At 57.4% G+C, this 57,671-nt stretch carries 49 protein-coding genes (1 of these 49 cut by a window edge); 33 read left to right on the top strand and 16 right to left on the bottom strand.

The window, feature by feature from the left end:
• Positions 1-65: 65 nt before the first annotated feature.
• Complete coding sequence (rpoH, locus tag NG99_RS17570) at positions 66-920, top strand: RNA polymerase sigma factor RpoH (RefSeq protein ID WP_034895694.1); 855 nt, start codon at positions 66-68, stop codon at positions 918-920.
• Between the two features lie 122 nt (positions 921-1,042).
• On the opposite strand, the gene panM is transcribed toward rpoH, so the two are convergent.
• Entirely contained in the window at positions 1,043-1,435 is a 393-nt protein-coding gene (gene panM, locus NG99_RS17565) for an aspartate 1-decarboxylase autocleavage activator PanM (protein ID WP_034895692.1), read from the bottom strand.
• A 387-nt stretch (positions 1,436-1,822) separates the two neighbouring features.
• Here panM and NG99_RS17560 point away from each other — a divergent pair, with 387 nt between their 5' ends.
• The 10 genes from NG99_RS17560 (at position 1,823) to ugpQ (ending at position 12,050) form a co-directional block, all read left to right on the top strand.
• A complete protein-coding gene (locus tag NG99_RS17560; protein ID WP_034895690.1) occupies positions 1,823-2,938 on the top strand; it encodes a branched-chain amino acid ABC transporter substrate-binding protein in 1,116 nt (371 codons plus the stop codon).
• Positions 2,939-3,095: 157 nt separating this feature from the next.
• A complete protein-coding gene (livH, locus tag NG99_RS17555) occupies positions 3,096-4,022 on the top strand; it encodes a high-affinity branched-chain amino acid ABC transporter permease LivH (RefSeq protein ID WP_034895689.1) in 927 nt (308 codons plus the stop codon).
• Positions 4,019-5,293 (top strand): high-affinity branched-chain amino acid ABC transporter permease LivM, encoded by a 1,275-nt coding sequence (locus tag NG99_RS17550; protein WP_034895686.1) that lies wholly within the window; start codon positions 4,019-4,021, stop codon positions 5,291-5,293. The genes livH and NG99_RS17550 overlap by 4 nt, the downstream gene beginning before the upstream one ends.
• Entirely contained in the window at positions 5,290-6,057 is a 768-nt protein-coding gene (gene livG, locus NG99_RS17545; RefSeq protein ID WP_034895683.1) for a high-affinity branched-chain amino acid ABC transporter ATP-binding protein LivG, read from the top strand. The genes NG99_RS17550 and livG overlap by 4 nt, the downstream gene beginning before the upstream one ends.
• Position 6,058: 1 nt before the next feature.
• A complete protein-coding gene (gene livF / locus NG99_RS17540; protein WP_408606415.1) occupies positions 6,059-6,769 on the top strand; it encodes a high-affinity branched-chain amino acid ABC transporter ATP-binding protein LivF in 711 nt (236 codons plus the stop codon).
• A gap of 281 nt (positions 6,770-7,050) precedes the next feature.
• Complete coding sequence (ugpB, locus tag NG99_RS17535; protein ID WP_034895680.1) at positions 7,051-8,370, top strand: sn-glycerol-3-phosphate ABC transporter substrate-binding protein UgpB; 1,320 nt, start codon at positions 7,051-7,053, stop codon at positions 8,368-8,370.
• A 127-nt stretch (positions 8,371-8,497) separates the two neighbouring features.
• Positions 8,498-9,385 carry a sn-glycerol-3-phosphate ABC transporter permease UgpA gene (ugpA, locus tag NG99_RS17530; protein WP_034895677.1) on the top strand — a complete coding sequence of 296 codons (888 nt, stop codon included), beginning with the start codon at positions 8,498-8,500 and terminating at the stop codon, positions 9,383-9,385.
• On the top strand, positions 9,382-10,227 hold the full coding sequence (gene ugpE / locus NG99_RS17525) for a sn-glycerol-3-phosphate ABC transporter permease UgpE (protein ID WP_034895675.1): 846 nt from the start codon (positions 9,382-9,384) through the stop codon (positions 10,225-10,227). Before ugpA ends, ugpE begins: the two co-directional genes overlap by 4 nt.
• Positions 10,228-10,230: 3 nt before the next feature.
• The gene (locus NG99_RS17520; protein WP_034895673.1) at positions 10,231-11,304 is read left to right on the top strand and encodes a sn-glycerol-3-phosphate import ATP-binding protein UgpC; all 1,074 of its coding nucleotides are present in this window, start codon (positions 10,231-10,233) and stop codon (positions 11,302-11,304) included.
• On the top strand, positions 11,301-12,050 hold the full coding sequence (ugpQ, locus tag NG99_RS17515; RefSeq protein WP_034895671.1) for a glycerophosphodiester phosphodiesterase: 750 nt from the start codon (positions 11,301-11,303) through the stop codon (positions 12,048-12,050). Before NG99_RS17520 ends, ugpQ begins: the two co-directional genes overlap by 4 nt.
• Here ugpQ and NG99_RS17510 read toward each other — a convergent pair.
• Entirely contained in the window at positions 12,047-12,355 is a 309-nt protein-coding gene (locus NG99_RS17510; protein ID WP_034895669.1) for a DUF2756 domain-containing protein, read from the bottom strand. The two genes, ugpQ and NG99_RS17510, sit on opposite strands and share 4 nt — an antisense overlap.
• A 156-nt stretch (positions 12,356-12,511) precedes the next feature.
• Between NG99_RS17510 and ggt the strand changes: the two genes are divergently transcribed.
• Entirely contained in the window at positions 12,512-14,260 is a 1,749-nt protein-coding gene (gene ggt / locus NG99_RS17505; protein ID WP_034895667.1) for a gamma-glutamyltransferase, read from the top strand.
• A 70-nt stretch (positions 14,261-14,330) separates the two neighbouring features.
• Here ggt and NG99_RS17500 read toward each other — a convergent pair whose 3' ends face one another.
• Both NG99_RS17500 and NG99_RS17495 read right to left on the bottom strand, forming a co-directional pair.
• The gene (locus NG99_RS17500) at positions 14,331-15,473 is read right to left on the bottom strand and encodes a phytanoyl-CoA dioxygenase family protein (RefSeq protein ID WP_034895665.1); all 1,143 of its coding nucleotides are present in this window, start codon (positions 15,471-15,473) and stop codon (positions 14,331-14,333) included.
• A gap of 8 nt (positions 15,474-15,481) precedes the next feature.
• Positions 15,482-16,312 carry an SDR family oxidoreductase gene (locus NG99_RS17495; RefSeq protein WP_034895663.1) on the bottom strand — a complete coding sequence of 277 codons (831 nt, stop codon included), beginning with the start codon at positions 16,310-16,312 and terminating at the stop codon, positions 15,482-15,484.
• A 112-nt stretch (positions 16,313-16,424) separates the two neighbouring features.
• On the opposite strand from NG99_RS17495, the gene NG99_RS17490 reads away from it, so the two are divergent.
• Positions 16,425-17,438 (top strand): LacI family DNA-binding transcriptional regulator, encoded by a 1,014-nt coding sequence (locus tag NG99_RS17490; RefSeq protein WP_034895662.1) that lies wholly within the window; start codon positions 16,425-16,427, stop codon positions 17,436-17,438.
• A gap of 10 nt (positions 17,439-17,448) precedes the next feature.
• Here NG99_RS17490 and NG99_RS17485 read toward each other — a convergent pair whose 3' ends face one another.
• Positions 17,449-17,946: a GNAT family N-acetyltransferase gene (locus NG99_RS17485; protein ID WP_034895660.1), complete on the bottom strand. Its 498-nt coding sequence runs from the start codon at positions 17,944-17,946 to the stop codon at positions 17,449-17,451.
• Here NG99_RS17485 and NG99_RS28360 point away from each other — a divergent pair.
• The 5 genes from NG99_RS28360 (at position 17,923) to gntU (ending at position 22,168) form a co-directional block, all read left to right on the top strand.
• On the top strand, positions 17,923-18,213 hold the full coding sequence (locus NG99_RS28360) for a hypothetical protein (protein WP_157032648.1): 291 nt from the start codon (positions 17,923-17,925) through the stop codon (positions 18,211-18,213). The two genes, NG99_RS17485 and NG99_RS28360, sit on opposite strands and share 24 nt — an antisense overlap.
• 79 nt (positions 18,214-18,292) lie before the next feature.
• Positions 18,293-18,988, top strand: coding sequence for a pirin family protein (locus NG99_RS17480; RefSeq protein WP_034895658.1), 696 nt, complete (start codon positions 18,293-18,295; stop codon positions 18,986-18,988).
• 96 nt (positions 18,989-19,084) lie between these two features.
• A complete protein-coding gene (gene gntR, locus NG99_RS17475) occupies positions 19,085-20,080 on the top strand; it encodes a gluconate operon transcriptional repressor GntR (protein WP_034895657.1) in 996 nt (331 codons plus the stop codon).
• Positions 20,081-20,284: 204 nt separating this feature from the next.
• Positions 20,285-20,818, top strand: a complete 534-nt coding sequence (gntK, locus tag NG99_RS17470) for a gluconokinase (RefSeq protein WP_034895655.1) — start codon at positions 20,285-20,287, stop codon at positions 20,816-20,818.
• A gap of 9 nt (positions 20,819-20,827) precedes the next feature.
• On the top strand, positions 20,828-22,168 hold the full coding sequence (gene gntU, locus NG99_RS17465) for a gluconate transporter (RefSeq protein ID WP_034895651.1): 1,341 nt from the start codon (positions 20,828-20,830) through the stop codon (positions 22,166-22,168).
• A 75-nt stretch (positions 22,169-22,243) separates the two neighbouring features.
• On the opposite strand, the gene NG99_RS17460 is transcribed toward gntU, so the two are convergent.
• Positions 22,244-22,837 (bottom strand): YhgN family NAAT transporter, encoded by a 594-nt coding sequence (locus tag NG99_RS17460; protein WP_034895650.1) that lies wholly within the window; start codon positions 22,835-22,837, stop codon positions 22,244-22,246.
• Positions 22,838-23,050: 213 nt separating this feature from the next.
• Here NG99_RS17460 and asd point away from each other — a divergent pair, with 213 nt between their 5' ends.
• From asd to glgP, 6 genes are all read left to right on the top strand, one after another.
• Complete coding sequence (gene asd / locus NG99_RS17455; RefSeq protein ID WP_034895648.1) at positions 23,051-24,160, top strand: aspartate-semialdehyde dehydrogenase; 1,110 nt, start codon at positions 23,051-23,053, stop codon at positions 24,158-24,160.
• A gap of 499 nt (positions 24,161-24,659) precedes the next feature.
• Positions 24,660-26,846 carry a 1,4-alpha-glucan branching enzyme gene (gene glgB, locus NG99_RS17450; RefSeq protein ID WP_034895645.1) on the top strand — a complete coding sequence of 729 codons (2,187 nt, stop codon included), beginning with the start codon at positions 24,660-24,662 and terminating at the stop codon, positions 26,844-26,846.
• Positions 26,843-28,828: a glycogen debranching protein GlgX gene (gene glgX / locus NG99_RS29735; RefSeq protein WP_034895644.1), complete on the top strand. Its 1,986-nt coding sequence runs from the start codon at positions 26,843-26,845 to the stop codon at positions 28,826-28,828. Before glgB ends, glgX begins: the two co-directional genes overlap by 4 nt.
• Before the next feature lie 12 nt (positions 28,829-28,840).
• Positions 28,841-30,130 carry a glucose-1-phosphate adenylyltransferase gene (glgC, locus tag NG99_RS29730; RefSeq protein WP_034895643.1) on the top strand — a complete coding sequence of 430 codons (1,290 nt, stop codon included), beginning with the start codon at positions 28,841-28,843 and terminating at the stop codon, positions 30,128-30,130.
• Positions 30,131-30,211: 81 nt separating this feature from the next.
• Positions 30,212-31,645: a glycogen synthase GlgA gene (glgA, locus tag NG99_RS17435; RefSeq protein ID WP_034895642.1), complete on the top strand. Its 1,434-nt coding sequence runs from the start codon at positions 30,212-30,214 to the stop codon at positions 31,643-31,645.
• Positions 31,646-31,664: 19 nt separating this feature from the next.
• Positions 31,665-34,112, top strand: a complete 2,448-nt coding sequence (gene glgP / locus NG99_RS17430) for a glycogen phosphorylase (protein ID WP_034895641.1) — start codon at positions 31,665-31,667, stop codon at positions 34,110-34,112.
• Between the two features lie 57 nt (positions 34,113-34,169).
• Here the strand turns inward: glgP and glpD are convergent, their stop codons facing one another.
• Positions 34,170-35,678, bottom strand: a complete 1,509-nt coding sequence (gene glpD / locus NG99_RS17425) for a glycerol-3-phosphate dehydrogenase (RefSeq protein WP_034895640.1) — start codon at positions 35,676-35,678, stop codon at positions 34,170-34,172.
• Positions 35,679-35,906: 228 nt separating this feature from the next.
• On the opposite strand from glpD, the gene glpE reads away from it, so the two are divergent.
• The 5 genes from glpE (at position 35,907) to malQ (ending at position 42,570) form a co-directional block, all read left to right on the top strand.
• Positions 35,907-36,236: a thiosulfate sulfurtransferase GlpE gene (glpE, locus tag NG99_RS17420; RefSeq protein ID WP_034895639.1), complete on the top strand. Its 330-nt coding sequence runs from the start codon at positions 35,907-35,909 to the stop codon at positions 36,234-36,236.
• Between the two features lie 68 nt (positions 36,237-36,304).
• Entirely contained in the window at positions 36,305-37,126 is an 822-nt protein-coding gene (glpG, locus tag NG99_RS17415) for a rhomboid family intramembrane serine protease GlpG (protein WP_034895761.1), read from the top strand.
• A gap of 38 nt (positions 37,127-37,164) precedes the next feature.
• Positions 37,165-37,923, top strand: coding sequence for a DeoR/GlpR family transcriptional regulator (locus NG99_RS17410; RefSeq protein ID WP_034895637.1), 759 nt, complete (start codon positions 37,165-37,167; stop codon positions 37,921-37,923).
• Positions 37,924-38,085: 162 nt separating this feature from the next.
• A complete protein-coding gene (malP, locus tag NG99_RS17405; RefSeq protein ID WP_034895635.1) occupies positions 38,086-40,485 on the top strand; it encodes a maltodextrin phosphorylase in 2,400 nt (799 codons plus the stop codon).
• A gap of 9 nt (positions 40,486-40,494) precedes the next feature.
• Positions 40,495-42,570 (top strand): 4-alpha-glucanotransferase, encoded by a 2,076-nt coding sequence (gene malQ, locus NG99_RS17400; RefSeq protein ID WP_034895633.1) that lies wholly within the window; start codon positions 40,495-40,497, stop codon positions 42,568-42,570.
• Here the strand turns inward: malQ and nfuA are convergent, their stop codons facing one another.
• Positions 42,571-43,146: a Fe-S biogenesis protein NfuA gene (nfuA, locus tag NG99_RS17395; RefSeq protein ID WP_034895631.1), complete on the bottom strand. Its 576-nt coding sequence runs from the start codon at positions 43,144-43,146 to the stop codon at positions 42,571-42,573. It abuts the gene before it with no gap.
• A gap of 58 nt (positions 43,147-43,204) precedes the next feature.
• Positions 43,205-43,888, bottom strand: a complete 684-nt coding sequence (gntX, locus tag NG99_RS17390; RefSeq protein WP_034895630.1) for a DNA utilization protein GntX — start codon at positions 43,886-43,888, stop codon at positions 43,205-43,207.
• 34 nt (positions 43,889-43,922) lie between these two features.
• On the opposite strand from gntX, the gene bioH reads away from it, so the two are divergent.
• Together bioH and NG99_RS17380 are read left to right on the top strand one after the other, a co-directional pair.
• Positions 43,923-44,699, top strand: coding sequence for a pimeloyl-ACP methyl ester esterase BioH (gene bioH, locus NG99_RS17385; RefSeq protein ID WP_034895629.1), 777 nt, complete (start codon positions 43,923-43,925; stop codon positions 44,697-44,699).
• Positions 44,700-44,865: 166 nt separating this feature from the next.
• Positions 44,866-45,135: a YdgH/BhsA/McbA family protein gene (locus tag NG99_RS17380; protein ID WP_034895628.1), complete on the top strand. Its 270-nt coding sequence runs from the start codon at positions 44,866-44,868 to the stop codon at positions 45,133-45,135.
• A gap of 52 nt (positions 45,136-45,187) precedes the next feature.
• On the opposite strand, the gene NG99_RS17375 is transcribed toward NG99_RS17380, so the two are convergent.
• From NG99_RS17375 to greB, 5 genes are all read right to left on the bottom strand, one after another.
• Complete coding sequence (locus NG99_RS17375) at positions 45,188-46,876, bottom strand: sugar phosphorylase (RefSeq protein ID WP_034895758.1); 1,689 nt, start codon at positions 46,874-46,876, stop codon at positions 45,188-45,190.
• 111 nt (positions 46,877-46,987) lie between these two features.
• Positions 46,988-49,291 carry a Fe(2+) transporter permease subunit FeoB gene (gene feoB / locus NG99_RS17370; RefSeq protein ID WP_034895755.1) on the bottom strand — a complete coding sequence of 768 codons (2,304 nt, stop codon included), beginning with the start codon at positions 49,289-49,291 and terminating at the stop codon, positions 46,988-46,990.
• A 21-nt stretch (positions 49,292-49,312) separates the two neighbouring features.
• On the bottom strand, positions 49,313-49,537 hold the full coding sequence (gene feoA / locus NG99_RS17365) for a ferrous iron transporter A (protein WP_034895627.1): 225 nt from the start codon (positions 49,535-49,537) through the stop codon (positions 49,313-49,315).
• 158 nt (positions 49,538-49,695) lie between these two features.
• The gene (locus NG99_RS17360) at positions 49,696-52,026 is read right to left on the bottom strand and encodes a Tex family protein (protein ID WP_034895626.1); all 2,331 of its coding nucleotides are present in this window, start codon (positions 52,024-52,026) and stop codon (positions 49,696-49,698) included.
• A 96-nt stretch (positions 52,027-52,122) separates the two neighbouring features.
• Positions 52,123-52,602 carry a transcription elongation factor GreB gene (greB, locus tag NG99_RS17355; RefSeq protein WP_034895625.1) on the bottom strand — a complete coding sequence of 160 codons (480 nt, stop codon included), beginning with the start codon at positions 52,600-52,602 and terminating at the stop codon, positions 52,123-52,125.
• Positions 52,603-52,893: 291 nt separating this feature from the next.
• Here greB and ompR point away from each other — a divergent pair, with 291 nt between their 5' ends.
• Together ompR and envZ are read left to right on the top strand one after the other, a co-directional pair.
• Positions 52,894-53,613 (top strand): osmolarity response regulator transcription factor OmpR, encoded by a 720-nt coding sequence (ompR, locus tag NG99_RS17350; protein WP_001157751.1) that lies wholly within the window; start codon positions 52,894-52,896, stop codon positions 53,611-53,613.
• Positions 53,610-54,962 carry a two-component system sensor histidine kinase EnvZ gene (gene envZ, locus NG99_RS17345; protein ID WP_034895623.1) on the top strand — a complete coding sequence of 451 codons (1,353 nt, stop codon included), beginning with the start codon at positions 53,610-53,612 and terminating at the stop codon, positions 54,960-54,962. The genes ompR and envZ overlap by 4 nt, the downstream gene beginning before the upstream one ends.
• 50 nt (positions 54,963-55,012) lie before the next feature.
• On the opposite strand, the gene pckA is transcribed toward envZ, so the two are convergent.
• Both pckA and hslO read right to left on the bottom strand, forming a co-directional pair.
• Positions 55,013-56,626 carry a phosphoenolpyruvate carboxykinase (ATP) gene (gene pckA, locus NG99_RS17340; protein ID WP_034895622.1) on the bottom strand — a complete coding sequence of 538 codons (1,614 nt, stop codon included), beginning with the start codon at positions 56,624-56,626 and terminating at the stop codon, positions 55,013-55,015.
• Positions 56,627-56,842: 216 nt separating this feature from the next.
• Positions 56,843-57,671, bottom strand: partial view of an Hsp33 family molecular chaperone HslO gene (gene hslO, locus NG99_RS17335; protein ID WP_034895620.1) — the 3' portion only. The gene runs 50 nt beyond the window's last position; the window shows 829 of its 879 coding nt (coding positions 51-879); its start codon lies beyond the right edge, outside the window; its stop codon occupies positions 56,843-56,845.

Below are 57,671 nucleotides of genomic sequence, written 5' to 3'. Positions count from 1 at the left end.
CACGTAATCTTGTGGACTGTGCAGGGAAATGCACGGCATTATTGTCAAATACAGAGAGGGTTTGAATGACCAAAGAAATGCAAACTTTAGCTATTGCTCCTTTAGGTAACCTGGATTCCTATATCCGGGCCGCCAATGTCTGGCCTATGCTGACGGCAGAAGAGGAAAAAGCGTTGGCTGAACGGCTGCATTACCAGGGCGATCTGGATGCAGCCAAAACGCTGATCCTGTCTCACCTGCGCTTTGTTGTTCATGTCGCTCGTAACTATTCGGGCTACGGCTTGCCGCAGGCTGACCTGATTCAGGAAGGGAACATTGGCCTGATGAAGGCGGTGCGTCGCTTCAACCCGGAAGTGGGCGTGCGTCTGGTCTCCTTTGCGGTGCACTGGATCAAAGCCGAAATCCATGAATACGTCCTGCGTAACTGGCGTATCGTGAAGGTCGCCACCACCAAAGCCCAGCGCAAGCTGTTCTTTAACCTGCGTAAAGCCAAGCAGCGTTTAGGCTGGTTCAACCAGGACGAGGTGGAAATGGTTGCCCGTGAGCTGGGCGTGACCAGCAAAGACGTGCTGGAGATGGAGTCGCGGATGGCGGCCCAGGATATGACCTTCGATCCGACGCCGGATGACGAAGGTGAAGGCCGCTCAATGGCGCCTATGCTCTACCTGCAGGATAAGTCGTCTGACTTTGCCGATGGCATTGAGGAAGATAACTGGGACGCACATGCGGCTGATAAGCTCAGCGATGCGATGCAGGGGCTGGACGAGCGTAGCCAGGATATCATCCGCGCCCGCTGGCTGGACGATGACAACAAAACCACGCTACAGGAGCTGGCCGACAAGTACGGCGTTTCAGCAGAGCGTGTCCGCCAGCTGGAAAAGAACGCGATGAAAAAACTGCGCGTTGCTATCGAAGCGTAAATCAGGCGGTAAGCAAGAAAAGGGCGACTTCGGTCGCCCTTTTCTGTTTCTGCGATCCGCTCTGCATCGCCTTACCGCGTGGCTACGGCACACATCACCGGCCTGAGCCGCTGCCATACGGCTCAGCGCTGGCAGCCCCAGCCGCCAACCTGCGCGATAAACCCACCGTGCTGCATAAAGGCCGCCATCGCCTGGCGATCTTCCACCTTATTGTCTGCAATCCACCACTGCGTAATCGACGGATTCTGCGCCAGCAGGTCCTCCAGCAGATAACCGCCCACTCCCCGCCGCCGGGTGACTTCACGCACGGAGAAGTCAGCAAGCTCGCCGTGGGTCCCGCTTATCGTTACCTTAACCGCAGCCAGTAACCGATCGTTAAACTTTGCGGCCCAGAGCTGCTGCTGCTCATCCAGCGCGGTTTCCAGCGCGCTCAGATCGGCATTTGGCCATATTTTCGCCAGATCCAGACGGTCCTGAGCGGAGAAATGTTGCAGCCTGATGATGGTCAGTTTCATGATGAATACCGAACTAGTACAAAAGGCATATTGTAGCGAAATTAGGTAAAGAAGGGCGCTTAACTTTTCCCGCACGAAAATGAAGCAATCTGTTTTAGGGTGGCCGCTAACCCAGGGCTAATTCTGTTTTTATCCTCTAAATCCAGCATAACAGACTGCTTTATTGCTGAAATGGCCATCATTGATGCCAGTGATTTATCCTGTTGAGGGCGGGAGTTTCTGAATGTGTCAGTTGCTTTACAGAAGAAAACTCCTGTTTAATAACCTGAAAATTAACGCCTTATGACTAATAATCGCCGCATGCTTTGGTAACGCTTTATTTTTTCAGCGTTTTATCAGCAGCCCAGCGGCAGAAAAACAGCAATCACAACAGATGGGGTAGTTCGGATGAAAATCAGTAAAGGTAGCGCGTTCCTGGCGGGTTGTGTGGCCCTGGCGCTGAGCCACGCAGCGGTAGCAAAAGACATTAAAGTAGCCATTGTTGGCGCAATGTCTGGCCCGGTAGCGCAGTATGGCGACATGGAGTTCACCGGTGCTAAGCAGGCGATCGCCGATATCAATGCTAAAGGCGGCGTAAACGGCGACAAACTGGTCGGCGTGGAATACGACGATGCCTGCGATCCAAAACAGGCGGTAGCCGTAGCCAACAAAGTGATCAATGACGGTATCCGTTACGTGATCGGCCACCTCTGCTCCTCTTCTACCCAGCCCGCTTCCGACATTTATGAAGACGAAGGCGTGCTGATGATTACCCCCGCGGCGACCAACGCTGACCTGACCACGCGGGGCTACAAGATGATCATGCGCACCACCGGCCTCGATTCCGATCAGGGACCTACGGCGGCAAAATATATCCTGAGCGAAATCAAACCTCAGCGCATCGCGGTGATCCATGACAAGCAGCAGTACGGTGAAGGCCTGGCGCGTTCCGTGCAGGACAGCCTGAAAAAGTCCGGCGGCAACGTGGTGATGTTTGAAGGTATCACCGCTGGCGATAAAGACTTCTCGACGCTGGTGGCGCGCCTGAAGAAAGAGAACGTCGATTTTGTATACTTCGGCGGTTACTACCCTGAAATGGGTCAGATCCTGCGCCAGGCGCGCGCCGCTGGCCTGAAAACCCAGTTCATGGGACCAGAAGGCGTGGGCAACTCCTCACTTTCTAACATTGCTGGCGCCGCTTCAGAAGGTATGCTGGTGACGCTGCCGAAGCGCTACGATCAGGTCCCGGCCAACAAACCGATTGTCGACGCGCTGAAGGCTAAAAAACTGGATTCTACCGGACCGTTCGTCTGGACCACCTACGCCGCTCTTCAGGCGCTGACTACCGGCATGGAGCGCAGCAAAAGCGCCGAGCCAGAAGATATCGCGAAAAACCTGAAAGAGGGCGCGCCGGTGCCAACGGTGATGGGCGACCTGAGCTGGGATGCCAAAGGCGACCTGAAAGGCTTTGAGTTCGGCATCTTCAAATGGCACGCGGACGGTTCTTCTACCACGGTGAAATAAACCAGTCATACTAACCCGACGGTACAGCACCGTGCGGATCGGTATGGCAGCGGTGAAGGCGACGCACCGTCGCCGGTAACAGCAAACGTCCGGTGATGCATCCCGGACGTTTTTTTCATTCTCTCCGCCGTTGCGGAAAGAAGTAAGGTATCAAGGTATGTCCGAGCAGTTTCTTTATTTCCTGCAGCAAATGTTCAACGGCGTGACGTTGGGCAGCACCTATGCGCTAATCGCCATCGGCTACACCATGGTGTACGGCATTATCGGCATGATCAACTTCGCCCACGGCGAGGTCTATATGATCGGCAGCTACGTCTCCTTTATCGTGATTGCGGCCCTGATGATGATGGGGATTGACGTCAGCTGGATGCTGATCGGCGCCGGATTTATCGTCGCCATCGTGATTGCCAGCGCCTACGGCTGGAGCATTGAGCGCGTGGCCTATAAGCCAGTGCGTTCGTCAAAGCGTCTGATTGCGCTGATCTCCGCCATTGGCATGTCGATCTTCCTGCAAAACTACGTCAGCCTGACGCAGGGCTCCCGCGATCTCGCGCTGCCCAGCCTGATTAGCGGCCAGTGGACGTTGGGCGAGAGCAACGGCTTTGCCGCCACCATCTCTACCATGCAGGTGGTGATCTGGGCTGTGACCTTCCTGTCGATGCTGGCGCTGACGCTGTTTATCCGCTATTCCCGCATGGGGCGCGCCTGCCGCGCCTGTGCTGAAGACCTGAAAATGGCCAGCCTGCTGGGCATTAACACCGACCGGGTAATTTCTCTGACCTTTGTGATTGGCGCGGCGATGGCCGCCGTTGCGGGCGTGCTGCTCGGCCAGTTCTACGGGGTGATTAACCCTTACATTGGCTTTATGGCTGGCATGAAGGCGTTTACCGCCGCGGTGCTGGGCGGTATCGGCAGCATTCCCGGCGCGATGCTTGGCGGGCTGATTCTGGGTATCGCCGAGGCGCTGACCTCCGCTTATCTCAGTACGGAATACAAAGACGTGGTCTCCTTTGCGCTGCTGATTGTGGTGCTGCTGGTGATGCCAACCGGTATCCTTGGTCGCCCGGAGGTTGAGAAAGTATGAAACAGCTCAACCTGCTTAACGCCATTACTTCCGCGCTGATGCTGGTGGTGCTGGCGGCGTTCTTTATGGGAATGCGGCTGAACCTCGACGGCACGCATCTGGTGGTCAATAACGCTGGCAGCGTTCGCTGGAACTGGATTGCCGCAGGCGCGGTAATTGTGTTTCTTTTCCAGCTGCTGCGTCCTGTGGTGCAGAAAGGCCTGAAAAAAGTCTCCGGTCCTGCCATGGTGCTGCCGGGCATTGATGGCTCAACGCCAAAGCAGAAGCTGCTGTTGCTGCTGATGGTGATCGCCGCCGTGGCCTGGCCGTTCCTCGTCTCGCGCGGCACCGTGGATATCGCCACGCTGACGCTGATCTACGTGATGCTCGGCCTGGGCCTGAACGTGGTGGTGGGGCTTTCCGGCCTGCTGGTGCTGGGCTACGGTGGATTCTACGCCATCGGCGCCTATACCTTCGCGCTGCTGAACCACTATTACGGCATGAGCTTCTGGCAGTGCCTGCCGCTGGCCGGGCTGGTGGCGGCCGCGTTTGGCCTGCTGCTCGGCTTCCCGGTTCTGCGCCTGCGCGGAGACTATCTGGCGATTGTGACGCTGGGCTTCGGTGAGATCGTGCGTATTCTGCTGCTGAACAACACCGACATTACCGGGGGGCCGAACGGCATCAGCCAGATCCCAAAACCTACACTGTTTGGCCTGGAGTTCGGCCGTACGGTGCGCGAGGGGGGTTGGGATACTTTCCATAACTTCTTCGGTCTGAAGTACGACCCCAGCGATCGCATCATCTTCCTGTATATGGTGGCGCTGCTGCTGGTGGTGATCACGCTGTTTGTGATTAATCGCCTGCTGAGAATGCCGCTGGGCCGTGCCTGGGAGGCGCTGCGTGAGGACGAAATCGCCTGTCGTTCGCTGGGGCTTAGCCCGACGCGCATCAAGCTGACGGCGTTTACTATCAGTGCGGCCTTTGCTGGCTTTGCCGGCAGTCTGTTTGCCGCGCGCCAGGGGTTTGTCAGCCCGGAATCGTTTACCTTTGCCGAGTCGGCCTTTGTGCTGGCGATTGTGGTGCTGGGCGGGATGGGATCGCAGTTTGCGGTTATCCTCGCCGCCGTGCTGCTGGTGGTATCCCGCGAGCTGATGCGCGACCTGAATGAGTACAGTATGCTGGTGCTGGGTGGCCTGATGGTTCTGATGATGATCTGGCGTCCACAGGGACTGCTGCCGATGAAGCGACCGCACCTGAAGCTGAAGAGTGTGGAAAAAGGAGAGCAGCCATGAGTCAGCCTCTGTTAGCCGTGAACGGTCTGATGATGCGCTTTGGCGGCCTGCTCGCCGTGAATAACGTGGCGCTGGAGCTGAGGGAGCAGGAGATCGTCTCGTTAATCGGGCCGAACGGCGCCGGGAAAACCACGGTGTTTAACTGCCTGACCGGTTTCTACCGACCGACCGGCGGTAGCATTACCCTACGGGATCGACAGCTTGCTGGCCTGCCGGGGCAGAAAATCGCCCGGATGGGCATTGTCAGGACGTTCCAGCATGTGCGCCTGTTCCGCGAAATGACGGTGATTGAAAACCTGCTGGTGGCGCAACATCAGCATCTGAAAAGCGGGGTCTTTGCTGGCCTGCTGAAAACGCCTGCCTTCCGCCGGGCGGAGAGCGACGCGCTCGATCGCGCCGCGCTGTGGCTCGACCGCGTGGGGCTGCTATCCCTTGCTAACCGTCAGGCGGGGAATCTGGCCTACGGCCAGCAGCGCCGTCTGGAAATCGCCCGCTGTATGGTTACCCGTCCGGAAATCCTGATGCTGGATGAGCCCGCTGCGGGGTTGAACCCAAGAGAAACCCACGAGCTTGACGAACTGATTGCAGAGCTGCGTGGTGAACATAACGTCTCGGTACTGCTGATTGAACACGATATGAAACTGGTAATGGGCATTTCTGACCGCATTTACGTGGTCAATCAGGGAACGCCGCTGGCGAACGGCACGCCGGAAGAGATCCGTAACAACCCGGACGTGATCCGCGCTTATCTGGGAGAAGCCTGATATGAATCCGATGCTCTCTCTGGAAAACGTCAGCGCGCACTACGGTAAAATTCAGGCGCTGCACGGCATCAACCTGCACATCAATCAGGGCGAAATTGTCACGCTGATTGGCGCCAACGGCGCGGGCAAAACCACGATTCTCGGTACGCTGTGCGGCGAGCCGCGCGCCACCCAGGGAACGATTACCTTCGACGGTAAAGCGATCACCGACTGGCCGACGGCACGCATCATGCGCGAGGCGATTGCGATTGTCCCGGAAGGGCGGCGCGTGTTTTCGCGCATGACGGTGGAAGAGAACCTGGCGATGGGCGGATTTTTTGCCGAGCGTCAGCAGTATCAGACCCGGATAAAATGGGTCTATGAGCTGTTTCCTCGCCTGTATGAACGTCGGGTGCAGCGGGCCGGGACCATGTCCGGCGGCGAGCAGCAGATGCTGGCGATTGGCCGCGCGCTGATGAGCCAGCCGCGCCTGCTGCTGCTGGATGAACCTTCGCTGGGGCTGGCGCCAATTATCATTCAGCAGATTTTCGAAACCATCGAACAGCTGCGCCAGGAAGGAATGACCATCTTCCTCGTTGAGCAGAATGCGAATCAGGCGTTGAAGCTGGCCGATCGGGGTTACGTGCTGGAAAACGGCCACGTAGTGCTGGAGGATTCCGGCGACGCGCTGCTGGCTAACGAAGCGGTGCGCAGCGCCTATCTCGGCGGCTAGCTGTGCAATCCCTTTTATTCCGCTGATTCAGGCGGCTAAAACGGCTTAAGCAAGGGGAGTACAAACCTTTCGCCGGATCGTCATCAATGACGATCCGGCACCTTTATGAACGGTCTGACGCCCTTTATTCGTCCAGTATTACGCGTTAATTTCTCGTCATTTCCCTGTCATATCCCGGTCATATTGCCGTTATCTTTCCGTCATTTTTCCATGTCATGTTACCTCCCGAACAATAAAAATGCGCGATACCGCGCGAATGACACCGGGCACAGGAAACCGATATGACATCGTTCTCATTTCGTAAAACCGCACTTTGCGTCGTACTGGGACTGACCTTCAGCGGTCACGCACTGGCCGTCACCGAGATCCCTTTCTGGCACTCTATGGAAGGCGAACTGGGTGTGGAAGTGGATTCACTGGCCAAGCGCTTTAATGAATCACACCCTGATTACAAAATCGTGCCGACCTATAAAGGCAACTACGAGCAGAGCCTCGCCGCCGGTATCGCCGCCGTGCGCTCCGGTAAAGCGCCGGCTATTTTACAGGTTTACGAAGTGGGGACGGCAACCATGATGGCGTCAAAAGCTATCGTGCCGGTCTACGATGTGTTCAAAAACGCGGGCATAGCGTTTGATGAAAAACAGTTCGTGCCGACCGTGGCCGGTTACTACAGCGATGCTAACGGCCACCTGATTTCTCAGCCGTTCAATAGCTCAACCCCGGTGCTGTATTACAACAAAGACGCCTTTAAAAAGGCCGGCCTGAACCCGGACGAGCCGCCTAAGACCTGGCAGGATCTGGAGAAAGACGCCGCCGCGCTACGTAAAGCGGGCATGAGCTGCGGCTATGCCAGCGGCTGGCAGGGCTGGATTCAGATTGAAAACTTTAGCGCCTGGCACGGTTTGCCGGTAGCGACGAAGAACAACGGCTTTGACGGCACCGACGCGAAGCTGGAATTCAACCAGCCGACTCAGGTTCGCCATATCCAGATGCTGGAAGAGATGAATAAGAAAGGTGAATTCACCTACTACGGCCGTAAAGATGAGTCCACCGCCAAGTTCTACAACGGCGACTGTGGCATCACCACCGCGTCTTCCGGCTCGCTGGCGGATATTCGGCATTACGCCAAATTCAACTACGGCGTGGGCATGATGCCTTACGACGCCACCGTCCCGAACGCGCCGCAGAACGCCATCATCGGCGGAGCAAGCCTGTGGGTCATGAAGGGCAAAGATGCCAGCACCTATAAAGGCGTGGCCGAGTTTATGCAGTACCTCGCCCAGCCGGACATCGCCGCGGAATGGCATCAGAAAACGGGCTACCTGCCTATTACCACCGCCGCCTATGAGCTGACCCGCAAACAGGGCTTCTATGACCAGAACCTGGGAGCGGACACCGCGACTCGCCAGATGCTGAATAAGCCGCCGTTACCGTTCACCAAAGGTATGCGCCTGGGCAACATGCCGCAGATTCGCACCATTGTTGACGAAGAGCTGGAAGGCGTCTGGACCGGGAAAAAAACGCCGCAGGCCGCGCTGGATAATGCCGTCTCACGCGGCAATGAGCTGCTGCGCCGCTTTGAGCAGACGGTTAAGCAGTAGTCCGGTTGACTAACCCTTCCACCCGTCGCTGGGGGAAGGGTTGCCGCTTTTAGCGGAATGTGTTTTCAGCTTTACCTGTGGTGTTCATCGCTGAAAACCCGCCGTTCACCTCTTTCAGAGCGACCCTATGTCTTCTTCCCGTCCCGTTTTCCGCTCGCGCTGGCTGCCTTATATGCTGGTGCTGCCGCAGCTGCTGATTACCCTTGTCTTCTTCCTCTGGCCCGCCGGGGAAGCGCTGTGGTATTCGGTGCAAAGCGTCGATCCCTTTGGCCTCTCCAGCACTTTTGTTGGCATGGCGAACTTCAGGAGACTGATCGGCGACGAGTACTATCTCGATTCGTTTGTGACCACCATGATTTTCAGCGGGCTGGTGACGGTTATCGGGCTGGTCGTTTCGCTCTTTTTTGCCGCGCTGGTGGACTACGTTATCCGCCTGAAGCGCTTCTACCAGACGCTGTTTTTGCTGCCCTACGCGGTGGCTCCCGCCGTGGCGGCGGTGCTGTGGATGTTCCTGTTCAGCCCCGGCCTGGGGCTGATTACCCACTTCCTGCGGCAGATAGGCTACGACTGGAACCACGCGCAGAACAGCGGCCAGGCGATGTTTTTAGTAGTGCTGGCCTCGATCTGGCAGCAGATGAGCTATAACTTCCTGTTTTTCTATGCCGCGCTGCAATCTATTCCTAAATCGCTGACCGAGGCCGCCGCCATTGACGGCGCTGGCCCGGTGCGGCGCTTTTTCCAGCTCTCGCTACCGCTTATCGCGCCAGTGGGCTTCTTTCTGATGGTGGTGAACCTGGTTTATGCGTTCTTCGACACCTTCCCGGTGATTGATGCCGCGACCGGCGGCGGTCCGGTGCAGTCCACCACCACGCTGATTTATAAGATCTACCGCGAAGGTTTCGCCGGACTCGACCTCTCTTCATCGTCCGCACAGTCGGTAGTGCTGATGGTGCTGGTGATTATCCTGACGGTGATCCAGTTCCGCTACGTCGAGAAAAAGGTGCGCTACCAATGATTGAGAACCGACGCGGACTGACTATTTTCAGTCACACCTTGCTGGGGTTGGGGATACTGACCGTCCTGTTTCCCCTCTATGTTGCCTTTGTGGCCGCCACGCTGAGCAACCACGAGGTATTTCAGGTGCCGATGACGCTAATCCCCGGTCGCCATCTGTTGGATAACGTCGCCAACATCTGGCAGCACGGCGTGGCGCAGAACAGCGCGCCGTTTGGCGTGATGCTGATGAACAGCGCGATTATGGCGCTGAGCATTACCGCTGGCAAAATCGCGGTGTCGATCCTGTCGGCCTTTGCGCTGGTCTGGTTCCGCTTTCCGCTGCGCTCGCTGTTTTTCTGGATGATTTTCATCACCCTGATGCTGCCGGTTGAGGTGAGGATCTTTCCTACGGTTGAGGTGATTTCAAACCTGAACATGCTCGACAGCTACAGCGGGCTGACGCTGCCGCTGATGGCCTCGGCCACCGCAACCTTCCTGTTCCGCCAGTTCTTTATGACCCTGCCAGACGAACTGATCGAGGCGGCGCGTATTGATGGCGCCAGCCCGATGCGCTTCTTCTGGGACATAGTATTGCCGCTGTCGAAAACTAACCTGGCGGCGCTGTTCGTCATCACCTTTATTTACGGCTGGAACCAGTACATGTGGCCGCTGCTGATCGTCAGCGAGGCCGATCTGGGCACCGCCGTAGCCGGTATTCGCAGCATGATTGGTAACGGCGATGGCTCGACCCAGTGGAACCTGGTGATGACGGCGATGTTACTGACCATGATCCCTCCGATTGTGATTGTTTTAGTGATGCAGCGCGCGTTCGTTCGCGGGCTGGTTGAGAGCGAGAAATAACCGATGGCAGGCGTAAAACTACAGGCCGTTACCAAATCTTACGACGGTAAAAACCAGATTATCCAGCCGCTTGACGTGGCGATCCGCGACGGCGAGTTTATGGTTATGGTCGGCCCCTCAGGCTGCGGTAAGTCGACGCTGCTGCGCATGGTTGCCGGGCTGGAGCAGGTGACCAGCGGGGATATTTATATCGACAGCCAGCGCGTTACGAACCTTGAGCCGAAGGATCGCGGCATCGCGATGGTGTTCCAGAACTACGCGCTCTATCCGCATATGAGCGTCGAGCAGAACATGGCCTATGGTCTGAAAATTCGCGGCATGGGCAAAGAGCACATCCGCGAGAAAGTACTGGAAGCGGCAAGAAGCCTGGAGCTGGAAGCGCTGCTCCAGCGCCGTCCGCGTGAGCTTTCGGGCGGCCAGCGTCAGCGCGTGGCGATGGGCAGAGCCATCGTTCGCGAACCCTCGGTGTTTCTGTTCGATGAGCCGTTATCAAACCTGGACGCGCGCCTGCGGGTGCAGATGCGCCTGGAACTCCAGCAGCTTCACCGCCGCCTGAACACCACCAGCCTGTATGTCACCCACGACCAGGTGGAAGCGATGACGCTGGCGCAGCGGGTAATGGTGATGAATAAAGGCGTGCTGGAGCAGCTGGGCACGCCGGTAGAGGTGTATGAGCGCCCGGCCACGCGCTTTGTCGCCAGCTTTATTGGCGCGCCGTCAATGAACCTGCTGGAAGGCGAGATGAACGACGACGGCACCCGCCTGGCGCTCTCCGGCAGCGTGGCGATCCCGCTGGCTGAAGCTAAAGCGCGCTGGTCCGGAAGGCGGTTGACGCTGGGTATTCGCCCGGAGCATATTAAGCTCTCTTCAGCACAGGCGGGCGGATTACCGCTGGTGGTGGAGACGCTGGAAATGCTCGGCGCGGATAACCTGGCGCACGGTAACCTGGGCGGCAGCAGCGTTGTGGTTCGCCTGCCGCACACTGAGCGCCCGGAAGCTGGCAGCACGCTGTGGCTGCATCTGCCGACGGAATCGCTACACTTCTTTGACACCCATAACGGACAACGGCTCGAATGATGAACAACGCCTGGCCCTACCCGACGATTGTCGCCCATCGCGGCGGCGGCAAACTGGCCCCGGAAAACACCCTCGCTGGCATTGATGTGGCGGCAAACCTGGGTCACAAGATGATTGAGTTTGACGTCAAGCTGTCGCAGGACGGCGAGATTTTCCTGCTGCACGACGACACGCTGGACCGAACCAGTAACGGCTGGGGAATTGCCGGTCAGCTGCCGTGGGAGAAGCTGGTGCAGCTGGACGCAGGCGGCTGGTACGGCAAAGATTTTGCTAACGAGCGGCTGCCGCTGCTCTCGCAGGTTGCCCGGCGCTGCGCGGATTACCAGATGATGGCGAACATTGAGATCAAACCGACCGGTGGACTGGAAGGGGAAACCGGCCGCGTTGTGGCGCTGGCCGCGCGCGATCTCTGGTCAGGACAAACGGTCCCGCTGCTCTCTTCATTCTCATATGCCGCGCTGGAAGCGGCTAAAGCGGCTGCGCCCGAACTGCCTCGCGGTCTGCTGCTGCATGAATGGCATGAAGACTGGCGGGAGCTGACCGAAGGGTTGGGATGCGTGTCAATCCACTTCAACCACAAAGTGCTGAACCCACAGCGCGTGGCGCAGCTTAAGGAGGCCGGGCTGCGAATTCTGGTGTATACGGTGAACAGCCCCGAACGGGCCAAAGAACTGTTGAAGTGGGGCGTCGATGCCATCTGTACGGACGCCATCGACACCCTTGGCGCGGATTTTAGCGAGCGCTAGTTGGTGTTCTGCTGTACCGGCGGCTGGGTGGTGCCCGGCTGCGATTGCAGCACGCGCTGAGAGGCGCTGTCTCGCTGCTCCTCCACCTTACGCTGCAAGTCCTGGCTCTGACGCTGCTGATCCTGCTGGAGCTTCAGTTTCTGCTGGGACTGCTGCGTCTGCATCTGCTGCTGCACGCGCTGGGTGCTGGGGTTATAGCCCGGCTGATTCGGCTGGCTGCTGTTGTTCAGGCGATTGCTGTTGTTCAACATATTTGCCATGCCGCTAAGCGGCAGCAGAGCGGCAAAAATAATTAACCATTTCATAAACTGTCCTCCTTGTTTCCTGCCTGAAGTTTACCTCAATGGCGCTATATCAGCTCCAGGAGTTCCCTGAATTTCAAGCCCGGCTAGCCTTTTCTCTTATTTCGTACACACTTAACAGCGGTAAACAAACGTAAATAAGACTAACAAGAGGTGAAGATGACCGGACAGGGTAAGTTAACGCGGTTAGCAGGGCCGCTGATGATTGGACTATTGCTCTGGCAGGGCGCGAACGCGGCCCCCACGGCCCCAGCGGTTTCCTATGGCGTGGATGCCGATACCTTTCATCCCGTAGAAGAGCTGCATGGGATGGTCTCGTCAGTGGATGCCACGGCAACCCAGGTCGGCGTGGAGATCCTCAGGCAGGGCGGCAACGCGGTTGATGCGGCCGTCGCCGTGGGCTACGCGCTGGCGGTTACGCATCCGCAGGCGGGGAATCTTGGCGGCGGCGGCTTTATGATGCTGCGTACCGCTTCGGGCCACACTACGGCTATCGACTTCCGTGAAATGGCGCCGACCCGAGCCAGCCGCAATATGTTTCTCGACGCGCAGGGCAACGCCGACAGCAAAAAGTCGCTGACCTCTCATCTGGCCTCCGGGGTGCCTGGCACCGTTGCGGGCTTTGCGCTGGCGAACAAAGAGTACGGCACTCTGCCGCTCAGCCGCCTGATCCAGCCCGCTATCAGGTTGGCGAGTAAAGGCATTGTGGTTAACGAGGCGCTGGCTGACGATCTTAAGGTTTACGGTAAAGAGGTGCTGATTAACCATCCCAACAGCAAAGCCATATTCTACCGGCAGGATGGGAAGCCCTGGGCGCGCGGTGAAACGCTGGTGCAGCGTAACCTGGCTCACAGTCTGGAGCTGATTGCCCGGCAGGGACCAGACGCGTTCTACAAAGGCGAAATCGCCACGCAAATCGAGCGCGAGATGGCGGCCAACGGCGGTCTGATCGACAAGACCGACCTGGCTAAATACCGGGCGATAGAGCGCAAGCCGATTAGCGGCACCTATCGCGGTTATGAAGTCTTTTCGATGCCGCCTCCTTCCTCCGGCGGGATCCACATCGTGCAGATCCTGAATATCCTTGAAAACTTTGACCTGGCGAAAATGGGCTTCGGCAGCGCGGATGCCATGCAGGTTATCGCGGAAGCGGAAAAATATGCTTACGCGGATCGTTCCGAATACCTGGGCGATCCCGATTTTGTGAAGGTGCCCTGGCAGGCGCTGACCAGCAAGGCTTATGCAAAATCGCTGGCGCAGCAGATTGATATTAATAAGGCGAGGCCTTCCACGGAAATCAAGCCAGGCAAGCTTGCTCCCTATGAAAGCAACCAGACCACGCATTTCTCGGTGGTGGACAAGCAGGGCAATGCGGTGGCCGTCACCTACACGCTGAATACCTATTTCGGCAGCGGTATCGTGGCGGGCAACAGCGGCATCCTGATGAATAATGAGATGGATGATTTCTCCGCCAAGCCGGGTACGCCAAATGTCTACGGACTGGTCGGCGGCGAGGCCAATGCCGTGGGGCCTTACAAGCGTCCGCTGTCGTCAATGTCGCCCACCATCGTGGCGAAAGACGGCAAAACCTGGCTGGTGACCGGCAGCCCCGGCGGCAGCCGCATTATCACTACCGTGCTGCAAATGGTGGTGAACAGCATCGATTATGGGATGAACGTTGCGGAAGCGACCAACGTCCCGCGCTTCCATCATCAGTGGCTGCCTGACCAGCTGCGGGTGGAGAAGGGCTTCAGTCCTGATACCCTCAGGCTGCTGACAGCCAAAGGTCAGCATGTGAAGGTGCTGCCCTCAATGGGCAGCACCCAGAGCATTATGATTGGGCCTGACGGCACGCTGTATGGCGCTTCCGATCCTCGCTCCGTTGATGATTTGACGGCGGGATACTAACCTCGTTGCCCGGCTCCCGGAGGGAAATACCCTCCGGGAGCCGTCTCCAGCCACAGAGCGCCGCGCTATGCTACGCTTCCCTCTTGCGCTCATGTTCTGCAAGCCGCGCGTTAAATTCTTCCGCCGGACAATCCTGTTGCAACGCCTCCAGCACCAGCTGCTGCTGGGTTTTAGGCACCAGCCCGCCAAGCGGAGGATCGGTATCCAGGTTGGTTGGGAACGAATAGCCTTCTCCGCTGGCCGCGACAACCGCCTGCAGCTGCGCAGCGCTTAGCTTTTTACCCAGCAGCGCGGGGTAGATGGCTTCCAGCACCTTGACATGGTTCACTTTTTCCATCGTTTTGCCAAAGGATGAGGAGACCTGTAGCAGGTTGGCGGTGCGAATATGATCCCCGGTCACGTTGTTGCCAGCGGCATGGAACAGCGCCGGATTAAAGAATAACCCGTCGCCTTTTTTCAACGGCAGTTGGACGGCGTGCTGCTGGAAGAAAGCGATAAAGCGCGGATCGCGCCAGGCCAGATAGCCCTCTGCGTACTGCTGCGACCACGGCAGCAGTTGCGTCGGGCCTGATGCGATCGGCATATCGCTATGGGCCACCGCCCCCTGAAGCGTCAAATATTGTGAAAGGATTTGCAGCGGCAGAGGGAAACGGGCTACCACCTCATTGAGCTGGAAGCCCAGGTGGTAATCGCGATGAGGCTGCTGGGCTTTACCTCCCGGACGGACCTGGTTTACCTGTGCGGTGATCTCATAGCCTGGCCCAACCCAGGCTTCGCAAATCAGCGCCAGCAGCGGGTTGCTGTAGTACTCCACGAAGGCTTCGGCGTCACGCTCGGCGACTTTTTGCAGCGCGTTCCAGATGCGGCCATTGCTCCCGGCTTTGGCGAAATGATCGCCGCCGCCGCCGTTTGCCGCTTCGCTGGCAAGGATCGCTTCGAACAGGTTGCTGCTCCGGTCGATGGCCGCAAGATCATCATATAATCCCTGCACCGCAAACACGCCCGGACCGCTGGACAGCGCGCGGTGGAGTTCGGCCAGCGTGTTCTGACGATCGGTTTTAGCGGCGGTCAGCAAATCGTCGCGATGATAAATCAGCACGTTCTTTTCTGCCGCTCTGGCTAACGGAAAATCCTGTCTGTGCAGGGTTTGCGCACAGAGGGAGGCGAAGTCATCCAGCGATAGCCGTTCTTCATTGAAGTAGATTTGGGTCATGTCGGGCCTCACAGCGTTAAAGGTTGCAGAGGTTGGAAGCCGCCGTTATCACCGCAGCCCACCACGCTTTGGTCGAAGTCGATAATCGCACCGGTCATCATGCCGGACTCTGCCGACAGCAGGAAAGCCACGCCGCGCGCCACTTCCTCAGGTTTCAGCAGCCGGCCAAAAGGCTGCGCCCGCTCGGCCTGTTCCAGCCAGTTCTCTTCGGCCTGGTGATACTGTCGCTGAATATCGTGTTCATGGGGCGTATCCATCCAGCCAATGTTCAGGCCGTTGACGCGGATGCGGTTGCGCATAGTGCTGAACGCCACGTTTTTGGTCAGGGTCACCAGCGCGCCCTTCGAGGCGGCATAGGCCGTCAGGAAGCTCTGGCCGCCGTGGGAGGTCATGGTGATGATATTGACAATGCTGCCCTCAGTGCCTTTGGCGATCATCAGCCTGATTGCCGCCTGCATCAGGAAGAAGGGGGCGCGCACGTTGACCGCCATAATGTCGTCGAACAGCGTGGGTGAGGTGCTCAGAATGGTGCCGCGATCGGACATCCCGGCGCAGTTCACCAGGCCATGCAGCTCGCCGAAGCTGGCTTCAGCAGCGGCAACGACCTTTTCACAGGCGGCAGGGGAACGGATATCGGCTTCAACAAAGATCGCTTCGCAGCCCGAGCGGTTCAGCCGTTCCACCTGCTTGTGCCCTGCGTCGCGATTGCGCCCGCAGATGACGATGCCTCGCGCGCCGCGTTTTGCCAGCAGCAGAGAGACGGCAGCCCCCAGGCCCTGGGTTCCGCCGGTCACCACGAAGACTTTACCGTTAAATTGATTGCTTTCAGTCAGGCTCATTTTCGGTCCTTTCTTGTTGTGTCAGTAAGTAGGGTCTCGCTTGCTCACGAAGACCTTAGCAATTACATTTAATTAACAATACGGCGTCATAACCTCAAAAAGACCTCAATCTATGGCCAGTCCGTTTTCACTCAAGCAAATTGCGGCCCAGTCCGGCGTCAGCAAGGCCACGGTCGACAGGGCGCTGCACCAGCGCGGTAGCGTGCACGCCCGAACGAAGCAGCGGATTGAGCAGGCCATTCGCGATCTGGAACTACAGCAGCGCGCCAGCCTCGCAAGCGGCCGGACGCTACCGATCGATCTGGTGATACATGCGCCGGAGCGGTTCAGCTCGCTGACCGTCGCCGCGCTGTTAAGCCAGCTCGGCAGCTTTGCGCCTTTTCGCCTGACGTTGCGTTGCCATATTTTTGAGGAGGTTAGCCCGGAGGAACTGTTGCGGGAGCTGCGCCGCTGCGGTAACGACAGCTATGGCGTGCTGCTGAAGGCGAGCGATCATCCTCTGCTGGACTGCGGCATTGCAGAACTGGCTCAGCTCAGGGTGCCCGTGGTGACGCTGGTTACCGATCTGCCGCAAAGCGAGCGGGTCCGCTATGTCGGCATGGACAATGAAGGGGCCGGGCGAACGGCTGCCTGGCTGATAGCGCGTTGGCTGCCGCCGGAGCCGCAGACGGTGGCCGTAGTGATGAGCAGCGTCGGGTTTCGTGGCGAAGACCAGCGGATGAGCGGCTTTATGCAGGCGCTGAAACAGCGCGCGCCCTGGCTGACAGCGCTGGCGGTCAGCGAAGGCTACGGGATCGACCGACTGACGTTTGAGCGTATGTGCCTGGCGCTGGAGCGGGATCCGGGCATTCAGTCGGTGTACAGCGTGGGAGGCGGTAATAGCGCGATTTTACAGGCATTTGCGGCGATGAACCGCGAAGTTAAGGTCTTTATCGGCCACGATCTTGATGAAGAGAACCGCCGTCTGCTGGCGGCGGAAGCGCTGGATGCGGTGATTGACCACGATCTGCGGGAGGATGCGCGCTGTGCGTTCGGTGCAATTCTGCGCTTCCACGGTTTTCTGCCGGAAGACGCTGACCAAACGGCGTTTTCACGCGTGATCGTCGCCACGCCGTTTAATGTCTGACTGCCAGGCGCTACTCATCCCTGACGCGCGCCATGTACAGCGCATCGATTTGCTGACCGTTGCGCACCGCGAAGCGTCGGGCCACGCCTTCCGTCACAAAACCAAATTTCTCGTAAAGCGCAATTGCCGTGGCATTATCGGCAAACACCGTCAGCTCGATCCTGCTCACGTTCAGCCAGTTGTCGCACAGGCTGACCATCTCACGCATCAGCGCTGAGGCGACGCCTTTGCCCCGGTGCTGGTAATCCACGCAGAGACCAAACGAGGCGGTATGACGGCGGCGGGCGCGGGCATTCACCTCCAGCGTTATTTCACCGACCACGCTGGTGCCGATACAGGCCACCAGCCGCTGCATCCCTTCCCGGGTTGCCGCCAGCCGCTCCTGCCACATTTTCAGCGACGGATGCGGGATTTGCAGCGTATCGCTGTAGGTTTCCGGCTGGCTCAAGATGCGAAACAGCGCCTCTGCATCGTCCGGTTCCGCATGGCGAATAACGATTTCACTCATTTTCCAACTCCTGATGTTGCCGTAATCCTCTTTAAGATCATGGGCTTTAGCGGAAAGATCAAGCAAAAAAATGCTTTACAAGTGCGAATGATAATGATTATTATTGTCGTGCGTTCTCGCGATGGACTTCACGGACCAGCGGGAAAGCACGACATTGCTCACATTGCTTCCAAGTATTATTTAGCCAGCTCGGGTGCTGGCTTTTTTTTGCCTGTTATCCGCTCAAACCTGCTCTCCCGTTACTGCCCTGTTGGTCGAATAATTTGAACAGAGGAGACAGTTTTCTCCGCTATCATCCCCCTCATATCAGGTCCAGACTGTGTGAAAACATTGAGGAGGATTGAATATGATTTACCTACGCAAAGCACAGGATCGCGGTCACGCCAACCACGGCTGGCTGGACAGCTATCACACCTTTTCTTTTGCTAACTACTACGACGCCAACTTTATGGGCTTCTCGGCGCTGCGCGTGATCAATGAAGATGTGATCGACGGGGGGCAGGGGTTTGGCACCCATCCCCATAAAGATATGGAAATTCTGACCTATGTGCTCTCCGGTACGGTTGAACACCAGGACAGCATGGGCAACAAAGAGCAGATCCCTGCTGGCGAGTTCCAGATTATGAGCGCCGGAACCGGCGTGCGTCACTCTGAGTACAACGCCAGCAAAGAGGTGCCGCTGCACCTCTACCAGATCTGGATTATCCCGGAAAAGAACGGCATCGAGCCTCGCTATGCTCAACGCCGCTTTGACGACGTGCAGGGCCGCCAGCTGGTGCTGTCACCCGATGCTCGTGACGGATCGCTGAAGGTGTTCCAGGATATGACGTTGTCCCGCTGGGCGCTGAAGCAGGGCGAGCAGGGCGCGGTAGACGTGGAAGCCGGTCGCCGCGTCTGGATTCAGGTGGTGAAAGGCGAGGTCACCGTTAACGGCGAAAGTGCTGCAACCAGCGATGCGTTCGCCATCTGGGACGAAGCCGCGCTGGCTATTGAAGCCGCTAGCGATGCGGAAATCCTGCTGTTCGATCTGCCTGCTGTTTAAGTTCGTCACGCCTGGGGTGCGGGTTACCGCACCCCCTCACCGTTTGCCGTCATTTTTGTTACACTCTGCTTACCTCTCCCCAACTCCTTTATAAAAATGAAGAAAAAAAGGCCGGTACTACAGGACGTTGCCGATCGTGTGGGCATCACGAAAATGACCGTCAGCCGCTATCTGCGCGATCCCGATCGGGTCTCCGCTGCGTTACAGAGCCGGATCGCCGAGGCGCTGGATGAGCTTGGCTATATCCCCAATAAAGCCCCCGATATTTTATCCAATGCCACCAGCAGGGCGATTGGCGTGCTGCTGCCGTCGCTGACTAACCAGGTCTTTGCGGACGTTCTGCGCGGCATTGAAACGGTCACGGACGCGGCGGGATACCAGACCATGCTTGGCCACTTTGGCTACAGCCCGGAAAAGGAAGAGCTGCAAATCCGCTCGCTGCTCTCCTGGAACATTGATGGCCTGATCCTCACTGAACGGACCCACACGCCTGCCAGCCTGCGCATGATTGAAACGGCCGGGATACCGGTGCTGGAAATGATGGATTCCGTCTCGCCCTGCCTGGATATGGCCGTGGGCTTTGATAACGTTGAGGCCGCGCGGCAGATGACCCTGGCGATTCTGAAAAAGGGCTATCGCCATACGGTCTATCTCGGCGCCCGACTTGATGAACGTACTCTGCTTAAACAGCGGGGATACGAACTGGCGATGCGGGAGTCCGGTCTGGCACCGCACAGCATTATGATGGAAGAGGCTTCCTCCTTTTCGATGGGCGGCTCGCTTTTACGGGAAGCGCAGCGGCGTTATCCCGATACCGACAGCCTGTTCTGTACCAATGATGACCTGGCCGTCGGCGCGATGTTTGAATGTCAGCGTCAGGGCTTAAAAGTCCCGCAGCAAATGGCGATCGCTGGTTTTCACGGCCATGATATTACTCAGGTGGTCACGCCTGAACTGGCAACGGTGGTGACGCCGCGCGAAATCATGGGCCGCGAATCAGCCTCGCTGCTGCTGGACAGTATCCGGGGGGAGAAGCGCGACGTCAGGCTGGTGGACGTTGGGTTTACCATTTCAGAAGGCGGCAGCATCTGAGTCCGGAGGATTTGGGTGAAAATGTGTCTCTTTGTGCCTCTCCCACTCTGAAACGGTCATTTTTTTGAGCTACTTCACATTTACCAGCTTTTTCCTGCCCAGCTGTTGCCTTACCTGGCGACCATCCAGACAATGTTACCGATAACAATTGTGAGATGGCCCACAAATGCCAACTCCACCGACTTCTCTGCCGGAGCATAAACAATGAAAACGACCCCTTCGTCCAATCACGTCTTCGTACTGATGGGCGTGTCAGGAAGCGGCAAATCCGCAGTGGCCAACGCCGTTGCACACCAGCTAAAAGCGGCTTTTCTCGATGGGGATTTTCTGCACCCTCGCGCCAATATCCAAAAAATGTCCGAAGGGCATCCGCTTAACGATGACGACCGTAAGCCGTGGCTGGAAGCGATTAACGACGCCGCGTTTGCGATGCAGCGGACCAATGATGTTTCGGTGATTGTTTGTTCGGCGCTGAAAAAGCGTTACCGCGATATTTTGCGTAAGGGTAATGAGAACCTGTCGTTCGTTTATCTGAAGGGAGATTTCGATACCATCGAATCTCGCCTGCGCGCGCGCAAAGGGCACTTCTTCAAGCCGCAGATGCTGGTAACCCAGTTCGAAACGCTGGAAGAGCCGGGCGCTGATGAGCGCGGCGTGCTGGTTGTGGATATTAATCAATCGCTGGACGAGGTTGTGGCCGCCACCATTACCGCTATCGAAGAGACGATAAAAAAATAAGTGGGGTGTATGGCTACTGCAACACTGGTTTTGACCGCAGCGGGTTCGGTTTTACTGCTGCTGTTCCTGGTTATGAAAGCGCGTATGCATGCCTTTGTGGCCCTGATGTTAGTCTCCGTGGGGGCCGGAATCTTCTCTGGAATGCCCCTCGATAAAATCGCTGACACCATGCAGAAAGGCATGGGCGGCACGCTGGGCTTCCTGGCGATTGTGGTCGCGCTGGGCGCGATGTTCGGCAAAATTCTGCATGAAACGGGGGCGGTCGATCAGATCGCCATCAGGATGTTGAAAACCTTCGGCCAGAGCCGCGCGCACTACGCGATGGGCGTTGCCGGGTTAATCTGCGCGCTGCCGCTGTTCTTTGAAGTGGCTATCGTGCTGCTGATTAGCATCGCTTTTGCCGTGGCGCGGCGAACGCATGACAATCTGGTGAAGCTGGTGATCCCGCTGTTTGCTGGCGTAGCGGCTTCTGCGGCCTTCCTGCTGCCGGGGCCTGCCCCAATGCTGCTGGCTTCCCAGATGCACGTCGATTTTGGCTGGATGATCCTGCTTGGCCTGTGCGCGGCCATCCCCAGCATGTTGATAGCCGGCCCGCTGTTCGGCAACTTTATCAGCCGTCATGTGACCTTTACCCTGCCGACGGAAACCAGCCATCCTGAATTCGACGAAAGCAAGCTGCCTTCGTTTGGCTTCAGCCTGTCGCTGATCCTGTTCCCGCTGGTGTTGGTGGGGCTGAAAACAATCGGCGCGCGCTTTACCGACCCAGCCTCAGGACTGTACCAATGGCTTGAGTTTATTGGACATCCGTTTATCGCTATTCTGCTGGCCTGCCTGGTCGCCATTTATGGCCTGGCGTACCGGCAGGGGATGGATAAAGAGCGTGTGATGCAGATTTGCGGCAGCGCGCTCCAGCCCGCCGGGATTATTCTGCTGGTGATTGGCGCCGGTGGCGTATTCAAGCAGGTGCTGGTGGATTCGGGCGTCGGCCCGGCGTTAGGCAATGCGCTGACCGGCGCGGGGTTACCGGTTGCGCTGGCCTGCTTTATTCTGGCTGGTGCGGTGCGCATTATTCAGGGTTCGGCAACGGTAGCCTGCCTGACGGCGGTTGGCCTGATCATGCCGGTGATTGAACCGCTGCACTACTCAGGCGCGCAGATGGCGGCGCTCTCCATCTGTATTGCCGGGGGGGCGATTATCTTCAGCCACGTCAACGATGCCGGTTTCTGGCTGTTTGGCCGCTTCACCGGCGCGACGGAAGCGCAGACGCTGAAGACCTGGACGCTGATGGAGACAATTCTGGGCACTACCGGCGCCGTTGTCGGTATGATTGCTTTCGAGCTGCTCTCCTGAGGTGACGCAAGGCAGATAACGTTTTGCAGCCGCTGAAAGGCCCAGCCGGTTCTCCGCCGCGCTGGGCCTTTTTCTTTAAATCTTCAGATAGGCCCTGATGCCGTCCAGGAACATCTGCGTGGCGAGCATAATCAGGATCAGCCCCATTAACCGCTCCAGCGCATTGACGCCTTTCTCACCCAGCAGCCGCAGAAACATGCCTGAGAGCAGCAGGATCACCACCGTTGCGCCCCAGGCGATAAGCAGTGCGCCAACCAGATGCGACATTTGCCCGGGATACTGGTGCGAGAGCAGCATCAGGGTCGCCAGCAGCGAAGGACCAGCAACCAGCGGGATCGCCAGCGGCACCAGGAACGGTTCTTCCCCGGCGGACAGGCCGCTACTGCTGCTTTCACTGGACGGGAAAATCATCTTAATGGCGATCAGGAACAGGATAATTCCGCCAGAGATTGAAACGGTTTCCGTACGCAGGTTGAGAAAGGCGAGAATTTTTTCTCCGGCGAACAAAAACAGCAGCATGATCACCAGCGCAATCAGCATCTCGCGGATTAGCACCATCCGGCGACGTTTTGGCTCCAGATGCTTCAAAACCGACATAAAAATCGGTAAATTGCCCAGTGGGTCCATAATAAGCAACAATAATACTGTTGCTGAGATCATTTCAGTCATCGCTATTCTTCTCAGATTCGTGCCGTTGGCTGCACGTTATAAGCCGCATTGCTAAAATAATGCCGGTAATCGATTTAATTCACTTGCCACTTTTCCAGCATTTTGTAAGGTGTTAACCATACTTCTTTCTTATAACTTTAACAGGTCAGGCCGGACTTCCGCCGCCCCTCCGCAACACGGCCGGGCAAGCTAGCGGCCTGCAGCAGGTGCAACATGAAATCAGTAGGACTTATCGGTTGGCGCGGCATGGTTGGCTCCGTTCTCATGCAGCGCATGGTGGAAGAGCGCGATTTTGATGTCATTCGCCCGGTCTTCTTTTCGACTTCGCAGCACGGCCAGCCAGCCCCTGAGTTTGGCGGTCAGTCTGCCGGAACCCTACAGGACGCGTATAGCCTTGAGGCGCTGAGGGCGCTGGATATTATCATCACCTGTCAGGGTGGCGATTATACCACTGAAATCTATCCAAAACTGCGGGCTTCGGGCTGGCAGGGCTACTGGATTGACGCCGCTTCCACGCTGCGTATGAATGACGATGCGCTGATCATCCTCGACCCGGTTAACCACCACGTTATCCAGCAGGGGCTGGACCAGGGCATTAAGACCTTTGCTGGCGGTAACTGTACGGTCAGCCTGATGCTGATGTCGCTAGGCGGCCTGTTTGCCAACAATCTGGTGGAGTGGGCTTCGGTCGCTACCTATCAGGCTGCCTCCGGCGGCGGCGCACGCCATATGCGCGAGCTGCTGACCCAGATGGGTATGCTGCACAACCATGTGGCGAAAGAGCTGCAAAACCCGGCTTCTGCCATCCTCGACATTGAGCGTAAAGTCACCGAGATGGGCCGTAGCGGCGTACTGCCGACCGATAACTTCGGCGTGCCGCTGGCCGGCAGTTTGATTCCGTGGATCGACAAGCAGCTTGAGAACGGCCAGAGCCGGGAAGAGTGGAAAGGGCAGGCGGAAACCAACAAAATTTTGCAGCCTGCGGCCACCATTCCGGTAGACGGTCTCTGCGTCCGCGTTGGCGCGCTGCGCTGCCACAGCCAGGCCTTTACGCTGAAGCTGAAAAAAGATCTGCCGCTGAAGGACGTCGAACAGCTGCTGGCCTCGCACAACGACTGGGTGCAGGTTGTCCCGAACGATCGCGAGCTGACCATGCGCGAGCTGACGCCTGCGGCGGTGACCGGCACGCTGAAAACGCCGGTGGGTCGCCTGCGCAAGCTGAATATGGGGCCGGAGTATCTCTCCGCCTTTACCGTCGGCGATCAGCTGCTGTGGGGCGCAGCGGAGCCTCTGCGCCGTATGCTGCGTCTGCTGGTGGGCTAAACCCCAAAGCCCCTGGCGGCAACGCGGCTGCTGAGGGGCTGGAAGGGCCGGGTGGACAGGCTGATCCCGGCCCCTTCAAGACCTTTGCCACCCGGCACGCAATCTCCCGATAACCTTCTTTCCTCCTCCCCATTTCGCCCCCTGAACCTGCCCATAGCGCGTCATTTCACCCTTTCCCCCTGCGCTTTTCCGCCTTGGCTGCCATCAAACTACGAAAGTTTGATCTGAAAGGCATATTTTTATGTTTTCGGTGCTGGCTTTAATGGCGGCCTGGCTATGCTTAAAAATATCACTGGAACATAACGGGCTGAAACTGATGAGTGGACACGACCCGAAACGTTGCTGAGTTATCCGATCAGGTTGCCGCACTGCGGCAGTTTTCGCACAGGATGGGTACCTTTCCCGTCAGCGTGCTTTTGGTTCAATAAAGAGCAGCGCGCTTCTCACCTTTTTCTTCGGGATGAAGACGTCGCCTGCCATCCATCACGGGAAGAAAGATATGTCCGAGCTTATGGATCGTCGGCTTATTAATGAATTACTTTCTGGTCACTATGCGGACCCTTTTTCGCTCCTTGGTATGCACCAGACCGCTTCCGGCCTGGAAGTGCGGGCGATGTTGCCGGATGCTACTGAAGTTTGGGTGATTGAAACCAATACCGGCCGAAAATGCGCACAGCTTGAATGTCTCGACTCCCGCGGTTTCTTCCACGGTGTGGTGCCAAGGCGTAAAAATCCTTTCCGCTATCAGCTGGCCGTCACCTGGCACGGCCAGCAAAACCTGATCGATGATGCCTACCGGTTTGGCCCGCTGCTGGCCGAAATGGACAGCTGGCTGTTGGCGGAAGGCACTCACCTTCGTCCCTATGAAACCATGGGCGCACATGCCGATGTGATTGATGGCGTGATCGGCACTCGCTTCTCTGTCTGGGCGCCGAACGCGCAGCGTGTCTCGGTAGTGGGCGATTTTAATTTCTGGGACGGACGCCGCCATCCGATGCGATTCCGTCAGGAAATCGGCGTGTGGGAACTCTTTGTTCCTGGTGCCGTGCAGGGCCAACTGTATAAATTCGAAATAATCGACCAGCAGGGGCAACTGCGCCTGAAATCTGACCCCTATGCTTTTGAAGCGCAAATGCGCCCGGACAGCGCGTCGATGATCTGCGGCATTCCCCCCAAAATGGAGATGCCGGAAGCCCGCAGGCGAGCCAATGATTTCGACGCGCCGATATCGATTTACGAAGTGCACCTTGGTTCCTGGCGTCGCCACACCGATAACAACTTCTGGCTGAGCTACAAAGAACTGGCCGAGCAACTGGTGCCCTATGCAAAAGAGATGGGGTTTACCCACCTTGAGCTGATGCCGGTCAACGAGCACCCGTTTGACGGCAGCTGGGGCTACCAGCCTACCGGACTGTACGCCCCCACCCGGCGCTTCGGCACCCGCGATGAGTTTCGTAATTTTGTCGCCGCCGCTCACGAGGCCGGGCTGAATGTGCTGCTGGACTGGGTGCCAGGCCATTTCCCTTCCGATGATTTTGCGCTGGCTAAATTTGATGGCACCGAACTGTATGAGCACGGCGACCCGCGCCAGGGTTACCACCAGGACTGGAACACGCTGATTTATAACTTCGGCCGCCGCGAGGTCAGCAACTATCTCGCCGGTAACGCGCTCTACTGGATTGAACGCTTTGGCATTGACGGGCTGCGCGTAGATGCGGTGGCATCAATGATCTACCGCGACTACAGCCGCGCCGAGGGGGAGTGGGTGCCTAATCACCTGGGTGGCAGAGAGAATCTGGAAGCTATCGCCTTTCTACGTTACACCAACCGTGCGCTTGGCACGGCGGCGCCGGGTTCGATTACCGTGGCGGAAGAATCAACGGATTTCCCCGGCGTCTCGCGCCCGCAGGAAATGGGCGGCCTGGGCTTCTGGTACAAGTGGAACCTGGGCTGGATGCACGACACCCTGGATTATATGAAGCTGGATCCGGTCTACCGCAAGCATCATCACAACAATATGACCTTCGGTATGCTCTACAACTCGACCGAGAACTTTGTGCTGCCGCTGTCCCATGACGAGGTGGTGCACGGCAAGCGTTCTATCCTGGATCGCATGCCGGGCGATGCCTGGCAGAAGTTTGCCAATCTGCGGGCTTACTACGGCTGGCTGTTCGCCTTCCCCGGTAAAAAGCTGCTGTTTATGGGTAACGAATTCGCCCAGGGCAAAGAGTGGAACCATGACGTCAGCCTGGACTGGCATCTGCTTGAAGGGCAGGACAACTGGCACCACGGCGTACAGCGGCTGGTGCGCGACCTGAACCATACCTACCGCGCTCATCCTGCGCTCTATCAGCTGGACTTCGATCCGATGGGCTTTGAGTGGCTGGTGGTGGATGACTTTGAAAATTCGGTGTTTGTCTTTGTCCGCCGCGATCGTGACGGCAACGAACTGATGGTGGTCAGCAACTTTACCCCGGTTACCCGTGAGCACTACCGTTTTGGCGTTACCGGCGCTGGCAGCTGGCGGGAAGTGCTCAACACCGACTCCGGGTACTACCACGGCAGCAATACGGGCAATCAGGGCGCGATCCACAGCGAGGCGCACCCCAGCCACAATCGTGAGCACTCCGTCAGCATGACGCTGCCGCCGCTGTCGACCGTCTGGCTAGCCAGGGAGGCGACATGAGCCCGCTGCGTCCCGGAAAAGCCACGCCTGCGGGCGCGACCTATGACGGCAAAGGGGTGAATTTCACCCTGTTCTCCCAACATGCCGAACGGGTTGAACTCTGCCTGTTCGATGAGCAGGGCAGGGAAACCAGGATGGACTTACCCGGCCGCACCGGAGATGTCTGGCACGGCTATCTGAACGCCATCAAGCCGGGGCAGCGCTACGGCTACCGGGTGTATGGCCCCTGGCAGCCGGAAACCGGGCACCGCTTTAATCCCCACAAGCTGCTGGTCGATCCCTGCGCCCGGGAAGTGGAGGGCGAAGTCCCCGATGACCCGCGTTTTCAGTGCGGGGAAACTGAAATGAATACCGAGGACAGCGCGCCCGTTGCGCCAAAGAGCGTGGTGCTGGCCGACGACTTTGATTGGGAAGACGACAAGCCTCCGCGCGTGCCATGGGGATCTACGGTGCTGTATGAAGCGCACGTTCGCGGCCTGACGAAGCGCCACCCCGGCATTCCACCGGAGATTCAGGGCACCTACATGGCGCTGGGGCATCCGGTGATGATCAGCTATTTCAAACGGCTGGGTATTACCAGCCTGGAGCTGCTGCCGGTGGCCTTTTTTGCCCATGAGCCGCGCCTGCTGCGGCTGGGGCTGAGCAATTACTGGGGCTATAACCCGCTGGCGCCCTATGCGCTGGACGCGCGCTATGCGTCTGGCGTCAACGGCGTTCACCCCCGGAATGAGTTTCAGAAGGCGGTAAAGGCGCTTCATGCTGCGGGGATTGAAGTGATCCTCGACGTGGTATTCAACCATACGGCGGAGCTTGAAGAGACCGGGCCAACCCTGTCAAAACGCGGCGTGGACAACAAAAGCTACTACTGGCTTAGCGAGCGGGGTGAATACCAGAACTGGACCGGCTGTGGCAACACGCTGAACATCAGCCACCCGCAGGTCATGACCTGGACGCTGGACTGCCTGCGCTACTGGGTGGAAGAGTGCCACGTTGACGGCTTTCGCTTCGATCTTGCCACCGTGCTGGGTCGGACGCCCGAATACCGGCGGGACGCCGAGCTGTTTCAGGCGCTGGCGGCCGATCCCGTGCTGTCTGAGTGCAAGATGATTGCCGAACCCTGGGATATTGGCCCCGGCGGCTATCAGGTCGGGAATTTCCCACCGCCGTTTGCCGAATGGAACGACCATTTCCGCGATGTCGTCCGGCGCTTCTGGCTGTATGGCGATATCGCTAACGGCGAGTTCGCGAGGCGCTTTGCCGCCTCCAGCGATCTTTTCCAGCAGGCCGGAAGGCCGCCTTCCTCCAGCATCAACCTGGTGACGGCCCACGACGGCTTCACCCTGTGCGACGTGGTCAGCTTTAACGATAAACACAATGAAGCCAACGGGGAAGATAATCGCGACGGCAACAACAGCAATTACAGCCATAACCACGGCGTAGAGGGGCTGAACGCGCCGCTGCTGGTGGCCGAACACCGCCGCCGCAGCGTCCATGCGATGCTGACCACGCTGCTGCTGGCTCAGGGAACGCCGATGCTGCTGGCCGGAGACGAACACAGCCACAGCCAGCACGGCAACAATAACGCCTACTGTCAGGATAACGAATTGACCTGGCTCGACTGGGAAAATAACGACAGCGGGCTGTTTAACTTCACTGCCGCTTTGATCCATCTGCGCAAAAAGATCCCTGCGCTGCAGAACGATCGCTGGTGGCAGGAAGGGGATGGAAACGTAGCGTGGCTGGGCCCGAACGGCCAGCCGCTAAGCGCAGAGGAGTGGCAGCAGGGAGCGCGCCGCCTGCAAATTCGCCTGTCGGAGAACTGGTTAATCACGCTTAACGCCACCGAAGAAGTGTGCGATTTAGTACTGCCTCAGGGGCAATGGCACGCCATTCCGCCCTTCGCCGGGGATGATAACCCGATCCTTATAACTGTCTGGCATGGACCAGCGCACGGTGTGTGCGTGTTCCAAAAGCAATCATAACAGGAGTCAGACATGATCAAATCAGAGAAGAACGATCCCCTGATGCTGGCAAGACAATTGCCGACGCAAACTGTAGCCCTCATCCTGGCCGGTGGACGTGGCACCCGGTTAAAAGATCTTACCGCCAAACGCGCCAAGCCAGCCGTCCACTTCGGCGGCAAATTTCGCATTATCGATTTTGCCCTGTCGAACTGCCTGAACTCGGGGATCCGCCGCATCGCGGTGATCACCCAGTACCAGTCCCATACGCTGGTGCAGCACATTCAGCGCGGCTGGTCCTTCCTCAACGAAGAGATGAACGAGTTTGTCGATTTGCTTCCCGCGCAGCAGCGGCTCTCAACGGAACACTGGTATCGCGGTACGGCCGACGCGGTCACCCAGAACCTCGACATTATTCGTCGTTATCAGGCGAAATATATCGTGATCCTTGCGGGCGACCATATCTACAAAATGGACTATTCGCGGATGCTGCTCGATCATGTGGAGAATGAGGCCAGGTGCACCATTGCCTGCCTGCCGGTGCCGATTGAAGAGGCCAGCGCCTTCGGCGTAATGGCCGTCAACGACGACAACAAAGTGGTCGAGTTTCTTGAAAAACCGGCCGATCCGCCGTCTATGCCAGGCGATCAAACCCAGGCGCTGGCAAGCATGGGCATCTATGCTTTTACCGCAGACTATCTCTATGAGCTGCTGGAAGAGGATATGAAGAATCCCGGGTCAAATCACGATTTCGGCAAGGACATTTTACCGAAGGTGGTGGAAACCGGCGAGGCGCTGGCGCACTCCTTCAGCCTCTCTTGTGTACAAAGCGATGAGTCTTCTCCGCCATACTGGCGCGATGTCGGCACGCTCGAAGCCTATTGGAAGGCTAACCTCGATCTTGCCTCCGTCACGCCAGAGCTGGATATGTACGATCGCGACTGGCCGATCCGCACCTATATGGAGCCGCTGCCGCCGGCGAAGTTTGTGCAGGATCGTTCGGGCAGTCACGGTATGACCATGAATTCGCTGGTGTCGGGCGGCTGCATTATCTCCGGCTCGGTGGTGGTGAACTCGATACTGTTTTCACGCGTGCGAATCAACTCATTCTGCAATATCGAATCCTCGGTTCTTTCGCCGGATGTGATCGTGGGACGCTCCTGTCGCCTGCGCCGCTGCGTGATTGACCGCGCCTGCGAACTGCCTGAAGGAACGGTAATCGGAGAGAATCCCGATGACGACGCGCGGCGTTTCTACCGTTCGGAAGAGGGGATTGTGCTGGTGACGCGATCCATGCTGGCCAGGCTGGGCTGGCGTAATTAATCACATTAAAAAGCAGTCAGGTCGGAATGGGCAAGTTTTTGATGCGGAGGACCGCGTCAGCACACAGTAAAGGAGCCGATAATGCAGGTTTTACATGTCTGTTCAGAAATTTTCCCGCTGCTGAAAACCGGCGGGCTTGCTGATGTTGTTGGGGCATTACCTGCGGCGCAAATTGCAGAAGGCATTGATACCAGAGTGCTGCTACCGGGTTTCCCTGATTTGAAAAAAGGGATCGCCGATACGCAGGTCGTGGCAAGGCTGCAAACGTTCGCGGGCTACGTTGAGCTGCACTATGGGCAATTCAATGGCGTGGGGATTTACCTGATCGACGCGCCGGGCTTGTACGATCGGCCCGGCAGCCCCTATCACGACGAGTCACAGTTTGCCTATACGGATAACTACCTCCGTTTTGCCTTACTGGGCTGGATGGGTTGTGAAATTGCCTGCGGGCTGGATCCGTACTGGCGGCCTGAGGTGGTTCATGCGCACGACTGGCACGCGGGGCTGGCCTGTGCCTACCTTGCAGCCAGAGGAAGGCCGGCAAAGTCGGTGTTCACCGTACACAACCTGGCTTATCAGGGGCTGTTCTCCGCACATCATCTGGAACAGATCCAGCTTCCCTGGTCCTTTTTCAACATGCACGGTCTGGAATTCTATAATCAGATCTCATACCTGAAGGCGGGCCTGTTTTATGCCGATCATATTACTGCCGTCAGCCCGACTTATGCTCGTGAGATAACGCTCCCCGAATTTGGCTACGGCATGGAGGATCTGCTGCGCCAGCGCCAGCTGGAGGGCAGGCTGACCGGCATCCTGAACGGGGTTGATCCGACGATTTGGGACCCGGCGCAGGACCTGCTGCTGACGGCGCGATACAATCGCGACGTGCTGGATGCTAAGGTGGAGAACAAGCGCCAGCTGCAGATAACCATGGGCCTGAAAATTGATGACAAGGTGCCGGTGTTTGCCGTGGTCAGCCGCCTGACCAGGCAAAAAGGGCTGGACCTGGTGCTGGAAGCGCTGCCGGGCCTGCTGGAGCAGGGCGGACAGCTGGTGCTGCTGGGCGCTGGCGATGCGGTGCTGCAACAGGGATTTCTTGCCGCTGCTGCCGAGTATCCTGGTCAGGTTGGCGTGCAAATTGGCTACCACGAAGCTTTTTCGCATCGCATCATGGGCGGGGCCGATATCATTATGGTGCCAAGCCGCTTTGAGCCCTGCGGCCTGACCCAGCTCTATGGTCTGAAGTACGGTACGCTGCCGCTGGTCAGGCGTACCGGCGGGCTGGCGGATACGGTTAACGATAGTTCGCTGGAGAACCTTGCTGACGGCATGGCCAGCGGGTTTGTGTTTGAGGACAGCAACGCCTGGTCTTTACTGAGGGCAATTCGCCGTGCCTTTGTTCTGTGGTCCCGTCCTTCACTTTGGCGCTATGTGCAACGCCAGGCGATGGGGATGGATTTTAGCTGGCAGGTGGCCGCCGTGGCCTACCGCGATCTCTATCAACGACTGTTGTAATGGCTATGGGAAATTTGATATGAACGCACCTTTCACCTATACCGCTCCCACGCTCAGCGTCGACGCGCTGAAACACTCCATTGCCTATAAACTGATGTTTACCATTGGCAAGGACCCCTCAATCGCCAACAAGCACGAGTGGCTGAACGCCACGCTGCTGGCGGTACGTGACCGGATGGTGGAGCGCTGGCTGCGATCCAGCCGTGCGCAGCTCTCCCAGGATGTGCGCCAGGTCTATTATCTGTCGATGGAGTTTCTGGTCGGCAGGACGCTTTCAAACGCGCTGCTGGCAATGGGCATTTATGACGATGCCCAGGCCGCGCTTGAGGAGATGGGGTTCAACCTGGAGGATCTGATTGAAGAAGAGAGCGATCCGGGGTTGGGCAACGGCGGGTTAGGGCGTCTGGCCGCCTGCTTTCTGGATTCCCTCGCGACCTTAGGATTGCCGGGGCGCGGCTACGGCATCCGCTACGACTACGGCATGTTTAAACAGAATATTGTCGATGGCCGCCAGGCCGAGTCGCCGGACTACTGGCTGGAGTACGGCAATCCCTGGGAGTTCCAGCGTTTTAATACCCGCTACAAGGTGCGCTTCGGCGGCCGGATCCAGCATGAGGGCAGCCGCTCACGCTGGCTCGAAACCGAAGAAGTGCAGGCGATGGCCTACGATCAGATCATCCCTGGCTACGATACCGATGCCACCAATACCCTGCGGCTGTGGTCGGCCCAGGCCAGCAATGAAATCAACCTGGGGAAATTCAACCAGGGGGATTATTTTGCGGCGGTGGAGGATAAGAACCATTCGGAAAACGTTTCCCGCGTGCTCTATCCCGATGACTCCACCTATTCAGGGCGGGAGCTGCGTCTGCGTCAGGAATACTTCCTCGTTTCCGCCACGGTGCAGGATATTCTCAGCCGCCACTGGGCGCTGCACCATACCTTCGATAACCTGGCCGACAAAATCGCCATTCACCTCAACGATACCCACCCGGTGCTGGCGATCCCGGAGTTAATGCGCCTGCTGATCGATGAGCACAAATATAACTGGGATGATGCGTTCGAGGTCACCTGTCAGGTGTTCTCCTACACCAACCACACGTTGATGCAGGAAGCGCTGGAAACCTGGCCGGTGGATATGATCGGCAAAATTCTGCCGCGCCACCTGCAAATTATTTTCGACATCAATGACTACTTCCTGAAAACCATTCAGGACTATTACCCGGACGACTGGGATTTGCAGTCGCGCATTTCCATCATCGATGAGAACAACGGCCGAAAAGTTCGCATGGCCTGGCTGGCCGTGGTGGTCAGCCACAAAGTGAATGGCGTGTCTGAGCTGCATTCCAACCTGATGGTACAGTCCCTGTTTGCTGATTTCGCCGCGCTGTTCCCTGGCCGCTTCTGTAATAAAACCAACGGCGTGACGCCTCGTCGCTGGCTGGCGCTGGCTAACCCTTCGCTGTCCGGCGTGCTGGATGAGGCCATTGGCCGCAACTGGCGCACCGAGCTGAGCCAGCTGGATGAGCTAAAGCAGCATATTGATTACCCTAGCTTTCTGGCGCAAATTACCGCGGCCAAGCTGCATAACAAAAAGCGGCTGGCTGAGTATATTGCGCAGAAAATGGATGTGGTTGTCGATCCGCACGCGCTGTTTGACGTGCAAATTAAGCGTATTCACGAATATAAGCGCCAGCTGCTGAACGTGCTGCATGTGATCACCCGCTACAACCGTATCAAGGAAGATCCTGAAGCGGACTGGGTGCCGCGCGTCAACATTTTTGCCGGTAAGGCCGCTTCGGCTTACTACATGGCGAAGCACATTATTCATCTGATCAACGACGTGGCGAAGGTGATCAACAGCGATCCGCTGGTGAAAAATAAGCTGAAGGTGGTGTTTATTCCCAACTACAGCGTTAGCCTGGCGCAGATCATCATTCCGGCAGCGGATCTCTCCGAGCAGATTTCACTGGCGGGAACCGAGGCTTCGGGAACCAGCAACATGAAATTCGCCCTCAACGGCGCGCTGACCATCGGCACGCTGGACGGCGCCAACGTCGAGATGCTGGAGCACGTCGGTGAAGAGAATATCTTTATCTTCGGTAACACCACTCCACAGGTCGAGGCGCTGCGCAGCAACGGTTATTACGCGCACCAAATCTATGAGCAGGATGCCGAACTGCATCAGGCGCTGACGCAGATTGCCACCGGCGCGTTCAGCCCGCAGGAGCCAGGCCGCTACCGCAATATCTTTGACTCGCTGGTTAATCTTGGCGACCACTATCAGCTGCTGGCCGACTACCGCAGCTATGTGGATACGCAGGATAAGGTGGATGAACTTTATCGTCACCCTGAGGAATGGACCCGCAAGGCGCTGCTGAATATTGCCAACATGGGCTATTTCTCTTCAGACAGAACCATTCAGGAGTACGCCGATGAGATTTGGGGGATAAAACCGATTCGGCTGTAGACCAGAAAGGTAAAAGGGCGGAATCTCTTCCGCCCTTTTTTTTCGCCTTGCCTGTCGTTAAGAGGCCAGCGACAACGCAGGTTTTTTCGCGTGGTGGGCCAGCCATTCGCCTACGCGGGCGCGCTGCTCTTCGTTCAGCCACATGCCCGTTTTAGTCCGGCGCCACAGGGCATCGTCCTGTTCGCGCACCCACTCATTTTCCACCTGATAACGCAGTTCGGCTTCATAAAAGTGGTGACCAAACAGCTCGCCTAAATCTTCCAGGCTTTTCGCTTCGCCCAGCAGCTTTTCGGTACTGCTGCCGTAGGTGCGGGCGTAGTGGCGCGCCATGCCTTCGGTAATGAAGGGGTAGCGGCGGCGCAGGCTGGCGGCATAGTCTTCACGCGTACCGGCGATGTCTCCGCCCGGTAGAACGCAGGTTTTGGTCCAGGCCGGACCGGCTTTCGGATAGTATTTAGCCAGCTTTTCCATCGCCGCTTCAGCCAGCTTACGGTAAGTGGTGAGCTTGCCGCCAAAGACGGACAGCAGCGGAGCCTGGCCGTTATCATCATGCACGTCAAGGGTGTAATCACGGGTGATCGCCTGCGGTGAATCGGACTCGTCATCACACAGCGGTCGTACGCCGGAATAAGACCAGACGATATCCTCTTTGCCGAGCGACTTTTTAAAGTGGTTGTTAAACACGTTCAGCAGGTATTCCGTCTCGTTATCGTCGATATGGACGTTTTTCGGATCGCCTTTATACTCCACGTCAGTGGTGCCGATAATGGAAAACTCGTCCATCCACGGGATCACAAAGACAATACGGTGGTCTTCGTTTTGCAGGATGTAAGCCTGTTTCTGCGTATGAACGCGTGGCACCACGATATGGCTACCTTTAATCAGGCGGATACCGTAAGGCGACTTCAGCTTCAGGCTATCGTCAAACAGCTGTTTTACCCACGGACCCGCCGCGTTCACCAGGCCTTTAGCACGCCAGGTAAAGGTTTTGCCGCTGTCGATGTCTTCGGCTTCCACCATCCACAGGCCATTTTCACGCCAGGCGCGGGTCACCTTAGTGCGCGTACGCACCTCGCCGCCGCGTTTCTCAACTTCCTGTGCGTTGAGCACCACTAGGCGCGCATCGTCAACCCAGCAGTCGGAATATTCGAAACCGCGCACGATTTCAGACTTTAACACCGAGTCTGAGCCAAAACGCAAACTTTTACTGCCCGGCAGGCTGGTGCGTTTGCCAAGGTGATCATACATAAACAGGCCGATGCGGATCATCCATGCCGGACGCAGATGCGGGCGGTGCGGCAGACGAAAGCGCATTGGGAAAGCAATGTGAGGGGCCATCTTCAGCAGCACCTCACGCTCGGCCAACGCTTCGCTGACCAGGCGGAATTCGTAGTGTTCCAGGTAGCGCAGGCCGCCGTGGATCAATTTTGAACTGGCGGAAGAGGTCGCGCAGGCCAGGTCTTGCGCTTCCAGCATCAGCACAGACAGGCCGCGTCCTGCAGCATCTGCTGCAATACCAGCGCCGTTGATGCCGCCGCCGATTACGATCAAGTCTTTGGTTTCCACGTCATCTCCTCCGATGTTCGGAATAGTTCTTTAATGTTCGTTTTCGAGCATTATAATAATCGTAATCGCACATCGACGCCAGCCTTAACCGAATAAAAACATTTATGCGTGATGTAGGTAACATAATTGAGCAAAGAAAAGCCGATTAACCTCGCAACTTCTCGGGTTATTCCAGGCTGCCTTCGCGTTACAATGACGCTTATTTGTCTCACTTTGAGAGAACCCACCATGGAACAATTTGAGTGCATCAGCGTGCATCAGGCCCAGGCGCAGCTTAGCGACCACGGCGCGCAGCTGGTTGATATCCGCGATCCGCAAAGCTATGCCTCCGCTCACGCCAGCGGAGCGTTTCACCTGAGCAACGACTCGCTGCACAGCTTTATTGCCCGGTCGGATTTTGCTACGCCGGTGCTGGTAATGTGCTATCACGGCAACAGCAGCAAAAGTGCCGCACAGTATCTTCTTAGCCAGGGTTTTGAGCAGGTCTACAGCATTGATGGTGGCTTTGAAGCCTGGCGCACGGTGTTTCCCCAGCAGGTCGATGCCGCTACGCTTTAACCACGCCACTGAAACAGTGCGGTATACTGTTCTTTCGTGATAATTAACAGGGATTTTCAACGGCTATGATGCGCATCACCGAATTCTCCAATCCCCGCATGGCGCAGGCCTTCGTGGACTATATGGCTACCCGCGGCGTCACGCTGCGCGTGGAGCATGATAATCACTACACGGTCTGGCTGGATGATGATTCGAAAGTGAATCTGGTCGAAAACGAACTTAGTCAGTTTATCCGCGATCCTAACCATCCTCGCTATCAGGCGGCCAGCTGGCACTCTGGCACCACCTCCAGCGGCATCCATTATCAGGGCTCATCGCTGATGACCAATATTCTCCAGCGCGCGGGGCCGCTGACGCTGAGCGTGATGGTGGTGTGCATTCTGGTCTATATCCTGATGCAGGTGATGGGCGACCAGGTGGTAATGAGCTGGCTGGCATGGCCCGGTGAGGACCAGCATTTCCAACTGTGGCGCTGGTTTACCCACGCGCTGCTGCACTTCTCCCTTCTGCATATCACCTTTAACCTGATGTGGTGGTGGTACCTGGGCGGGGCGGTGGAAAAACGCCTGGGCAGCGGCAAGCTGTTTGTCATTCTGCTGATTTCTGCGCTGCTCAGTGGCTGGATGCAGTCAAAATACAGCGGCATGATGTTTGGCGGACTGTCAGGTGCGGTCTACGCCCTGATGGGGTATTCGTGGCTCAGAGGCGAGCGCGACCCGGAGAGCGGTATCTTCCTTGAACGTGGGCTGATGGCCTTTGCGGTAGTCTGGCTGGTGGTGGGCTATATGGGCTGGTTCGGCCTGTCTATCGCTAACGCAGCCCACGTCACCGGCCTGCTGGTCGGTCTGGCAATGGCCTTCGTCGATACCAGACGGATAAAAAAATCCTAGTGCAATAATCCGCAGGGACGCCCGGACAGGAGAGTTTTGTGAAGCAAACACAGCGTCATGACGCCATTATTGAGCTGGTGCGTCGTCAGGGATATGTCAGTACAGAAGAGCTGGTGGATCATTTTACCGTCAGCCCGCAAACCATTCGTCGCGATCTGAACGAGTTGGCTGAACAGAATAAAATTCAGCGCCACCACGGCGGTGCCGCGCTGCCGTCCAGCTCGGAAAATACCGCCTGGCAGGATCGTAAAATGATGTGGTCGGCGGAAAAGGCCCGCATTGCTCAGCGCGTAGCCAGCCAGATCCCTGACGGGGCCTCGCTGTTTATCGACATCGGCACCACGCCGGAAGCGGTGGCCCACGCGCTGTTGAATCACGCCAACCTGCGGGTGGTGACCAACAATCTCAACGTGGCGATGCTGCTGATGTCGAAACCCGATTTCAGCCTGATCGTCGCCGGGGGAGAGGTCAGGACGCGTGATGGCGGGATCATGGGCGAAGCCACGCTGGACTATATCTCGCAGTTCCGCCTGGACTACGGCATTTTGGGCATCAGCGGCATCGATATGGATGGCTCGCTGCTGGACTTCGACTACCACGAAGTGCGCACCAAGCGGGCTATTATCGAAAATTCACGCTGTGTGATGCTGGTCGCGGACCACTCGAAGTTCGGTCGCAATGCGATGGTGAACCTCGGCAATATGAGCCTGATCGACTACCTCTTTACCGATGAAATACCGCCGCCTGGCGTGATGAAAACCATCGAGCAGCACGAAGTCCATCTGGAACTGTGCTGAACCGCACGACGGCCTGAAGCGGCAGGGACGCCGCGACCTTTCTTCTTTTGTTTCAAGTTTATCTTTGCCTTCGGTGAGCTTTTTTTTCTGTTCCGGTCTTAACTGTAAGAGTCGTTAGCCCCTTTGCACTTTGCCCTTTTTCCCTTTTAAGAAGGAAGCGGTATGTCGCAACAGAAATTTAATCAGGCCCGATTTGACGCCGCGCTGACGCGTCAGTGGCAGCACCTCGGTTTAGCTTCAGCCAGTGAAATGACGCCTCATCAGTGGTGGCAAGCCCTCAGCGGCGCGCTGGCCGAAATGCTGGCCGTGCTGCCGGTGGCGAAACCTGCGAAGAAACAGCGCCATGTGAACTATATCTCGATGGAATTTTTGATCGGCAGGCTGACCGGTAACAACCTGCTGAACCTGGGCTGGTATGACGAGGTGAAAGCGAGCCTGGCTAAGTACCAGTGCGACCTGAGCGAGTTGCTGGAGGAAGAGGTCGATCCCGCGCTGGGCAACGGAGGATTGGGGCGACTGGCGGCCTGCTACCTGGATTCAATGGCTACCGTTGGGCAACCGGCTATCGGCTACGGGCTGAACTACCAGTACGGCCTGTTCCGTCAGTCCTTTGACGATGGGCAGCAGCACGAAGCGCCGGATGACTGGCACCGCAGCCGCTATCCGTGGTTCCGCCATAATGCCGCGCTGGATGTGGAGGTCGGCCTGAGTGGCAGGGTGGTTAAAAACGGCAGCGGCTTCCGCTGGGAGCCTGCGGTTACGCTGCGCGGCGAGGCCTGGGATCTTCCCGTTACCGGCTACCGCAACGGCGTGACCCAGCCGCTAAGGCTCTGGCAGGCCAGCCACCGCCATCCTTTCGATTTGACCCTGTTTAACGACGGCAAGTTTCTAAAGGCGGAGCAGCAGGGGATTGATGCGGATAAACTGACGAAAGTGCTCTATCCCAATGATAATCATCAGGATGGTAAGCGGCTACGCCTGATGCAGCAGTACTTCCAGTGCGCCTGCTCGGTGGCCGATATTTTGCGTCGTCACCATCTCGCCGGGCGAAAAATTACCGAACTTGCTGAATACGAAGTCATCCAGCTTAACGATACCCATCCCACCCTCGCCATTCCGGAGATGCTGCGCGTTCTGCTCGACGAGCATCAGCTGGGCTGGGACGAGGCCTGGGCCATCACCAGTAAAACCTTCGCTTACACCAACCATACGCTGATGCCGGAAGCGCTGGAACGCTGGGATCAGCGGCTGTTTCGCGCTCTGCTGCCGCGTCACTTTATGATTGTGAATGAGATTAATAAGCGCTTTAAAAAAGTGGTGGATCGGCACTGGCCGGGGGATGAGGCGAAGTGGGAAAAGCTGGCGGTGCTTTACGACCATCAGCTGCGGATGGCGAATCTCTGCGTGGTCGGCGGCTTTGCGGTCAACGGCGTGGCGGCGCTGCACTCTGAGCTGGTGGTCAAGGATCTGTTCCCGGAATATCACCAGCTGTGGCCGAATAAATTCCATAACGTCACCAACGGCATCACTCCGCGCCGCTGGCTGAAGCAGTGTAATCCTGCGCTGGCCGGGCTGATTGATGAAACGCTGAAGGTGGAATGGGCTAACCATCTTGACCAGCTAAAAGGGCTGGAACCGTTTGCCGATAACAAAGCCTTTCGCAAGCGCTACCGCCAGATCAAGCATGATAACAAGGTCCGGCTGGCCGACTATATCAGGCAGTTGACCGGGATAGAGGTTAACCCGAAGGCGCTGTTCGATGTGCAAATCAAGCGTCTGCACGAATACAAGCGCCAGCACCTGGGGCTACTGCATATTCTGCACTGCTATAAAACGCTGCGCGATCATCCCAATAAGGACGTTATTCCGCGAGTGTTTCTGTTTGGCGCCAAGGCGGCTCCGGGCTACTACCTTGCGAAAAATATCATCTATGCCATCAACAAGGTGGCCGAAAAAATTAACAACGATCCGCTGGTCGGCGACAGGCTGAAAGTGGTGTTTATTCCCGACTACCGGATTACCGCGGCTGAGCTGATGATCCCGGCGGCGGATCTGTCAGAACAAATTTCCACCGCGGGTTACGAGGCTTCCGGCACGGGCAACATGAAGCTGGCGCTGAACGGCGCATTGACCATCGGCACCCTTGACGGGGCCAACGTAGAGATAGCTGAACAGGTTGGCGAGGAGAACATCTTTATTTTCGGCCACTCTGTTGATGAGGTGAAGGCGCTGAAAGCCGGAGGTTATTCACCGCAAAAGCTGCGCAAAAAGGATAAGCACCTCGACGGCCTGCTGAAAGAGCTGGAAAAAGGCTTCTTCAGCGACGGCGACAAGCACGCCTTTGACCTGATGCTCAGCAGCCTGGGGAAAGGGGGCGATCCCTGGCTGGTGCTGGCGGACTTCGCCAGCTATATCGAAGCCCAAAAGCGGGTGGAGACGCTGTGGCGCGATAGCGAGGGCTGGACCCGCGCCGCCATTTTGAATACGGCCCGCACCGGCCTCTTCAGTTCGGATCGGTCGATCCGCGATTATCAGCAGCGAATCTGGCAGGCGAAGCGCTAAGGAGCCGCGATGGACAGAAAGGCGTTCGAGCTGGCTGCTGCTGCGGCCGGGATTGCGACGAAATATATTAATGCCAGAGGCGAACCGGAAGAGATTAGCCTTGAAATCCGCCAGCGCCTGCTGGCGGCCATGTCGGAACAGCGTAAGGCGAAGCCCGACCCGCTGCCGCCCTGTAAAGTTTTTATCCGCAAGCGTTCGCTGCGGCTCGACGTGGCGGGAAAAGGGGAATATCAGTGGCGGCTGACGACGGAAAACGGCCGCGAATATGCGGGATCCGTCAGCGCCGGAGAGGCGATTCAACTGCCCGTAAACCTCGCTTTGGGTTATCACCAGCTACAGCTCAGCCAGCGGAAAAAGCAGTGGCAGTGCCGGGTGATTGTCGCCCCGAAACGCTGCTATGAACCTCTCAAACTGCTGGAGGGAAAAAAGCTGTGGGGTGCCTGCGTTCAGCTCTACACCGTACGTTCAGAGCAGAACTGGGGCATGGGGGACTTTGGCGATTTAAAGCGCCTGCTGACCGGAGTAGCCGATCGTGGCGGGGCCTTTGTCGGCCTGAATCCGATTCATGCGCTCTATCCTGCCAGCCCTGAAAAGGCCAGCCCTTACAGCCCCTCGTCGCGACGCTGGCTGAACGTGATGTATATCGACGTGGCTGCCGTGCCGGATTTTCAGCACGGCAAGGCTGCCCAGCGCTGGTGGCAACAGAAAAGTACCCAAAAACGGCTGGCGAAGGCCCGCAGCAGCGACTGGGTTGATTATGCGCTGGTTGGCGAGCTGAAGATCGGCGGGCTGCGTCATGCGTGGCAAGCCTTCTGTGGGCGGAAAAATGACGATGCTGACCGCGTCCACTTTGAGGAATTTATCGTAGGGGGCGGCGACAGCCTTTACTGGCAGGCGGCCTATGATGCGCTGCACGGCATTATGCTGGCGGATAATCCCGACCGCTGGGGCTGGCCCGTCTGGCCGAAAACGTTGCGGCAGGCCCACGCCGAAGAGGTGAAGCAGTTTTGTCAGCAACAGCAGCAGGAAATTCGCTTTTGGCTGTGGCTACAGTGGCTTGCCAGCCAGCAGTTTGACGAATGCTGGCAGCTCAGTCAGCAGCGCGGAATGCCGATAGGGCTGTACCGCGATCTGGCGGTTGGCGTGGCGGAAGGCGGAGCTGAAACCTGGAGCGACCGCGAACTTTATTGCCTTGGGGCCTCGGTGGGCGCCCCGCCGGATATTCTCGGACCGCTCGGACAAAACTGGGGGCTGCCGCCGATGGACCCGCACGTAATGACCGCAAGGGGGTATCAGCCATTTATCGACCTGCTGCGGGCCAATATGGCCAGCTGCGGCGCGCTGCGAATCGATCATGTGATGTCGATGCTGCGCCTGTGGTGGATACCCTATGGCGAAACGGCCAATTACGGCGCCTATGTTTATTATCCCGTGGAAGATTTGCTGGCGATCCTCGCGCTGGAAAGCCAGCGAAATCAGTGCATGGTGATTGGGGAGGATCTGGGAACCGTGCCGCAGGAAATTGTCGCGCTGCTGCGTAATGGCGGCATTTACTCGTGGAAAGTGCTGTACTTCGAGCAGGACAATATCGACCAGTATCGTTCGCCGGCAGCCTGGCCGCGTCAGTCAATGGCAAGCGCCACGACCCACGACTTACCCACGCTGCGAGGCTTCTGGAATGCCGGAGATCTGGCGCTGGGCGAGCGGCTTGGGCTTTACCCGGACAAGGTTGTGCTGCACAAACTGTATCAGGATCGCGCCAGGCAGAAGCAGGCTTTGCTGAACGCGCTGCATCAGTATGGCTGCCTGCCCAAAAGCAGCGGCAAAAAGGCCAGCCTGATGAAAATGACCCCGGAACTCAACCGGGGGATGCAGCGTTTTATCGCCGACAGCAGCAGCGCCTTGCTGGGACTACAGCTGGAGGACTGGCTGGATATGGAAAAACCGGTCAACGTGCCGGGCACCACCGATCAATATCCCAACTGGCGGCGCAAATTAAGCATGACGCTGGAAGCGATGTTTGCGGATCGGCGGATAAACCGACTGATAAAAAATATTCATCAGCGCCGCCGCCGCAAAAGGTGATCAGTAGAAGGAGTGTTCGCCGCGCTGATGCTCGGTCAGATCGCGCACGCCTTTCAGCTCGGGGAAGGTGGTCAGCAGCTCTTTTTCGATGCCTTCTTTCAGCGTGACATCGACCATTGAACAGCCGTTACAGCCGCCGCCGAACTGCAGGATGGCAAAGCCGTCATCGGTGATTTCCATCAGGGAAACCTTGCCGCCGTGGCTGGCAAGCTGCGGGTTGATGGTCGCCTGCAGCTGATATTCAACGCGTTCAATCAGCGGCGCATCGTCGCTGACCTTACGCATTTTAGCGTTCGGCGCTTTTAGCGTCAGCTGGGAGCCCAGATTATCGGTGACGAAATCAATTTCCGCTTCTTCCAGATAAGGGGCGCTCAGTTCATCAACAAAAGCGGACAGCTTCTCAAATTTCAGCTCAGTATCGCTGGCTTCTACCGCATCGGGTGGGCAGTAAGACACGCCGCATTCGGCCGTTGGCGTACCCGGATTGATAACGAATACGCGAATTTGTGTGCCATCTTCCTGTTTTGACAGCAGTTTTGCGAAGTGCTCTTGCGCAGCATCAGTAATAAGGATCATGGCTATTGCTCAACAGTAAGTACAATTAATTAACGATATTACGCCCATCGCCGACGCTCTACAAGGTTCGGCACAGGCTCCAAACCTGCACGCTGGCCGCGCCTGCGGCCAGCAAAATGCGGCTGATTTCCTCCACCGTATTGCCGGTGGTAACCACATCGTCCGTCAGGGCGATATGCAGTCTTTGCACCGCAATTTCAACCCTGAACGCCCCCCGCACATTTTTGCGGCGGTTGCTGGCCTCAAGCCGGTGCTGTATCCGGGTCTTTCTTCGCCGGGAGAGGCCTCCGGCGACATAGCGGCAGTTCAGCCAGCGGGCGAGATGATGGTTGATCTCATCCATCTGATTATAGCCTCGTCGCCAGGCGCGCGTTTTATGTAAGGGTACACACAGCAGCAGGTCCGGTCTGAGCAGGTTGTGCTTCTGCCGGGCGGACAGCCAGCTCAGTAAAAGTAGCCTGGCCAGCATTGCCGAGAGGACGGTAGCCTGAAAAAATTTAAGCTGCTTAACCCAATGGCTGACGGGCGGGCGCCAGGCGCTGACCACGATCATCCGCTGCCAGCTCGGAGGTTTTAGCAGGCAGCGCCCGCACTCGGTCCGGCAGCTTGCCGCCGGAAGTCCGCAACGGGGGCAGCAGACAGGCAGCGAGGGCAGGTGACGCAGGCAATAGCTGCAAATTCCATGATGGGACAGCGCCAGCGGCATCTGGCATAGCCAACAGGCGGTGGGCATTGGTAGCATAGCGGCCTCCACGGCAAAAACAGGACAATAACGGATGACACAGCTTTACTGGCAGACAATTGGCACCGGCGATCGCCATCTTGTGATGCTGCACGGATGGGGACTGAATGCCGGTGTCTGGCAAAGCGTTGTCGATCGGCTCAGCCCGCATTTCTGTCTGCACCTCGTCGACCTGCCGGGCTACGGCCGCAGCCGGGGATTTGTGCCGATGAGCCTCGGGGAGATGGTGGAAACTCTGCTGCCGCAGGCTCCTGAAAAGGCCGTCTGGCTGGGATGGTCGTTAGGAGGGCTTGTCGCCAGTACCGTGGCGCTACGTCACCCTGAGCGCGTCAGCGGCCTGATTAGCGTTGCCTCATCGCCATGTTTCGCCGCCGGGGACGCATGGCCTGGCATTAAGCCCCAGACGCTGAGCGGCTTTCAGCAGCAGTTAAGTGAAGACTTTCAACGCACCGTTGAGCGCTTTCTTGCCCTACAGACGCTGGGAACTGACAGCGCCCGGCAGGATGCGCGCCTGTTAAAAAGCGTGGTGCTTGCTCTGCCATCGCCGGAGGTTGAGGTGCTTAACGCCGGACTGGAAATGCTGCGTACGGTCGATCTGCGCGAGGAGATGAAGATGCTGACGCTGCCGCTGCTGCGGATTTACGGCGCGCTGGACGGTCTGGTGCCGCGTAAAATAGCGCCTTTGCTTGACGCCGAGTGGCCCGCCAGCGAGGCGGTCGTTATTGAAAAAGCGGCACATGCGCCGTTCATTTCCCACCCGGAGGTTTTCTGCCAGCAATTAATTGATTTCGACTTAAAAATAACCTCATAAATTTTTCCGGGAAACTGGCGGATTATTTATTACGGGTAATAATTACAGAGGTAAGCAGGATTGCTTACCTGTTACCTCTGAGCTGTCCAGGGAGCGGGCCATTTTCCCTCCCTGCATTCTCATCAAGCGATTGCTTATTCCTAACAATTATTCAGGAGTGTCTTTGATGAAATTAATTAAAACTATGGTAATTGGCCTGCTGGCAGGTTCGGTTTCTTTTGCCGCGCTGGCCGCAAAAGAAGTGACCAAAGAAGAAGTTGATAACCTGAAGCTGGAAAAAATTGGCACGGTAAGCACTACGGCGGAAACGACTTCCCCGATGGATGCTAAAAAAGAGCTGTCCGCCAAGGCTGACGAGAAGGGAGGGAAATACTTCCTGGTCATCGCCGGACGCGAGCACGGCAAATTCAGCGCTACGGCTGATGTTTATAAGTAATTGACGTAATAATCAGGCAGGGATAACTCTGCCTGTAATAAGTCTATCCGGTTCAGCTTTTCAGCCACATATAAGACCACGGCGTCAGCGTCAGCGGCCTTTCTCCTTCAAAAATTCGATCGGTAATAATATCGCGATAGCGTCGGGTATCCGGCAGCGTATAGGGTATTTCCCGGCTGCTGAGGTTATAAATACACAGCAGCGTCTGATGATCTTCTTCCGACCAGCGGTAGATGGCGAACAGCGCATTATCTCCCTCCAGCACCTGCATCGGATTATTCGGATGAAAAGCCGCCTGGCGGGTTCGCAGCTGAATCAACCGTGAGAGCGAATGATACACCTGATAGCGCAGCGAATGGCTGTCGCCCAGCTCGGCCTCTATCTGGCGGAGGGGGTATTTTTGTCGGTTAATTGCCCGGTTGTACCCCGCCGTTTTCACCCCTTCCGTGTCGTTACGCGATCCGAGGATGCTTTGAATATAAACGGCTGGCACGCCTGGAAACGCCAGCAGCAACGCGTGCGCCAGCATAAATCGCTGTAGACGGGTCGCGTCGTCATCCTCTTTTTTATTCAGCGCATCCATATAGGTCACGTTGATTTCATAAGGGCTGGTGGTGCCATCGGGATTATTTTTATAAGAGACCAGAGCGCCTTCGATCGCCAAATCTCTCACCAGCGAGACGATCTCGGTTTCCGGCAGTATTCCCCGCAGCGGGTTGAGGCCGATCCCGTCATGAGAGGCAAGGAAGTTGAACCAGGTGGTAGTGCCGCCGGACGCGTCCAGCGAGGCCGCCCACTGCTTCAGCGCGCGTGCGGAACCGTTGTGAATGGCGTGCAGGACCAGCGGCGGCAGCGAAAACTGATAGACCATCTGCGCCTCATCCTGGCCGTTGCCGAGATAGCTGATATTATCTTTATGCGGGACGTTGGTTTCGGTGATGATTACCGTTCCCGGCGCGACGACATTGGCAATGGCGCGGAAAAGTTTAACCAGAAGATGGGTTTTCTCAAGATGGATGCATGAGGTGCCGGGGGTTTTCCACATATAGCCCACGGCATCCAGCCGGACGTAATCGGCCCCTTTCGTCAGATAATCCAGCAGCACGTTGACCATGCTCAGCAAGACTTCCGGGTTGGCAAAGTTGAGATCGATTTGATCGGCGCTGAAGGTGGTCCAGATAAAGCGCGTTTCGCCGTTGGCCATCTCAAACGGCGTTAGCAGAGGTGAGGTGCGCGGGCGCGTCACCGCGCTCAGGTCGGTGGTGGGCGGCATACTGATAAAAAAGTCATCCCAGCCGGGGTCCTGCGCCAGATAGTGCCTGAACCACGCGCTGTGTGCCGACATATGATTGCAGACGAAATCAAACATCAGTCTGGTGTGCCGGTGCAATTCCGCCACGTCCGACCATTCTCCACAAATTCCGTTGACCTGGTGGTAATCAATCACCGAAAAACCGTCGTCGGAGGACCAGGGGAAAAAGGGCAGCAGATGGACAAGATTAAAGCTGGACTGCAAATGCTGCTGGTAGAAGCGTGAAAGGGTTTGCAGCGTGGGCGTTTCTGGTTCGCTGAACTGATCGGCATAGGCGATCAGCACCACGTCCTGTTCATCCCAGTGGGCTTTGCGCTGATGATTCAGGCCGTTACGCGCCTGGCGAATAGCCTCCGCCAGCTTTTCCCGACAGGCGAGGGGAAAAGCGCCGTCATAAATTTTATCGAGTAAGGGAGTAATGTTATCCATTGTGATGCAGTGAGCCGCCGCATTTTTACACAGCACGATAGTTTTCACTGTAGACCGTTGAAGCAGAATCGCAACTTCAACGGCCTTCTTAATGGACTCTCTTGGCTGAAATCAGTGGCAGCTGCCGCTTTTGGCGCAGCCCTGGCAAGGCTTGCTGGTGACCACTCTTAGTACCAGGCGCTCCGGCGGCAGGGTCACGGTTTTCAGCTTTAGCCACAGCAGCAGGTTAAAGCCTGCCACGGCCAGCAGGATGAGACTGCTGGACTGAGGATGCTCGCTGAAGGTGGCCAGCTGGTAGAAAATCGTCGCCAGCGAGTAAGCCAGATTCAGCCCCCAGCCGATGGAGAAAAACATCCAGCGGCGGCTGCTCTCACGGGCGATAGCGCCCATTACTGAAACGCAGGGAACATAGAGCAGTACGAAGATCAGGTAGCTGTAGGCCGCCGCTGCGCTGCCAAACTTAGTGTGCATCACGCCCATCGCGCCGTTTGCCATTTCGCCGTCGCCCTTGCTGGCTTCGACAGGGTTAAGCAGTACGCTGAGGCTGAACGTCTCTTTCACCCCATCCCACGTCTCGGTCAGCGCCTGCTTCATTTCGCCCGTCAGGCTGAAGTCTGCGGCGTCAAACGGCTGCTCGTGCAGCGCTTCGGCGGTGTAGAGCGTGTTCAGCGTACCGACCACCACCTCTTTAGCCATCGCGCCAGTCACCAGGCCAACGGTAGCCTGCCAGTTACTGTCCTGCACGCCCATCGGCGACAGCAGCGGCGTCAGCGAACGGCTGACGGTAGCCAGCGCGGAGTCGTTAATGCTGTCTACCGGCTGGCCGCTGAACGAGAAGCTGTTAAGCGCGCCAATCAGCACGCTGACGGCGACGATGACTTTACCGGCCCGCAGCACAAAGCTTTGCAGCCGCTGCCAGGTTTGCAGCATCAGGCTTTTAAGATGCGGGGTATGCCAGGTGGGCAGTTCCATCACAAACGGCGAGGCTTCGCCTTTTAACAGCGTATGCTTGAGGATCAGCCCGGTCATAATGGCCACCACAATCCCCAGCACATAGAGGCTGAACACCACCAGCGAGCCGCTCTGGCCGAAAAAGGCCGCGGCAAAGACCGCGAAGATCGCCAGCCTGGCGCCGCAGGACATAAACGGCGCCATCAGCACCGTCAGCAGCCGTTCTCGCGGCGCATCCAGCGTGCGTGCGCCCATCACCGACGGCACATTACAGCCGAAGCCGACAATCAGCGGCACGAACGATTTTCCGGGCAGCCCCAGCGCCTGCATCAGGCGGTCCATGACAAAGGCCGCGCGCGCCATATAACCCGAGTCCTCCATCAGGGAGAGGAACAGATACATCAGGCCAATTTGCGGCACCAGAGGCATCACGGTATTAATCCCGCCGCCGATGCCCTGCGCGAGGAATAGCGTCAGCGTCAGGGGAACATGCAGCGTGACGCCAAGCCACTGCACGCCGTGGATAAAGATTGCCGCCGAGCCAAGATCAAACAGCGGCTGTAGCGCGCCGCCCAAATTGATCGCGAAGAAGAACATCAGGTACATCACCAGGAAGAAGATCGGCAGCCCAAGCCAGCGATTTAAAGCCAGCTTGTCCAGCCGTGCGGAAAGGCGATGCGCCGTGGCGCGCTGGGGAACGGTGACGGCCTGGCAAACGGCATCAATCGCCTGATAGCGGGCGGAAGCGATTTGCAGCGGCGCGTCCGCTAAATGGGGTAGCGACGCCAGCAGCTCAGCGGCTTCAGGGACTTGCGAACGGCTGTAAATATCGCCGTCAAGGAGCTGTAAGGCCAGCCACTTACGCTGTGCCGGAGGGCGGGTCGATTCCATCGCTTCAGTCAGCGTGGCGACCTGGGCGAGAATCTCCGGCGGATAGTTAATGTCAAAATGGCCGGGCTGGAGTGAATGCGCGTCAATCGCTTGCTTCAACTCGTCGATCCCCTGAGCGCGGGTTGAAACCAGCGGAATCACCGGGCAACCGAGCAGCTGTTCAAGGGCGGAAACGTCGATATCAATCTGCTGGCTGGCCGCAATATCCAGCATATTCAGAGCAATAATGCAGGGAACGCCCAGTGCCTGGATCTGCTGAGTCAGCCAGAGATTGCGGGAGAGATTGCTGGCATCGACCACATTGATCACCAGATCCGCCTCGCCGCTGAGCATATAATGGCAGGCAATTTGTTCATCAAGCGAGCTGGTGGAAGAGACGGTGGTCAGGGAATAAGTGCCGGGAAGATCGACCAGCTGGACATCGTAGCTGGCCGTAGCAAAGTGGCCCTGTTTGCGTTCGACCGTCACGCCAGCCCAGTTTCCCACCCGCTGACGCGCGCCGGTTAGCTGATTAAACAGCGTCGTTTTGCCGGAGTTAGGGTTGCCGATCAGGCCAACGGTAAAGGTTTTCATGGTTTTCATTGCTTCAGCCCCTCAGCCCTGCGGCTCCAGATTGAGAAAGGCCAAATCCTTTTTCCGCAGCATCAGGCTCATGCGGCGAACTTCGACCTGTATCGGATCGCCCAGCGGAGCAATGCGTTTGACCTCGAAGCTGGCGCCGGGTAGCAGCCCAAGCGCGAGCATTTTTTGCCGGAAGGCGGCGCTGACGGAGGGAGAGAAGCTGACGATTTTGTAATGTTGCTGTGAGACGATCTGCATGTTTCCACCTGGGCGCGTAGCGATGCGCCGTGATAATCAACGGTGGCAAGTATAATGATAACTATTATCGGTCTTATTGATGCAGAACAAGCTTGAGAGGAAAGGAGCGTTGAGAAAAAGTCAGGGCGGCGCCGAAGATCCGCCCTGATGATAACGGCCTAGCGTTTCTTGCCGAAAGCGGCGGCCAGCGCATCGCCCATCGCGCTGTTGCTGCTGGCGGGCTGGGTTGCCGGACGTGGGCGCGCTTTACCCTGAGCCGGTTTGGCATTGTCGCGGCCCGCGTTGCCGCCGCCGCGACGGGCATTGGTTTCGCCCGGCTGCTCATCCAGGCGCATGGTCAGGGCAATTCGCTTACGCTGCAAATCAACCTCCATTACCTTCACCTTGACGATATCACCCGCTTTGACCACCTTGTGCGGGTCGTCAACAAATTTGTCAGACAGTGAGGAGATGTGCACCAGGCCATCCTGATGGACGCCAATATCAACGAACGCACCGAAGTTGGTGACGTTAGTGACCGCGCCTTCCAGCACCATGCCAGGCAGCAGGTCGTTCATGGTATCAATGCCTTCGGCGAACTGGGCCGTTTTGAATTCCGGGCGCGGATCGCGGCCGGGTTTTTCCAGCTCTTTGATGATATCGGTGACCGTTGGCACGCCGAATTTCTCATCGGTGAAGTCGACCGCGCGCAGGTTGCGAAGCTCGGCAGGGTTGCCCATCACCTCGTTCAGCGCCTGCTGCGTGGCGGCAAGAATGCGCTGAACCACCGGGTAGGCTTCCGGGTGAACCGTTGAGGCATCCAGCGGATTATCACCCTGATTAATACGCAGGAAACCCGCACACTGCTCAAAGGCTTTAGGCCCCAGACGGCTAACCTTCAGCAACTGCTGACGATCCTGGAAGCGGCCATTCTCATCGCGCCAGCTGACAATGTTCTGCGCCATCATCTTGCTCAGGCCCGCTACGCGGGTTAATAACGGCACCGAAGCGGTGTTCAAATCGACGCCGACACCGTTAACGCAGTCTTCCACCACCGCATCGAGCTTCTTCGCCAGCAGGCTTTGGCTGACGTCATGCTGATACTGACCGACGCCAATGGATTTTGGATCGATTTTCACCAGCTCGGATAGCGGGTCCTGGAGGCGGCGGGCAATCGAAACGGCGCCGCGAATGGAGACATCAAGGTCCGGGAACTCCAGAGCCGCCAGCTCAGAGGCGGAATAAACCGACGCACCTGCTTCGCTGACGATCACTTTCTGCGCCTGCACCTGCGGGAACTGCTTCTGAATATCAAGGTAGAAGCGTTCGGTTTCGCGCGAAGCCGTGCCGTTGCCGATGGCGACCAGCTCTACTTTATGCTTAGTGCAAAGCGCCGCGACGGCGGCGGCAGCTTTGGCTGCCTGGCCAGTGTGCGGATAGATCGTATCGGTAGCCACCAGTTTACCGGTGGCGTCAACGATCGCGACCTTCACCCCGGTACGCAGGCCCGGGTCCAGGCCCATTGTGGCGCGCATACCCGCCGGCGCGGCCATCAGCAGGTCGTGCAGGTTACGCGCAAATACGTTGATGGCTTCATCTTCCGCACGCTCGCGCACGGTGCCCATCAGCTCGGTTTCCAGGTGCAGCAGCACTTTGATGCGCCAGGTCCAGCTGACGACGGCTTTTCGCCAGCCGTCGGCCGGAGCATTGTTCAGGCGCAGCTGCAGGTGATCGATAATAATCTGCTCGCCCTGGCTTTCGCGCGGCGGCTCATCAAACTGCGGATCGGCGTTAAGAGAGAGCTGCAATATCCCTTCGTTGCGGCCGCGGAACATCGCCAGCGCACGGTGAGAGGGAACGGTGGCCAGCGCTTCGTGGTGGTCGAAGTAGTCGCGGAATTTCGCGCCTTCCTCCTCTTTTCCTTCCATCACGCGGGAGACCAGATGGGCATTTTTCCACAGGTAGTCGCGCACTTTTGCCAGCAGGCTCGCGTCTTCCGCGAAGCGTTCCATCAGGATATAGCGCGCGCCATCCAGCGCCGCTTTGGTATCGGCTACGCCTTTATCAGCATCGACAAAACTGGCCGCCAGCTGCTCGGGATCCTGCGATGGGTCCTGCCACAGCGTGTCGGCCAGCGGTTCCAGACCGGCTTCAATCGCGATTGTTCCGCGCGTGCGGCGTTTAGGTTTGTAAGGCAGGTACAGATCTTCAAGTTCGGTTTTGCTCAGGGTGTTGCTGATGGCGTTGCTTAGCTCATCGGTTAACTTTCCCTGATCGCCGATAGATTTCAGAATCGACTGGCGTCGCTCTTCAAGCTCTCTGAGATAACTCAGGCGGGTTTCAAGCTGGCGCAGCTGGGTATCATCCAGGCCGCCGGTCACTTCCTTACGATAACGTGCGATAAACGGCACGGTATTTCCTTCATCCAACAGACGGACAGCGGCATCAACCTGTTCTGCTCGCGCCTGCAGCTCACTTGCAATTATGCGGCTCAGCGAATCTTTCATCATCGGTTACTTTATGGCTTAGAGACAGCGGACAGTTATACGGATTGCGGGCGGAAATTGCCAGTCGCCGGACGACTCTGCGCGCCCGCATCCGCGTGATTAGGATTGTTTAACGTAGTCGATCGAGACAACATACCAACTGGCTTCACCAGCGGGGGTCTGTACCGTGGCCAGATCGCCAACCTCTTTTTTCAGCAGGGCGCGGGCCATCGGCGAGTCGATGGAGATGTAGTCGTTGCGGCCAAAAATCTCGTCATAACCGGCAATGCGAAAGCGTTTGATGTCACCATCGTCGTTTTCAATCTCAACCCAGGCGCCGAAAAAGACTTTGCCATCCTGCTGCGGGGAGTAATCCACGATGCGCAGCTGTTCGAGACATTTGGTGAGATAACGCACGCGGCGGTCGATCTCTCTCAGACGCTTTTTATTGTATTGGTAATCGGCATTTTCACTGCGATCGCCCAGGCTGGCGGCCCAGGTTACCTTTTTGGTCACTTCCGGTCGCTCTTCTCGCCAGAGAAAGTCCAGTTCCTGCTTCAGCTTGTCATAACCTTCGCGGGTGATCAGTTTGGTTTTCATCGTAATCCGTTTCGTTACTCGGGAGTGCTGTGGTTATTTTGTTGTGCGGCGCGCGGCGATGCAAATTTCTTCCGCTTTTTTCTGCCGGACCTTACTGTTTGTTTGTCCTGACTATTCGTCGTTAAAAAGGTGTGCGCCAGCGCTAATTTTTCGTTCAAGGTTAAAGATAAGCTGCTGTTTAATATGCTTTGTAACAATTTCGGCTAGAATATAAACCATTATTGACTGTTACATTCAGGCATCTTTTTTAAAAATAATAGCTCGGGCAATAGCGCCTTTGGGAGTATCGATATGCAAGAAAACTACAAAATTCTGGTGGTGGATGACGACATGCGTCTGCGTGCGCTGCTGGAACGTTATCTGACCGAACAGGGCTTCCAGGTCCGTAGCGTGGCGAATGCCGAGCAGATGGACCGCCTGCTGACCCGTGAGTCCTTCCACCTGATGGTGCTCGATCTGATGCTGCCAGGGGAAGACGGCCTGTCTATCTGCCGCCGTCTGCGCAGCCAGAGCAACCCAATGCCCATTATCATGGTTACGGCTAAGGGTGAAGAAGTGGACCGCATCGTGGGTCTGGAAATTGGTGCGGACGACTACATTCCAAAACCCTTCAACCCGCGTGAGCTGCTGGCCCGCATCCGCGCCGTGCTGCGCCGTCAGGCCAACGAGCTGCCGGGCGCGCCTTCGCAGGAAGAGGCGGTGATCGCCTTCGGTAAGTTCAAGCTGAACCTCGGTACGCGCGAAATGTTCCGTGAGGACGAGCCTATGCCGCTGACCAGCGGTGAGTTTGCGGTGCTGAAGGCGTTGGTCAGCCACCCGCGTGAGCCGCTGTCTCGCGACAAGCTGATGAATCTGGCCCGTGGTCGTGAGTACAGTGCGATGGAGCGTTCAATTGACGTCCAGATCTCCCGCCTGCGTCGCATGGTGGAAGAAGATCCGGCTCATCCACGCTATATCCAGACCGTTTGGGGCCTGGGCTACGTCTTCGTGCCGGACGGCAGTAAGGCATGAGGCGAATCCGCTTCTCTCCCCGTAGTTCCTTTGCCCGTACGCTGCTACTGATCGTGACCCTGCTGTTTGTCAGCCTGGTCACGACCTATCTGGTGGTATTGAACTTTGCGATCCTGCCCAGTCTGCAGCAGTTCAACAAAGTGCTGGCCTATGAAGTGCGAATGCTGATGACCGACCGGTTACAGCTTGAGGATGGCACGCAGCTCGAGGTGCCTCCAGCATTCCGCCGTGAGATCTACCGCGAGCTGGGTATTTCGCTGTATACCAACGCGGCGGCGGAAGAGAGCGGATTGCGCTGGGCGCAACACTACGAATTTCTCAGCCAGCAGATGGCTACGCAGCTGGGCGGCCCCACCGACGTACGCGTTGAGGTCAATAAAAATTCCCCGGTAGTCTGGCTCAAAACCTGGCTGTCGCCGGATATCTGGGTCAGGGTGCCGCTAACGGAAATCCATCAGGGCGACTTCTCGCCGCTGTTCCGCTACACGCTGGCGATTATGCTGCTGGCGATTGGCGGCGCCTGGCTGTTTATCCGCATCCAAAACCGCCCCCTTGTGGAACTTGAGCACGCCGCGTTGCAGGTTGGTAAGGGCATCATTCCGCCGCCGCTGCGTGAATACGGCGCTTCGGAAGTTCGATCGGTCACGCGGGCTTTTAATCAGATGGCGGCAGGCGTAAAGCAGCTGGCTGATGATCGCACGCTGCTGATGGCTGGCGTCAGCCACGATCTGCGCACGCCGCTCACGCGTATTCGCCTTGCGACAGAGATGATGTCTGAGGAGGATGGCTACCTTGCCGAGTCGATCAATAAAGACATCGAAGAGTGCAACGCAATCATTGAACAGTTTATTGATTATCTGCGCACTGGCCAGGAGATGCAGTTCGAGCGTGCCGATCTGAACAGCGTGCTGGGTGAGGTGGTCGCGGCTGAAAGTGGCTACGAACGCGAAATTGAAAACGGCGTGATGCCAGCCGAGCTGATGGTTGATATTAACCCACTGGCGATTAAACGCGCCGCCGCCAATATGGTGGTGAACGCTGCCCGCTACGGTAACGGCTGGATTAAGGTCAGCAGCGGCAGCGAGCTACAGCGCGCCTGGTTCCAGGTTGAAGACGATGGTCCGGGCATCAAGCCCGACCAGCTCAAACATCTGTTCCAGCCGTTTGTGCGCGGCGACAGCGCCCGCAGCACCAGCGGGACGGGATTGGGGCTGGCGATTGTCCAACGCATTATCGATGCGCATCAGGGGGCGCTGGAGATTGGCGAAAGCGATCGCGGCGGGCTAAGTATTCGTGCCTGGCTGCCGTTGCCTGCGGTTAACAGCCTGACCACCCCGCCAGTCGCTTAGCGACTGGGGCTGAAAAAAGAGGCTTAGTCTGTGACTAAGCCTCTTTTGCTTCAGAGCTGAGGACCGGCCTTTATCAGGGCGGCTCCAGCTGCCGTATCGGTGTACTTATCGAAATTATCGATAAAGCGCTGGGCCAGATCGCGGGCCTTCTCTTCCCACTCAACCTCATCACCCCAGGTATTGCGCGGGTCCAGAATATCGCTGTCCACTCCCGGCAGCGCGACGGGCATTTCCAGGTTGAACACCGGTAGCGTGACCGTTTCGGCCTCCGACAGCTCACCGCTGAGGATGGCATTGATGATCGCCCGCGTATCTTTGATCGAGATTCGCTTGCCGCTGCCGTTCCAGCCGGTGTTCACCAGATAAGCTTCCGCCCCGGCGGCTTCCATCCTTTTCACCAGCACCTCGGCATACTGCGTTGGGTGCAGCGTGAGGAAGGCAGCGCCAAAGCAGGCGGAGAACGTTGGCGTTGGCTCCGTCACGCCTCGCTCGGTTCCTGCCAGCTTAGCCGTAAAGCCGGAGAGGAAATGGTACTGGGTCTGATCGTGGCTAAGCCGCGAAACCGGGGGCAGCACGCCAAAGGCGTCGGCGGTCAGGAAGATGACCTTGCGCGCATGGCCCGCTTTTGACACTGGCTTGACGATGTTGTCAATGTGGTCAATTGGGTAGGACACGCGGGTGTTTTCAGTCTTGCTACCGTCGTCATAATCGACGGAGCCATCGCTGCGCACCACCACGTTTTCCAGTAGCGCATTACGACGGATGGCGTGGTAAATCTCTGGTTCTGCCTGCTCCGAGAGCCTGATGGTCTTCGCGTAGCAGCCGCCTTCAAAATTAAATACCCCGTCGTCGTCCCAGCCGTGCTCGTCATCGCCAATCAGCTGGCGCTGCGGATCGGTAGACAGCGTGGTTTTGCCCGTGCCGGACAGCCCGAAGAACACCGCCACGTCACCTTTTTCGCCGACGTTGGCCGAGCAGTGCATTGAGGCAATTCCCCGGAGCGGCAGCAGGTAGTTCATGATCGCGAACAGTCCCTTTTTCATCTCGCCGCCGTACCAGGTTCCGCCAATCAGCTGAATGCGCTCGCTCAGGTTGAAGGCGACAAAGTTTTCGGAGTGCAGCCCCTGCTGCTGCCAGTCCGGGTTGGTGCATTTGGCGCCGTTCATTACCACGAAGTCTGGCTCGAAGTTTGCCAGCGCCTCCTCATCCGGCCGGATAAACATGTTTTTCACAAAGTGTGCCTGCCAGGCGACCTCCGTGATAAAGCGTACGCTCAGACGCGTATCCGGGTTGGCACCGCACCAGGCATCCACCACAAACAGGCGTTTAGCCGAGAGTTGCTTAGTGACCAGGGATTTAAGAGCCTGCCAGGTTTCGTCCGTGAGCGGCTGATTATCGTTCTTGCCTTTGCCCTGATCGTTCCACCACAGCGTGTCGCGGGTGAGATCGTCACGGACAATGTATTTATCTTTGGGAGAACGGCCGGTAAAAATGCCGGTATCAACGGCAATAGCGCCGGACTGCGTCTGAATGCCACGTTCATAGCCAGTCAACCCTGGACGGGTTTCTTCTTCAAATAGCACGTCGAAGTCGGGATTATGAATAATCTCCACCGTTTCCGTGATGCCATAAGCAATGAGGTCCTGCGGGGTCAGAAAGCGCATATTACTGCTCCTTTTATCGGCTCTTAACTGCAAGGGGGTATAGGGAAACGCATTAACCGTGATAGTCGCATATCTGTCCGCCTGCGAAAACACGATCGCGCGCAGTGTACACATGTAAACAAGCAGTGAAAGGCATAAGCAGCAGAAATGAGAGGCAGCGCGTAAAGAGAGTGGGTAGAGCAGGGCCAGGCCGCTAAGGCCTGGCCATTAAGCCGATCAGTGAACCCGTTCGTCACCAGGCGTTGAGCCGTTGCGGATAGCCGCAATATCAACGGCGTCATAGAGATAGTGGCTACCGCAGTAGTCGCAGTGCATATCGATTTTTCCGTCTTCGGCCAGAATGTCGTCCACTTCTTCGACTGGCAGCGTAGCCAGTACTTCACCGCAGCGCTCGTGTGAGCAGGTGCAGTGGAAGCGAACATCCTGAGGATCGTAAACGGTCACTTCTTCCTGATGATACAGACGCCACAGCACGTCGTTAGCGGGCAGCCCCAGCAACTCTTCCGTTTTAATGGTTTCGGTCAGCGTAGCCAGATGGGAGAAGTCCTCAGGATTTGCATCCTGGGCAGGCAGTACCTGAAGCAGTATGCCGCCTGCGCCCTGTTGGCCCTCGATTTCACTGGTACGGATAAACAGCCGCGTTGGTAGCTGCTCGGAGCGGATGAAGTAGTCTTCCAGACATTCTGCCAGCGTTTCGCCTTCCAGCCCCACCACGCCCTGATAGCGTTCACCCTCGGACGGAGAAATGGTGATAACCAGATAGCCGTTGCCGACCATCTCTTTCAGGGTACTTTCTGCGGCAATCTCCCCCTGCATCCTGGCAACGCCGCGCATCTCCTGACGGTTATTGCCGTTAATCACCGCCAGATTCAGCGGACCGTCGCCCTGGAGCTGTACGGTGATATCGCCATCAAATTTCAGCGTTGCGGTCAGCAGGCTGGTGGCGACCAGCAGTTCACCCAGCACTTTCTGCACCGGCTGAGGGTAGTCATGGCCGCTAATGATTTCGCGCCAGGTGTCCGAAACGCTGACCAGTTCACCACGT

It is taken from the genome of Erwinia typographi, from assembly GCF_000773975.1.
Taxonomy (GTDB): domain Bacteria; phylum Pseudomonadota; class Gammaproteobacteria; order Enterobacterales; family Enterobacteriaceae; genus Erwinia; species Erwinia typographi.
Note: the sequence above shows the minus strand (reverse complement) of the source record. Positions and strands in the feature narration are given on the sequence as shown.

Bases quoted from the DNA above. Each gene is read 5' to 3' on its own strand.
- NG99_RS17550 (WP_034895686.1), top strand. From the start codon at position 4,019: ATGAAACAGCTCAACCTGCTTAACGCCATTACTTCCGCGCTGATGCTG.
- glpE (WP_034895639.1), top strand. From the start codon at position 35,907: ATGGAACAATTTGAGTGCATCAGCGTGCATCAGGCCCAGGCGCAGCTT.
- NG99_RS17480 (WP_034895658.1), top strand. From the start codon at position 18,293: ATGATTTACCTACGCAAAGCACAGGATCGCGGTCACGCCAACCACGGC.
- NG99_RS17360 (WP_034895626.1), bottom strand. From the start codon at position 52,026: ATGATGAAAGATTCGCTGAGCCGCATAATTGCAAGTGAGCTGCAGGCG.
- ugpE (WP_034895675.1), top strand. From the start codon at position 9,382: ATGATTGAGAACCGACGCGGACTGACTATTTTCAGTCACACCTTGCTG.
- feoB (WP_034895755.1), bottom strand. From the start codon at position 49,291: ATGAAAACCTTTACCGTTGGCCTGATCGGCAACCCTAACTCCGGCAAA.
- nfuA (WP_034895631.1), bottom strand. From the start codon at position 43,146: ATGATCCTTATTACTGATGCTGCGCAAGAGCACTTCGCAAAACTGCTG.
- NG99_RS17490 (WP_034895662.1), top strand. From the start codon at position 16,425: ATGGCCAGTCCGTTTTCACTCAAGCAAATTGCGGCCCAGTCCGGCGTC.
- gntK (WP_034895655.1), top strand. From the start codon at position 20,285: ATGAAAACGACCCCTTCGTCCAATCACGTCTTCGTACTGATGGGCGTG.
- livF (WP_408606415.1), top strand. From the start codon at position 6,059: ATGAATCCGATGCTCTCTCTGGAAAACGTCAGCGCGCACTACGGTAAA.
- ugpQ (WP_034895671.1), top strand. From the start codon at position 11,301: ATGATGAACAACGCCTGGCCCTACCCGACGATTGTCGCCCATCGCGGC.
- gntU (WP_034895651.1), top strand. From the start codon at position 20,828: ATGGCTACTGCAACACTGGTTTTGACCGCAGCGGGTTCGGTTTTACTG.
- NG99_RS17520 (WP_034895673.1), top strand. From the start codon at position 10,231: ATGGCAGGCGTAAAACTACAGGCCGTTACCAAATCTTACGACGGTAAA.
- livG (WP_034895683.1), top strand. From the start codon at position 5,290: ATGAGTCAGCCTCTGTTAGCCGTGAACGGTCTGATGATGCGCTTTGGC.
- ggt (WP_034895667.1), top strand. From the start codon at position 12,512: ATGACCGGACAGGGTAAGTTAACGCGGTTAGCAGGGCCGCTGATGATT.
- ugpB (WP_034895680.1), top strand. From the start codon at position 7,051: ATGACATCGTTCTCATTTCGTAAAACCGCACTTTGCGTCGTACTGGGA.
- gntX (WP_034895630.1), bottom strand. From the start codon at position 43,888: ATGCTACCAATGCCCACCGCCTGTTGGCTATGCCAGATGCCGCTGGCG.
- NG99_RS17510 (WP_034895669.1), bottom strand. From the start codon at position 12,355: ATGAAATGGTTAATTATTTTTGCCGCTCTGCTGCCGCTTAGCGGCATG.
- glgA (WP_034895642.1), top strand. From the start codon at position 30,212: ATGCAGGTTTTACATGTCTGTTCAGAAATTTTCCCGCTGCTGAAAACC.
- malQ (WP_034895633.1), top strand. From the start codon at position 40,495: ATGGACAGAAAGGCGTTCGAGCTGGCTGCTGCTGCGGCCGGGATTGCG.
- asd (WP_034895648.1), top strand. From the start codon at position 23,051: ATGAAATCAGTAGGACTTATCGGTTGGCGCGGCATGGTTGGCTCCGTT.
- NG99_RS17380 (WP_034895628.1), top strand. From the start codon at position 44,866: ATGAAATTAATTAAAACTATGGTAATTGGCCTGCTGGCAGGTTCGGTT.
- NG99_RS17560 (WP_034895690.1), top strand. From the start codon at position 1,823: ATGAAAATCAGTAAAGGTAGCGCGTTCCTGGCGGGTTGTGTGGCCCTG.
- bioH (WP_034895629.1), top strand. From the start codon at position 43,923: ATGACACAGCTTTACTGGCAGACAATTGGCACCGGCGATCGCCATCTT.
- glgP (WP_034895641.1), top strand. From the start codon at position 31,665: ATGAACGCACCTTTCACCTATACCGCTCCCACGCTCAGCGTCGACGCG.
- NG99_RS17500 (WP_034895665.1), bottom strand. From the start codon at position 15,473: ATGACCCAAATCTACTTCAATGAAGAACGGCTATCGCTGGATGACTTC.
- pckA (WP_034895622.1), bottom strand. From the start codon at position 56,626: ATGCGCTTTCTGACCCCGCAGGACCTCATTGCTTATGGCATCACGGAA.
- glgB (WP_034895645.1), top strand. From the start codon at position 24,660: ATGTCCGAGCTTATGGATCGTCGGCTTATTAATGAATTACTTTCTGGT.
- ugpA (WP_034895677.1), top strand. From the start codon at position 8,498: ATGTCTTCTTCCCGTCCCGTTTTCCGCTCGCGCTGGCTGCCTTATATG.
- rpoH (WP_034895694.1), top strand. From the start codon at position 66: ATGACCAAAGAAATGCAAACTTTAGCTATTGCTCCTTTAGGTAACCTG.
- NG99_RS17375 (WP_034895758.1), bottom strand. From the start codon at position 46,876: ATGGATAACATTACTCCCTTACTCGATAAAATTTATGACGGCGCTTTT.
- greB (WP_034895625.1), bottom strand. From the start codon at position 52,602: ATGAAAACCAAACTGATCACCCGCGAAGGTTATGACAAGCTGAAGCAG.
- NG99_RS17485 (WP_034895660.1), bottom strand. From the start codon at position 17,946: ATGAGTGAAATCGTTATTCGCCATGCGGAACCGGACGATGCAGAGGCG.
- glpG (WP_034895761.1), top strand. From the start codon at position 36,305: ATGCGCATCACCGAATTCTCCAATCCCCGCATGGCGCAGGCCTTCGTG.
- glgX (WP_034895644.1), top strand. From the start codon at position 26,843: ATGAGCCCGCTGCGTCCCGGAAAAGCCACGCCTGCGGGCGCGACCTAT.
- livH (WP_034895689.1), top strand. From the start codon at position 3,096: ATGTCCGAGCAGTTTCTTTATTTCCTGCAGCAAATGTTCAACGGCGTG.
- glgC (WP_034895643.1), top strand. From the start codon at position 28,841: ATGATCAAATCAGAGAAGAACGATCCCCTGATGCTGGCAAGACAATTG.
- ompR (WP_001157751.1), top strand. From the start codon at position 52,894: ATGCAAGAAAACTACAAAATTCTGGTGGTGGATGACGACATGCGTCTG.
- envZ (WP_034895623.1), top strand. From the start codon at position 53,610: ATGAGGCGAATCCGCTTCTCTCCCCGTAGTTCCTTTGCCCGTACGCTG.
- gntR (WP_034895657.1), top strand. From the start codon at position 19,085: ATGAAGAAAAAAAGGCCGGTACTACAGGACGTTGCCGATCGTGTGGGC.
- feoA (WP_034895627.1), bottom strand. From the start codon at position 49,537: ATGCAGATCGTCTCACAGCAACATTACAAAATCGTCAGCTTCTCTCCC.
- NG99_RS17495 (WP_034895663.1), bottom strand. From the start codon at position 16,312: ATGAGCCTGACTGAAAGCAATCAATTTAACGGTAAAGTCTTCGTGGTG.
- panM (WP_034895692.1), bottom strand. From the start codon at position 1,435: ATGAAACTGACCATCATCAGGCTGCAACATTTCTCCGCTCAGGACCGT.
- NG99_RS28360 (WP_157032648.1), top strand. From the start codon at position 17,923: ATGGCGAATAACGATTTCACTCATTTTCCAACTCCTGATGTTGCCGTA.
- NG99_RS17460 (WP_034895650.1), bottom strand. From the start codon at position 22,837: ATGACTGAAATGATCTCAGCAACAGTATTATTGTTGCTTATTATGGAC.
- malP (WP_034895635.1), top strand. From the start codon at position 38,086: ATGTCGCAACAGAAATTTAATCAGGCCCGATTTGACGCCGCGCTGACG.